This is a genomic window from Nonomuraea montanisoli (assembly GCF_013363975.1).
GTDB lineage: Bacteria > Actinomycetota > Actinomycetes > Streptosporangiales > Streptosporangiaceae > Nonomuraea > Nonomuraea montanisoli.
Genome location: NZ_JABWGN010000028.1, coordinates 1 through 53,658, shown reverse-complemented (window position 1 = coordinate 53,658; position 53,658 = coordinate 1). Strand labels below are relative to the sequence as shown.

Here is a 53,658-nt window from a genome sequence, read left to right as displayed (position 1 = left end):
AAGCTGGTCGAGATGACCAGGCTTGTCCGCTCGGCCATCTCCCGGGCCACGACCGCCCTGCTGGACTCCGACCTGCAGCTCGCGGAGAGCGTCATCTCCCGCGACGCGGAGGTGAACGGCATCTTCGAGGACGTCGAGACGACGATCTTCGAGCTGATGGCCCGCCAGCAGCCGGTCGCGGTGGACCTGCGGATGGTCATCACGGCGCTGCGCATGGGCACCGACCTGGAGCGCATGGGCGACCTGGCGGTCCACGTGGCCAAGGTGGCGCGGCTGCGTCATCCCGAGTCGGCGATCCCGGCCGAGGCCCGCTCCACGATCGTCGAGATGGGGCAGATCGCCGAGAACCTGGTCACCAAGGCCGGGAGCTGCATCGCCTCCCGCGACGTGGACTCGGCATTGGAACTGGACCAGGACGACGACGCCATGGACCGGCTGCACCGCAGGCTGTTCCGGACGATCCTGGCCAAGGACTGGGCGCACGGCGTGGAGCCCGCCATCGACATCACGCTGATCGGCCGCTACTACGAGCGGTACGCCGACCACGCGGTGCGCGTCGCGAGCGCCGTGGTCTACCTGGTGACGGGCTCGCGCCCCGCCTGACCCGCCGTCTTCTCGGGCCGGCCCGGAGTCACCGGGCCGGCCCTCGCGTTGTCAGCGCCCCTGGTTGGCGACCGCCTGGATGGCCGCCGCCGCCGCGTCGGGGTCGAGGTACTCGCCGCCCCGCCGCAGCGGCCGGAACGACTCGTCGAGCTCGTAGCGCAGCGGGATGCCCGTGGGGATGTTGAGGCCCGCGATCTCCTCGTCGCCGATGCCGTCGAGGTGCTTGACCAGCGCGCGCAGCGAGTTGCCGTGGGCGGCCACCAGCACCGTGCGGCCGGCCGCGAGGTCGGGGACGATCGCGTCGTACCAGTACGGCAGCATGCGGTCCACGACGTCCTTCAGGCACTCCGTACGCGGCATGATCTCCGGCGGCAGCAGCGCGTACCGCGCGTCGCCCGCCTGGGAGTACTCGTCGTCGTCGGCGATCGGGGGCGGGGGCACGTCGTAGGAGCGGCGCCACAGCATGAACTGCTCGTCGCCGAACTCCTCGCGCGTCTGCGCCTTGTTCTTGCCCTGCAGGGCACCGTAGTGGCGCTCGTTGAGCCGCCAGGAGCGGCGCACCGGCAGCCACAGCAGGTCGGCCTCGCCGAGCGCGAACTGGGCCGTCTGGATGGCCCTGGTCAGCAGGCTGGTGTGGACCACGTCGGGCCGCACCCCGGCCTCCACCAGGAGCCTTCCGCCCCGGCGGGCCTCGTCCTCGCCCTTGGCCGACAGGCTGACGTCAACCCAGCCGGTGAACAGGCCCTTCGCGTTCCAGTCGCTCTCGCCGTGCCGCAGCAGCACCAAAGTCGCCATGCGGCCAATCCTAGGGGCCCGCTCCAAAACGCCGCCGGGCCAGGTGGTCGCGCGGGTGTCAGTCGCTCGCGCGGCCGGGGTCGGCGAAGCGGGCGAACGCCTGGAGGTTGGCCAGCGACTCGCCGCGCTTGGCCCGCCACTCCCACTCGCGCCGGATCGACGAGGCGAACCCCAGCTCCAGCGCCCGGTCGAACCAGTCGTCGGAGTAGGTCAGCACACAGCCGAGCAGGCGGTCGATCTCGTCCTCGGTGACGGCCGCGAGCGGCACGCGGCCCACGAGGTAGACGTCGCCCACCGGGTCGACGGAGAAGTGCACGCCGTACATGCCGCCGTTGCGGCCGAGCAGCCACTTGTAGAACTCGGCGTGGTTCTCGTCCGGCTGACGGCAGAAGAACGCCTCGACGTGCAGCGCCTGCTCACCGACGATCAGCCAGGTCATGGTGGCCAGCTTGTGCTGGCCCGGCAGCTTCACCAGGAAGGCTCCGGGCCGGGGCTCGTCGTAGGAGACGTCCGCGGCCTTGAGCGCGGCTTCGACGACATCGCGCATGCCGTACACCCTATGAGCCGGCGGCCCCGCCCGCTCCTACGAGTTGATCGCGAGGGGCAGCCGGTTCAGGTGGGCGACGGCCTCGGCGTAGACGTCCTGGAGATGCGCGGCGGTGGCCTGCCAGCCGAAGGCGGCGGCGTGCGTGCGCGCGCCCGCCGACAGGTGCTCGCGCCAGCGCGGCGAGGTGACGAAGCGGCGCAGCGCGCGCGACCACTCGTGCGCGTCGTGGCCGTCCACGAGCACGCCGGACACGCCGTCGCGCACGGCCGTGCGCAGCCCGCCGACGGCGGCCGCGGCGACGGGCGTGCCGCACGCCTGCGACTCCAGCGCGACCAGCCCGAACGACTCGCTGTACGACGGCACGACGGTGACGTCGGCGGCGCGGTACCAGTCGGCCAGTTCCTGCTGCGGGGCGGGCGGCACGAGCCGCACCACGTCGGAGATGCCCAGCTCGGCGGCCAGCTCGACGAGGAGGGCGGGCCGGGCCAGGCCGTTGCCCGAGGGGCCGCCCACGCAGGCGACGATGAGCCGCTCGCGCAGCGACGGGTCCTCGATGAGCATGCGGGAGGCGGCGCGCAGCAGCACGTCGGGGGCCTTGAGCGGCTGGATGCGGCCGACGAAGAGCAGCACGTGGGCGTTCTGCGGCAGGCCGAGCCGATGGCGGGCGGCGCCCTTGGAGGCGGGCTGGAAGACGGTGAGGTTGACGCCGGGGTTCACGACGGCGACCCGCTCCTCGGGCGCCCCGTACAGGTCCATGAGCTCCTGGGCCTCGTCGGCGGTGTTGGCGACGAGGCGGTCGGCGATCTCGACGACCTGCTGCTCGCCGACCACGCGGGCCTGCGGCTCCGGGCGGTCGTCGCGGGCCAGCAGGAGGTTCTTGACCTTGGCCATGGTGTGCATGGTGTGGACGAGGGGGACGCCCCAGCGCTCCTTGGCCAGCCAGCCGACCTGGCCCGACAGCCAGTAGTGGGAGTGGATGACGTCGTAGCGGCCGGGGTCGTACATGGCCTCGGTGCGCAGCACGCCGGACAGGAACGCGCAGAGCTGGCTCGGCATGTCGGCGCGGTCGAGCTCCTCGTACGGCCCGGCGGTGAGGTGGCGGACGAGGACGCCGGGGGCGAGCTCGGTCACGGGCGGCAGGTCGCCGGCGGTGGCGCGGGTGAAGATGTCCACCTCCACGCCGAGCTGGGCGAGCCGCTTGGCCGACTCGACGATGTAGACGTTCATGCCGCCGGCGTCGCCCGTGCCGGGCTGGTCCAGCGGTGACGTGTGCATGCTGATCGTCGCGACCCGGTTCACCGGTCGTCGCCTCACCCGACATCACCTCCAAAACGAAACCAACCAACCAGAATTTTCCGGCATTCCCGACATGCGATCTCGGCCGGGGTTGTGCGTGCGGTCCTGACAGGAGGTGGAGGGCCGAATTTTCCGGCATTCCCGACATGCGATCTCGGCCGGGGTCCTCCGCTCTGCTCGGCCAGGTCCTCCGCCCGTCTCGGCCGGGTCCTCCTCGCGGCTCGGCCGGGTCGTCCGTGCGGTCCCGGGTGGAGGCGGTGGGCTGGGTTCTGCCCGCGTTCCCGACAGGTGGTCGCGGACGAGGGCGTTCGTGCGGTCCTGGCAGGATGTGGCCCATGAGGAGAACGGCTGTGGTGACCGGGGCGAGCAGCGGCATCGGCGAGGCGACGGCGCGGCGCCTCGCCGCCGAGGGCTACGACGTGGTGGCGGGCGCCAGACGGCGCGACCGGCTGGAGCGGCTGTCCGAGGAGATGCCCTCGATCAGGCCCGTCACGCTCGACGTGACCTCGCAGGAGTCGGTGGACGAGCTGGCCGCCGCCCTTGAGCGCTGCGACGTGCTCGTCAACAACGCGGGCGGCGCGTTCGGCCTGGAGTCCGTCGCCGAGGGGCGGATCGACGACTGGCAGGCGATGTTCGACACGAACGTGCTGGGCACGCTGCGCGTGACCAAGGCGCTGCTGCCCAAGCTGGTGGAGTCGGGCGACGGCGTGGTCGTGCTGCTCACCTCGACCGCCGGCATGGTGCCGTACGAGGGCGGCGGCGGCTACGTCGCGGCCAAGCACGCCCAGTCGTCCATGGCCGGCACGCTGCGGCTGGAGCTGTCCGGGCAGCCGGTGCGGGTGGTGGAGATCGCCCCCGGCATGGTGCGCACCGAGGGGTTCGCGGTCAACCGGTTCCGGGGCGACGAGGCGGCCGCCGCCCGGGTCTACGAGGGCGTGCCCGACCCGCTGACCGCCGACGACGTGGCCGACGCGATCGCCTGGACCGTCACCCGCCCGTCCCACGTCAACATCGACCGCATCGTCATGCGCCCCCGCGCGCAGGCCGCCCAGCACAAGGTCCACCGCGTCAGTGGCTAGACCGGCCGGGCCCGCGGGCCGGCCCGTCGGCTCGATCACCCGGGGCACGACCGCGCAGAACCGGCTGCGACGGGCCGACCGGTGGATCGCCGCGGCCCACGGCGGCCTGCTGCGCGCCGCCGAGCGGCCCCTGGTCGTGGACCTCGGCTACGGCGCCTCGCACGTGACGACGCTGGAGCTGTTCACGCGGCTGCGCCGGATCCGGCCCGACGTCGAGGTCACGGGCATCGAGATCGACCCGGCGCGGGTCGCGCTGGCCAAGCCGTACGAGCGGCCCGGGCTGAGCTTCGCGCTCGGCGGGTTCGAGCTGCCCGTGGCGCGCCCGCCGGTGCTGGTGCGCGCGTTCAACGTGCTGCGCCAGTACGGCGAGGCGGAGGCGTGGCACTACTGGGACCTGCTGCGCGGCCGGCTGGCCCCCGGAGGCGTCCTGGTCGAGGGCACCTGCTCCGAGGTCGGCCACCGCGCGGTCTGGGCCGGCCTGACCGCCGAGGGACCGCGGACGCTCACGTTCTCGGCCCGCTTCGACGCCTTCGAACGGCCCTCCGACCTGGCCGAGCGGCTGCCGAAGACGCTCATCCACCGCAACGTCCCGGGTGAGCGCATCCATGCCCTCCTGCGCGACTTCGACCACGCGTGGGCGGTCTGCGCGCCGTACGGGGTGCACGGGCTGCGGCAGCGGTGGCTGGCGGCGGTGACCATGCTGGCCCGCACGTGGCCGATCCCGCGCCAGGCGCCCCTCGGCGGGGTGGCCCGGTGGCGGCTGGGCGAGGTCACGCTGCCGTGGCAGGCCGTCGCCCCTCTGACGCACTGACCCCTTTTGCCGCTTTTGTTGCCGTTCGGTGAGGATGGTGTGCACTGATGTGCCGGAGGTCTCACGACGTCCGGATGCGTGCTCGACAGCTCGTAGTACTACGCTGGAGCGTGTGAAGGGTCTCGGCGAGCTCGAACGCAGCATCATGGACATCCTCTGGGCGCAGAGCACGGCGCTCACCGCCCGCGAGGTCGGCCGGCTCATCGCCGACCGCGACCTCGCCCCGACCACGGTCATGACCGTTCTCGACCGTCTCACCCGCAAGGGGTTCCTCCACCGCACCCGTGACGGCCGCGCATGGCGCTACGCTCCGGCGGCGACCCGCGACGCATACGTCGCGGAGCTTATGCTGGAAGCGCTCGACATGACGGGCGACCGCTCGGCCGCCCTCACCCGCTTCGCCCAGGGCGTGTCCGGCCCGGAGGCGGAGATCCTGCGAAGAGCCCTCACGGAGCTGGAGGACGAGTGACCACGGCAGCGGTGCTGGCAGCGCTCGCCACGGCGTGCGGGCTCGGCTCCTGGTGCTTCACCACGGCCCGCTGGACCTCCCGGGCCCCCAAGACCGCGATCCTCCTCTGGCAGGCCCTGGGCGTGTCCTGGGGCCTGGCCTCCACCGGCGCGATGCTGGCCTTCGCCGTCCAGCCGTACGGCGAGGGCGTGCTGCACGGGCTGGTCTCCTTCGCCACCGGGCGCTCGCCCCTCGTGCCGTGGGACGCGCTGCACGTCGTGGCGATGGTCGCCGGCCTCACCGCGCTGGCCGTGCTGGTCGCGGTCCTGCTGACCGCGGGCGTGCAGACGTTGCGGGCCCGCCACCGGCATCGCACGCTGCTGGCCCTGATCTCCCATGACGACCCGGTGCTGCCGGGCGTGCGCGTGCTCGACCACCCGAGCGCGGCCGCCTACTGCGTGCCCGGGCTCCGCTCGCAGGTCGTGGTCAGCCAGGGCGCGCTGAGCCTGCTGTCGAAGGACGAGATGGCCGCCGTGCTCGCCCACGAGGCGGCCCACGTGCGCGAGCGGCACGACCTGGTGCTGCTGCCGTTCGCGGCGCTGCGCCGGGCGCTGCCCTGGTCGAAGGTGGTCCGCGACGCGCAGGCCCAGGTGGAGCTGCTCATCGAGATGGCCGCCGACGACCGCGCCCGCCGCTACTGCTCGCCGCGCCGGCTCGCGACCGCGCTGCTCAGGTTCGGCACGGCCGGCGCCATGCCGACGCCGCACGGCATGCTCGGCGTCGGCGCCCACAACCTCATGGCCCGGGTCGACCGGCTGCTCAAGCCGGCGCCGGAGCTGCCGATGAGCCTCCGCTACGGCGCCGTCGCGCTGTCCGTGACGTTGGTCACGTCCACGCCGTTCCTCTGGATCTACCAGCTCTGACGCTTGCTGGTGTTAACCATTTCGTTTGCAATTGCAAGCAGAGTGGCGCACAATGGAGGCATGGCACTACCGAAGGTCGGCTCGATCGGCGAGTACATCCGCGAGCAGAGGCAGCAGGCGAAGATCTCGCTGCGCCAGCTCGCGGCGGCGGCGGGGGTCTCCAACCCCTACCTGAGCCAGATCGAGCGCGGCCTGCGCAAGCCGAGCGCGGAGATCCTCAACCAGATCGCCAAGGGCCTGCACATCTCCGCCCAGGCGCTGTACGTGCAGGCCGGCCTCATCGAGGACCGTGAGACCCCGAGCGACGTCGTCACCGCCATCAGGGCCGACACGCATCTCACCGAGCGGCAACGCCAGGTGCTGATTGATATCTATGAGTCGTTCCGCAAGGAGAAGCGCGCCGGAGATGAGCAGACCTCCCAGAATGCTCATCCCCGGAGCGACTCCGTCGCGGACGACGAGCAGTCGCTGCCGGAGGAGCTTCGTGCCGCTCTTGAGCCCTATGCGGCGTCCACCGGCAACGGCACCGTCAACCAGGAAACCAAGGAAGGTTAACCCATGACGCTCGCCACCGAGGTCAAGAAGCTCACCGATTCCAAGCCGTTCTACGCCGTGGCCGGCGTCGGCGACTACGCCGTCGAGAAGCTGCGCGAGCTCCCCGAGCAGCTCCAGAAGCTTCAGGCGCGCCGGGCCGACCTCGGCAAGGACCTGCCCGAGCTGGCCCGCGTCTACGCCGACAAGGCCGAGGGCTTCGCCAAGGAGCTGCCGGAGAAGGCCCGCGGCTACGCCGACCAGCTCTCCCAGCGCGCCTTCGTGGTCTACGAGGACTTCGCCTCCCGTGGCCGCAAGGCCGTCAGCAAGGTGAGCGGCGAGGCCGCGCTGGAGCTGGAGGAGGTGTCGGAGGCCGCCGAGCCGCCCGTCGCCACCCCGGTCACCCCGGCCAAGAAGACCCGCACGACCACCAAGGCCAAGGCCTGACCGTCCGATCGTGAGGCCCGTCCCCGTCGCCGGGGGCGGGCCTTTCGGTCGTCATCCGTCCGTGCGGGAGTGCCCGGCGGCCGGTACGGGCTATTAGGCTGAAGCCGATTCATCGCGAGCGTGAGGCGGAGCGCACACATGGACATCGTCAACGGCGGACTGAACTTCCTCTTCCTGCTGCTCTCCGCCGGCATCTTCGGCATGTCGGCCTACGGGCTGGTGCACGCGCTGCGGGTGCCGCCGGCGGCGTTCGTCGCGGCGGGCAAGCTGAAGAAGAACATCTGGCTGGTCATCCTGGCCCTGGCGACGCTGTTCTCGCTGGCCGGAGCGTGGTCGTTCCTCAACGCGTTCCTCATCGTCGGCGGGATGCAGTTCATCGGGCTCGGCGCGGTCAGCATCTTCTCGATCGCCGCGGTCATCGCCGCCGTGGTCTACATCGTCGACGTGAAGCCGGCCGTCAAGGGCATGGGCCGCGGCGGCGGCCCCTACGGCGGCTGGTAGACCCTCCGGCCCGCTAGCTGCGCAGCGACCGGGCCAGCCAGCGGGCCAGCATCAGGTGCCCGGCGGACGTCGGGTGGACGCCGTCGGGCAGCACCACCGCCGACGGGTCGCCGCCGACCCAGTGGCGCCGCAGCGGGTCGAGGAACTCCACGCCCTCCCGCCGGGCGACCTCCGCCAGGGTGTCGCGGATGCGCAGGGCCTTGGCCGGGACCGCCTCCAGCCAGATGGGGCCGACGAGGACGATCCTCGTGGCGGGCCAGCCCGCCCGCGCCTCGCGCACCAGCCGGGTGGCCGCCCGCCCGACCTGCCCGGCGCTCCAGCGCTGGTCGTTGTGGCCGCCGGAGACGACGAGCACGTCCGGGGCGGGGCGCCAGGCCAGCTCCTCCTCGTACGACTGCTGGAACGTGCGGCCGACGCGCCCGCGGTTGAGGTAGCCGGTGCCGCCCGCGCCGGCGACGACCGGCTGCCAGCCGAGCAGGCGGGCGGCCTGGCACGCGTAGGCCCGCCAGCCGGGCACGGGGCCCGAGCCGACGGTGAAGCTGTCGCCCAGGACCATCATCACGGGCGCCGCCCCGGGCTCGCGGCGACTGGGGGGTGCGGGCAGCGAGCGGCGCGTGGACGACGCGCTGGAGCGCTCGGAGGCGACCCCCTGGGGCAGGCCGGGCGCGCGGGCGTCGCCCCCAGCCTCGTGGGAGGCGGCGGCGGGGCGGCCGGGCACTTCCGAGGGGGGCGCGGTGGCGCTGGCCGTACATGCTGATATGACGGGACATATCGCCAGGATCAGCGCGGCCGATGCGGTCAGGGGAGAACGCACCAGGTCGCGCATCGCCACCTCAGGAGCTCTAGGCTGCCGCCATGACCATCGACCTCCACGGACGCACGCGAAGGCTGGAACTGGCCGACCAGAACCTTCGCGACTTCGAGGCCGTCGTCCTCGACGCCACGCCCGACGGAATCGTCTTGGACCGGTCCGCATTCTATCCGGGCGGCGGCGGCCAGCCCGCCGATCACGGAACTCTGCTCTGGCAGGGGGTGGAGACGCGGATCGAGGGCGTGCGCAAGGGCGACGACCTCCAGCTCATCCCGGCCGAGGGCGACCCGCTCCCGCCCGCGGGCACGACGGTGCGGGCGGCCGTGGCCGACGAGCGCCGCTCCGCCCTCATGCGCACCCACTCGGGGCTGCACGTGCTGTGCGGGGTGGTCTTCCGCGACTACGGCTCGCTGGTGACGGGCGGCAACATGGACGCCCTGATCGTGCCCGAGCGCGGCACGGTCGGCGCGGCCCGCATGGACTTCAACATGCCGGAGGTGCCGCCGGGCTTCCGCGACGCCGTGGAGGCCGCCTGCAACGCCGAGATCGAGGCCGACCGGCGCATCGACGTGCGGGTGCTGCCCCGGCCGGAGGCGTTCGCCATCCCCGACATCATCCGCACCGCGACCAACCTGGTGCCGGAGTCGGTGACGGACGTGCGGATCGTCGACATCGTGGGGCTCGACACGCAGGCCGACGGCGGCACCCACGTGGCCTCGACCCGGCAGATCGGCCGGCTGCGGGTCGCCAAGATCGAGAGCAAGGGCCGCGGCTTCCGGCGGGTGCGCGTCGAGATCTGCGACTGAACGTGATCAGGCCCGTCCGCCCTCGATGATCAGCGCCAGCCCGTCGAGCAGCGGGCTCAGGCCGAACTCGAAGAGCCGGTCGAGGTCGAGCTCGAAGTCGCCGCCCAGGTCCTCGACCACCCTGACGAACGTGGGATAGGCGCCCAGGGTGAGCAGCGCGGGGTACGGGGCGTTCTGGTCCATCCACTCCTCGTCGGTCAGGCCGGTGACGGCCTGGGCCTGCTGCTCCAGCTCCAGGTTGGCCGCGATGCCCTGGACGTAGCTGTAGAGCAGGATGTGGACCTGCATCATCGTGTCCGGGTCGAGGCCGTGGCCGTCGACCGCCGCGAGCGCCCATTCGGCGTGCCGGAGCAGGGCGGGCGAGGGCCGTGGCCGGGTGAGCGAGGTGACCCAGGCCAGCCACGGATGCCTGCGGTAGCCGGCCCACTGCAGGCGCGCGGAGACCTCCAGCCGGGCCCGCCAGCCGGGTGGCGGCTCGTCGGGGAGCGGGAACTCCGCGATCGCCGCGTCGGTCATCAGCCCGACGAGGTCGTCCTTGTCGCGGACATGGCGGTAGAGCGACATCGTGGACACGCCGAGCCGCCCGGCGACGCCCCGCATGGACACGGCGGCCAGCCCTTCGGCGTCGGCCATCTCGACGGCCACGGCGACGACGCGCTCCGGCGTCAGCTCGTGCTCCCCTCCCCCGGCCCGTGGCGCGCCCGCCTGGCCGCGCGAGCCGGTCCCGGGACGCCACGCCGTCACGAGCGTGCCGACGCGCGGCTCGGCCCTGACGACGCCCTCCTGGGCCAGCACGGTGAGAGCCTTGGCGGCGGTGGCGAGCGCGACGCCCCAGTCCTGGGCGAGCCGCCGGGTCGAGGGCACCCGGTCACCCTCCTTCAGCTCCCCGCGGGCCACCCGGGCCTTCACGTCCTCGACGATCCGCAGGTACGGCGGAGCCGACATCGAACCTCCTGGTCATCGCTGTACTAGTACAGGATAGTACACCGAGCTGGTTGTACGCACTCAAAATACGCTGTACATTCAGTCGCGTACACCGTCCAAACAGACAGGAGTCTCCCATGAGCAGCGTTCTCGTCTCCGGCGCCGGCATCGGCGGGCCCGTCCTCGCCCACTGGCTGACCCGGCACGGCTTCGACGTGACGATCGTGGAGCGCGCCGCCGCCCCGCGCCGCGGCGGCCAGGCCGTGGACCTGCGAGGAGCCGCCGTCACCGTGGCCGAGCGGATGGGCATCCTGGAGCAGGTCCTCGCCAAGCGGACCCAGATGCTCGGCATGTCGATGGTCGACCGCGACGGCAACGAGACCATGCGCACCACCGAGCACACGATCAGCGCCGGCCGGCTCGACGGCGACGACGTCGAGATCATGCGCGAGGACCTCGTCGCCATCGTCGCGGCCGCGGCCGGCGGCGCGCAGACGATCTACGGCGACTCCATCTCCGCGCTGGAGCAGGACGCCGACGGCGTGGACGTGACGTTCGAGCGGGGCGGGCGGCGGCGGTTCGACTACGTGGTCGGCGCCGACGGCCTGCACTCCAACGTCCGCGCGCTGGCGTTCGGCGAGGAGTCGCGCTTCGTCCGCCACCTCGGCATGTACGTCTCCATCTACAGCGCGCCGAACTTCCTCGACCTCGACCGCTGGCAGATCTGGCACCGTGAGGGAGACGCCGGCTACGGCGTCTACAGCGCGCCGGGCAACGCCACGATCCGGGTGAACGCCGGGTTCGGCGCCGAGCAGCCGATCGCCTTCGACCACCGCGACGTCGAGGCGCAGAAGCGGCTGGTCGAGGAGCACTGCTCGGCGCTGGGCTGGGAGACGCCGCGGCTGATGAAGGCGATGTGGGAGGCCGACGACTTCTACTTCGACGCCGCCGCCCAGATCCACATGGACCACTGGTCGACGGGCCGGGTGACGCTGCTGGGCGACGCGGGCTACTGCGCCTCCCTGTTCTCGGGCCAGGGCACCAGCCTCGCCATGGTGGGGGCGTACGTGCTGGCGCAGGAGCTGGGGGCGGACCGGCGGGGCGCCTTCGACCGGTACGAGGAGCGGATGCGGACGTTCGTCCGGCTCAACCAGGAGCTGGCCACGGAGAACCCCGGCGGGGCCGCCTCCGAGGAGAGCGTGCGGCGGGCGGCCACGGCCATCTCCCTCGACCGCTAGTCCGCCACTCCTCCGCGTCCGGCTAGTCCTCCGCGTCTGGTTAGTCCTCCGCGTCCGGTGCGACGCGGCCGACCAGCCGCTCGTACCGCTGCCTGGCGGCCTGCGGGGTGCCGAGCCCGAGCCCGAAGGCGATCTCCTGCCAGGTCATGCCGCGACCGCGCGCCATCTGGAGGAGCCCGGCCTCCAGCTCGTCCATCTCCCCGCGCGCCTGCGGGACGAGGCTCAGCGCGGCGGTGATGTCGGCGTGGTCCACCTCCGGCTCGCCGTCCTCCAGCGGCGCGGCCCCGCTGAGCAGGAACGACACCAGCCTCACGGCCTCGTGCGGCCCGATGGCCGACGGGTGGGTCTGCCGGAGTCGTTGCTCCTGGGTGGTCGCGTGCCGCTCGGCGATGCGGAACAGGGACGCGTGGACGCGATGCGCCCGCGCCTGCTCCGGCTGCGGGGGCGTGAAAGGATCCGCGGTCGATGACATGGGACGAGGATGCAGCGCTGAACGATGTGATGTCAACTTACTGTTTTAAACGGGTTGTTCAAGCGCGAGCCGGGCCCGAAGCCGACGGGCCGGTTGCCGCTACGATGTCCGGCCATGACGGGATTCAGGCGTGCGCTGGCCGCCACAAGCGCCGCCGTTCTGGGGCCGGCCGCCCTGGCGGCGACGCTCCTCACGATCACCCCGGCCCCGGCGCAGGCCGCCCGCGCGGGGATGACCGACGAGATCACGATGACCCTCCGCAAGGACGGCACGCTGCACGTCACCGAGAAGATCTCCGGCGCGACGGGGGCGCTGCGCCGGACCTTCCTCACCCGCACCCGCCACGACGACGCCGACGACCGGCTCTACCAGATCGCGAACGTCAAGGGCGGCAAGCTGTCCGGCGACGAGCTGTCCGTCACGGCGCCCGCCACGGTCGAGTACGACGTCAAGGGCACCGTGACGCCGGCCGGCAACGTGCAGGAGATGCGGTGGTTCGCGGTGAACGGGTGGAGCGTCCCCGTCGCCAGGGCCACGGTCAAGGTCGCCGGGCCGGGCCTGGTGCAGAGCCTGTCGTGCTTCGCCGGGGAGCTCACCTCGGCCGTGGGCTGCACCTCCGCCGCCATGGACCACACCGGCACCTCGGCCGAGTTCGAACAGGAGAACCTGGCCCCTGGACAGGCGCTCACCGTCGTCGTGGCCTACCCCAAGGGCGCCAGCGCCGGGGCGCCCATCCTGGACCGGCGCTTCTCGCTGACCTCCGCGTTCGCGGTGAACACCGTCACCGGCGGCGCGCTGGCCGTCCTCCTCGTGCTGCTGCTCGGCGGGCTGGGGCTGCTGTACTGGACGCGCGGGCGCGACGCCCGGGTGGTCGCCCACGAGAAGGATCACGACAAGCACGACAAGAGCGTGCCCGTGCAGAACGGGCACTTCTCCCCGCCCGACGGGGTCCGGCCCGGCCAGATCGGCACGCTCGTGGACGAGCAGGCCGACGTGGTCGACGTGACGGCGACGATCGTGGACCTGGCCGTGCGCGGGTTCCTGCGGATCGACGAGCAGCCCCGCCAGGCGTACGACGCGCCCGACTGGATGCTGGTCAGGCTGCCGGCCGGGCACCCCGCCGCCCTCCTGCCGTACGAGCGGGCGCTCTACGACGCGATCTTCGACGGGCGCGACGCGGTGCTGCTGTCGCAGCTCTCCGGCTCGTTCGCCAGCCACCTGGGCAAGGTGCGCGACGCCCTGTACGCCGACGTGGTCAGGCAGGGCTGGTTCGCCCGCCGGCCCGACACCGAGCGCACCCGGTGGACGATGGCCGGGGTGGCGCTCATCGGCGTGGGCCTGCTGGCCACCGTGGCGCTGGCCTGGTTCACCTCGTACGGGCTGCTCGGGCTGGCCCTGATCATCGCGGGCGGCGCGCTGGCCGTGGGCGGGCAGTACATGCCGGCCAAGACGGCCCGCGGGTCGGCGGCGCTGGCGCACACGCTGACGTTCCGGGAGTACCTGTTCTCCGGCGACCTGGGCGAGGTGCCGGAGCAGCACCGGGTGGAGCTGTTCTCCCGCTACCTCCCGTACGCGGTGATCTTCGACGGCGTGGAGCACTGGTCGCGCATCGTCGCCTCGGTCACCGGCAACGGGCACGAGGCCGACAACCTGTACTGGTACCACGGGCCGGCGGAGTGGGACCTGTCGAAGTTCGCGGGCTCGATGCGCACCTTCACCACCACCACGTCGGGTGCCATCTCGGCCACCCGCCAGTTCCGCACCCTCTGACCCGGCGGGCTGCTTCCGGCCGCCCCGGCGGCGTGGCGTCCGCCGGGATGTGGGACCTTCTATTCGTGAGAAGCCGCTGGTCGGCGCGGGGGTGGGGGCGCACCGGAGGAGTGGGCGACGCGCCGGACGGCCCCGTCACGAGCGGCGGGCTCCGGCGTGAAAGGATCAGGCGTGCGCGACGAGGAACTGCTGACGGCCGTGGCCAGCGGCGACGCCGTCGCCGTGCGCGAGGCCGTGACCGAGGGGGCCTGGCTGGAGGCACGCGACGCCCGGGGCCGCACCCCGCTGCTCCTGGCCGCTGCCGCGGACCACGCGGACGTGGCGCAGCTCCTGGTGTCGGCCGGCGCCGACCCGGACGCGCCCGACCACCAGGGCGACACGCCGTGGCTGGTGACCGGGGCGACGGGCAGCGTGGCCATGCTGCGCGCGCTGCTGCCCGCCGGGCCCGACCTCGACCACGCCAACCGCGACGGCGCCACGGTGGTGATCCTGGCCGCCGAGCGCGGCCACGCCGACTACGTGCGCGCGGTGCTGGAGGCGGGCGCCGCCGTGGATCACATCGACGACCGGGGGCTGACCGCGCTGCTGGAGACGGTCATCGTGGGCGACGGCTCGGAGCGCTTCCAGGAGGTCGTCCGGCTGCTGCTGGCGGCCGGGGCCGACCCGCGGCGCACGGACCGCGACGGGGTGACGGCGTTCGAGCACGCGGTCGCCAAGGGACACCTGGAAGTGGCGGCCCTCCTGCGCGACGCCATCCGCCCGCGTCCCTGACCCCTGTCGGGGGGTCATCTCGGGGCGAGGCCCGTCACGAGGGCGTCGAGGGCGTAGACGAAACGGTCCTCATGGTCCCCCGGGGTGCCGAGCCCGGCCGCCAGCGCCTCGGCGAGGACGGGGTGGCGCGCCGGATCGACAGGGGGCTCGGGGTCGGGCTGGTCGTGCCCCGGCGTGCGACCGGCCTCCGCGAGCACCTGCCCGATGACGAACGTGGCCAGCGTGGTGATCACGTGCAGCGCCTCCGTGGGGCTGAACCCCTCCTCCACCAGCGCTCCGGCGGCGATCTCCACGGTCAGCAGGCCGCCGGGCGTCGAGACGGGCCGGGTCGCGAGCAGCGGCAGCAGCCCGGGATGGGCGAGCAGCGCGGCCCGGAACGACACCGCGAACGCCCGGGCCCACTCCCGCCACGGCCCCTCCGGCCGCACGGTGACCCCGGCCAGGGCGCGGTCCACGAGCCCGTCGAGGACGGCGTCCTTGTTCGGCAGGTAGTAGTACAGCGTCATCGCCTCGACGCCCAGCTCCTTGCCCAGCCGGCGCATGGACAGCGCGGCGACGCCGTCCCGGTCCACCAGCTCCAGCGCGGCGTCCAGAATCCGCTCCCTTGACAGACCCGCTCGTCTCATACACCGTAAGATACGTTCTTACACCGTAAGAGAGCGAGTTCGCCATGAAGACCCTGATCCGCGACTTCTTCACCGCCGTCAACGAGCGCCGCCTGGACGACCTGCCCGCCTTCATGGCCGCCGACGTCGTCGACCACAACAAGATCATTTATGGCGAGCCGGACGAGCCCGGAGCGGCGTTCGAGGGCATCCGGATGCAGCTCGACGCCTTCGACCCCTTCCACCTCGCGGTCGAGGAGCTCGCCGAGGAAGGCGACCGGGTCGTGGCCCGGCTGCTCATGACCGGGACGCACTCCGGCTACCACCCGCGCATGCCGGAGCCCACCGGCAGGAGCTTCACCGTCGAGGCGATCTTCATCTTCACGGTGCGCGACGGGAAGGTCAGCGAGATCCGGGCGGTCAGCGACCGCCTGGGCATGTTCGCCCAGCTCGCCTGGGAGTGGCCGGAGGTCGCCTGAGGGCGCCCTCCGGCCGTCAGGCCAAGGTGGAGGTCAGGCCGTCAGGCCAAGGTGGAGGCCACGCCGTCAGGCCGGGGTGGAGGCCAGGCGCAGCTCGCCGACGACCCGGCCGCCGCCCAGGACGGGCGTCGTGGCGGGCAGCTGGCCCGTGTCGAGGCCCAGCGAGCGCAGCGCCGCGACGGTCACCGGCGTCCGCGCGCGCGGCGCCCCGTCCTCGACCTTGACGGCGCCCGCGCGGCCGTCCTCGAAGGCGAACGCCTCGAAACCCTCCGCCCCCGCCTTCAGCATCAGCCCTGGCACCGCCCGCATGAGCGACGCCTCCACCCGGCTGCTGCCCGACGTCCACTCCGGATAGGCCGTCACGGCCTCGAAGATCCGCCGTTCGGGCGAGCCGGCCTCGCCGAGCGGGAACGCCCGGAAGGCCCGCGCCGTCCCCAGCATCGACACGAAGTACAGGGGCGCCCCGCAGCCGTCCACGCCCGCGGCCGCCATCCGCTCCCCCGTGAGCTCCTCCGCGGTGGCCCGGATCGCCCGCTGGAGCGGATGCGTGATCTCCAGGTAGGTGTCGAGCGGCCACCCGTTCGACACGCAGGTGGCGAGCATGGCGGCGTGCTTGCCGGAGCAGTTCATGTACACGCGGGCCCGCTCGGGCACCGACCGGTCCTCGGGGTAGTCCTCCGGGCAGCGCAGCGCCGACTCGTCCAGGCCGGCCCCGGCGAGGATCTTCCGCACCCCCTCGACGTGGAACGGCTCGCCGGCGTGCGAGGCGCAGGCCAGCGCCAGCAGCTCCCCCTCCAGCCGGAGGCCGGCGCGCAGCATGCCCAGCGCCTGCAGGGGCTTCATCGACGAACGCGGCGACGCCGGCACGTGCACCGCGCCGTGCGTCTCCACTGGACGGCCGTCCGCGTCCACCGTCAACATCCGGACGTGGTGCCTCGACTCCACGAACCCAGAACGGACAACCTCCACCACCAGCGACATTTCACGCCCCTTTCCGGCCAAGAGTCTACGAAGGCTCCGTCCTGCGCCAGAATGGGATCCCATGCGAGCAGTGGTGCAGCGAGTGACGGCCGCGTCGGTGGTGGTCGACGGTCAGACGATCGGGGCCATCGACGAGCCCGGACTCCTGGTGCTGGTCGGGGTGACGCACACCGACACGGCCGCCGAGGCCCGCAAGCTCGCCGCCAAGCTGTGGGGGCTGCGCGTCCTGCACGGCGAGAAGTCCTGCTCCGACGTGTCGGCGCCGCTGCTGGTCATCAGCCAGTTCACGCTGTACGGCGACGCGCGCAAGGGCCGCCGCCCCACCTGGCAGGCCGCCGCGCCGGGGCCGGTGGCCGAGCCGCTGGTGGAGGCGGTGGTGGCGGAACTGCGGGCGCTGGGGGCGCACGTGGAGACGGGCAGCTTCGGCGCCGACATGAAGGTCTCCCTCGTCAACGACGGGCCGATCACGCTGATCGTGGACGTCTAGAAGACCTCTTCTTTGTTACGGCACAGCCGGCCCGGCGCCACCCGCCGCACGGGGCCGAGGGCCTCCAGGGGAACGGCCTCTGACCGGATGACGGCGAGCCGCCGTTACGTGCGCATCCTTGGCCGTCGCCGGGGTGAAACCCGCGACCACGGCCGCCCGACCTTGGGGGAAGGCCCTCAGCGGATGCGGCGCCGCAGGGAAGGGTCGATCTGGACGTTGCGCCCGGCGTCCGGGGGGACGATCACTTCCTGGGAAGCCGCCACACCCCCGGCGAGCAGCGGCGCGTCCACCGGCACCGTGCGCTTGACCACCGCGAGCGCGATCGGCCCGAGCTCGTGGTGGCGGGCGGCCGAGCCGACCGTGCCCACCTCCTGGCTCTCGAAGATCACCGGCGCCCCGTGCGGCGGCAGCGTGTCGACGCTGCCGTCGAGGTGCAGGAACACCAGCCGCCGCGGCGGATGCCCCAGGTTGTGGACCCGGGCGACCGTCTCCTGGCCGCGGTAGCAGCCCTTGGTCAGGTGGACGGCGCTGCCGATCAGGCCGATCTCGTGCGGGATCGTCTTGTGGTCGGTGTCGAGGCCCATCCGCGGCTCGTACCGCTCGATCCGCAGCGCCTCGTACGCCCACAGCCCCGCCAGCGGCCTGCCCAGGTGCTCCGGCAGCTCGGAACGCGGCACCAGGAAGTCCTCGGTGGCCGTGGACAGCACGGCCAGGTCGTCGGCCCGCGACACCTCCACCCGCAGCATGAACCGCATGCGGTCGAGGTAGGCCACCAGGCTGTCGGCGGCGCCCGGCTCGACGTGCCCGAGCACGCTCTCGCCGTCGTCGACCAGCGTCAGGTGGTGCAGGATGCGACCCTGGAGGTCGAGGTCGAGCGTCCGCGTCCACTGGCCCGGGGGCAGCGTGTCGAGCTTCTGCGAGGTGAGGTCGTTGAGCCACTTCAGCCGGTCGGCGCCGGAGATCCGGATCACCTCGCGGTTGCTGCGGTCGACCACCGCCTCGCCCCGCACCAGCGCGCGCTGTTCGGCGAACAGGTCACCGTAGTGGGCGGCGACGTCGGCGTCCGGGGCCTCGGCGGCCACGGCGCCGGGCAGGTCCAGCAGAGGACTACGCATGCCGTCCAGATTATCGGCCGTGCGGACCTTCGATCTCAGCGGCAGTCGCGGCAGCGGCCGAACACCGTGAGGTGGTGGACGTCGGCGGCGAACCCCAGCTCCTCGTCCAGCCCCCGGACCAGGCCCTCCGCCAGCTCGGGCCGCACCTCGATCACCTCGCCGCACCCCCGGCACACCAGGTGGACGTGGTCGGCCTCGGCCGCCAGGTGGTAGGTCGGCGCGCCGTGCCCCAGATGGGTGTGCGTCACCATGCCGAGCTCTTCCAGGAGCTCAAGGGTGCGGTAGACGGTCGAGATGTTGACGCCGCGCGCCGTCTCCCGGACCTTGGCGCAGATCTCCTCCGGGGTGGCGTGCTCCAGCGTCTTGACCGCCTCCAGCACCAGCTGCCGCTGGGGAGTCACCCGGTAGCCCTTGGCGCGGAGCTCCTCGTGCCACTGCGTCTCGGTCATGCTCCGAGTCTACGGCCGGCGCTTTAATCGCTTGCCCTTCTCGCGGGCCACCGCATAACTTCGTGAGTACGCGGAAAGGAGGTGGTCCAAACAATGGTGATTCATAGTTGGGCTAGCGAGGTGGTTGTCCGCTGACGATGCGGACGCCCCGTCTCGCGCCGTTCGGCGAATTCGAGGCAACCACCGGGGCCCCCGGCGGCTGGAGGGCGGGAATCCCATCCCGACCATGGTCCATCCAGCCCGCTCACCATCGAGCGGAGCACGCCCGGGGCCCTTTTTTATGCCCGCGTCCCGCGCCCCCGCCGCGGCGGCCGGTCAGTGCTCGCCGCGTGGTTCGACGCCCAGCTCGGCGCACGCCCGCCGGTAGAGCCGCACGACCGCCGTGCGCACCTGCGCCCGCTCGGTCAGCGTCTCGCCCCACGGCACCCGCACCCGCTCGCCGCCGTCGACCGTGAACTCGATGGCCTCGCCGTCGACGCCGCTCGTCAGCGCGCTGGTCGCCTCCGGACGGCCGCCGAGGCCGCGCACGATGAGCAGCGCGTCGTCGCCGTGGTCGTCGTTCATGTGCCGCTTGATCGCCTCGACCGCCTCGGCGGTGAACGGGCCCGCGCTCATCCCACCTTCTTCAGCTCGGCCGACATGTGCGAGGTGAGCGGGTGCCCCGTCGCGGCCATGTCGTAGGCCCACATCAGGTTGCCCTTGACCAGCCCGTACAGGCGCCGCCCCGCGGTGTACTCCTTGGCCGTCACCGTGCGGGCCACCACGTCGGTCTGCAGCTCGATCTTGTGGAAGACGACCTCGCCGACGTAGATCTCCACGATGCCGGTGGGGTGGGCGAGCACCACTTCGAGCTGCCGGTTCGGCTGCGCGCGCCAGTAGCCGGACTCGGTGGCGAGCGGCCTGACGCGGTTGCCGTCCTGGTCGAGCAGCCAGGTGCGGCTCACGTACGACAGGAACGGCTTGCCGTTGTGGCCGAACTCGATCTCCTGGCCGAAGTTGAAGCTCTCGATCGTCGGATAGCCCCCGACACCGGCGCCCTCCCACCTGCCGAGCAGGAAGGCGATCGGCTCCAGATCGGGATGCACCTCAGGTTCTTCCATGTCCCCCAACCCTAGTGGCCGCGCGGACGGTCGCGGGCGTTAGTGTGACGGGCATGGCACGATCACTGGTGATCAAGGTGACCGCGGGGGCCGACGCTCCGGAGCGCTGCAACCAGGCGTTCACGGTCGCGGCCGCCGCGCTGGCGAGCGGTGTCCCGGTCTCCCTCTGGCTGACCGGCGAGTCCTCCTGGTTCGCCCTCCCGGGACGGGCCAAGGAGTTCAGCCTGCCCCATGCCGCTCCGCTGACGGACCTGCTGGACGCGGTGCTCGCGGGCGGGCGCGTCACGGTCTGCACGCAGTGCGCGGCCCGGCGCGACATCACGGTCGACGACGTCATCGAGGGGGTGCGCATCGCGGGCGCGCCGACGTTCGTCGAGGAGGCGGTCGCCGAGGGCGCCCAGGCGCTGGTGTACTGACCCGGCGCCGGCGCGGTCAGTGGCCGGGGTCGGCCTGCCCGTAGGTGAAGGAGGCGAGGCTCAGGCGCCCCTCCTCCCGCTGGGCGGCCTGGACGAGCAGCCGGAGGCCGAGGCCGATGGCCTCCAGCCGCGGCCCGTTCTTCTGCCAGTACCCGCGTCCGTAGTCGTCGTCGCTGAGTGCCGTACAGGTCGCCGCGCTGGTCGTGTCGTACCGCCCCGCGACGTCCTGGACCCGATCCGCCAGCTCGCCCATCGCCCCGGCCAGCCCGTTGATCTGGCTGACGCTGTAGGTGACGCCTTGCATCTCCATCCGGCGGTTCCCTTCCCTGACTGGCTCCGTTGATCGATAGTATGCGGGCGTCGTGACTGCTTTGTGGGGTTGATGTAACGATGAGTGATTCATGGGAGTTGCTCCGGCAACTCGTTCAGGACGTCAACCAGCAGGCCGAGCAGGCCAAGGAGCTGCACCGCAAGGCACGTGACCTGACGGGTTCGTCGCGATCCGAGGACGGCATGGTCACCGTCACCGTCGGCCCCCAGGGGGAGCTGCGCTCCGTCGACTTCGACCCCCGCGTCTACCGGGAGCTGTCACCCACCGAGCTGGCCGCCTGCGTCGTCGAGCAGGCCGCGCTCGCCACCAGGCAGGTGTCCGACGAGCTGCGGACCCTGGCCGGACCACTGATCGCCGACGACGTCCCGCTGGAGGACCTGTTCGGCGAGGGCGTGAGCTTCGAGTCGTTCCTGCCCGGGACCGACCGGCGGGGGCCGGGCACGTGACGGCCGGGATCGTCGGCTGATGGGGCTGGATCTGGGGCTGGTCCCCGAGGTGGTCAAGCCGCTGGCGCTGCCGCTGACGGCCAACGCGTTCCCCGAGGGCGACCCGGACGCGATCGTCCGGCAGGCCGACGCGCTGGAGGCCCTGGCCGACGAGCTGGCCGGCATCCGCGCCGAGGACGCCGAGCCGTTGCTCAGCCAGCTCGGCAAGCTGGAGTGGGAGGGCGCCGCCAAGGAGGAGTTCGAGAAGGTGCTCGCCGCCCTCGCCGGCGAGGGGCACAAGGCGTCCTCCCGGCAGGACAAGGGCGGCGAGACGCTGCTGAGGCTGCTGGAGAAGGCCCTGCGCGAGGAGGCGCGGCGGCTGCGCGAGCACGGGGTGACGACGGAGCACACCCAGTGGATGCAGTACGCGGCACTGGCGCTGCTGGGGCTCGTCATCGTCCGCCTGCTGGTGTGGATCGTCGTGAACGGGCCGTCGGTGCTCAGGTTGATCCAGTTGCGCACGGTGATGACCCGGATGTCGATCCAGGCGCTCAAGTGGCGCCTGCTCATGAACATCCTCGGCTTCGGCGCGGTGATGGGCGGCCTGGACCTGGCGGTGCAGGGGGCGCAGATCCCCTTCGGCAACCGGGAGGAGATCGACGGCCACTCGGTGCTGATGTCGTTCCTCAACGGGATGCTGACCGGGGCGATGTTCACCGGGGTCGAGTTCGGGCTCTCGCGGCTGGCCACCCGCGAGGTGGTGTACATCATGTCGCGCGCCGAGCTGGGGGTGCGCGACCACATCGCGGCCATCGGGCAGAGCATCTACGGGCGCGCGCTGGTGGGCGGCGTCTCGGGCACCCTGGGCTCGATCCCCGGCCTGGCCGCGAGCGACCAGCTCGACCCGGCGCACCTGTTCTACTCCTTCGTGGCCGGAACGGCAGGCGGCATCGGCATCCCGCAGAGCGCCCGTGTCTCCTTCGTGCCGACGCCCGCCGGGGACCTCCCGCCGCCCCCTCCTCCGTCCGGCGGCCACACGTGGACGCGAACGGCGGGGGACGACGCCCCGTCTCCACCGCCGAGTGGGGGCGGCACCTCGCCCGGCCCCGCGTCCAGGCGGGTGGTCGAGCCGGCCCAGGTGGTGCTGAGCGGCGAGAACGCCCCTTCCGGCGGGCGGCCCGAGCAGCCGATCGACGCGACCACGCCTCCGAGGGGGGACGACGGGTCCGCGCCGTCCCGTACGCGGGAGGCGGAGGTGATCAGGGGCGAGGTCGTCCGCACGCAGAACGGTCCCGCGGAGGGCCCCGTCCTCCCCACGGGCACGAGGCCCTTCCACGGTGCGGCCCCGGAGCTGCCCGGCGGCCCGTCCCGGACGGCCGAGGGCGCGTCCTGGGGTGCCGAGGGCGCGTCCCGAGGGGCCGGGGCCGTGCACGACACGCCCGGGCACCCCGCAGCGGCCGGGCGGACGGCGCATCCGCCGAACGGCGCCCCGGGCGGCGACGCCTCAGGCGTCAATGTCTCTCCCGCGGGTCACGCGCTGAACGGCGCCACGGGCACCCACACCCCGAACGGAGCCGAAGGCGGTCACGCGAGCCCTCCGGCGACGGCCGCCGGACGTGGGGCTCCCGCCCCGGCGCAGGGCGGCTCCCCCGGCACGCCCGGCCACGCCAACGGCACCGGCGACTCCCTTCTCGCGCACGCGCAGTCCGTACGCGACGCCGTCCCGCTCCGCACCCCGTACGTGCAGACCGCCCCGGCGGCGCCGGTCTCACCGCTGCCCCCCACGGACGCGCAGGACGGCTCCACCGCCTCCCAGGACGACCGCAGGGAAGCGGCCAGGCACGGCGACACCCCACGGCACCCGGACGCCCCGCACCCCGCGGACCAGGCCCACCCGGTCACCCCCCGGGACGGTGCGGACGCCCCCGCCGCTCCCCAGGACGCCCCGGAACATCCCAGGAGCACGGACCCGGCGCGAGACCCCGCGCTGGCGACGCACACCCAGGACGTCGACTCCGGACGCGCCACGGAAGCGCAGCCCGTCGTCACCGGCCGCCTCCCGGACAGCCAGGGCCCCGGACGCGCCACCGACGGGTCCGGACGCGCCACCGACGGCCAGGGCAACCCCACAGGCCGCACCGACCAGAACGCCCCCGGCTCACGCACCGGCCAGGACGGGACTCCCGTCCCCATCGGCACCCCGCACGAGCCGCCTGCCACCCCAAGGGACACCACCCCGAGGAACACCGTCCCGAGAGACACCACCCCGAGAGACACCGCTCCTGCGGGCACCCGCGAGACCCCACCCGCCGACGCGGGCGACCCGCGGGCCACGCCCCCGTCCCACGCGGGCGACCCGAACGCCACGCCCCCCGCGACGCGCGACGGCGCACCGCCGGTCGGTCCGCACGCGGGCGCGCCGGTTCACCGCGGTGACGGCACCGGAACGGGCCGCATCGACCAGCTCATCAACCGCGACGAGCCTCCCCCCGCGACGTTGGACCCCGCCCGGGTCGCCTTCGGGCACCGCGTCGCGCGCCTGCTGGAAGAGCCGGTGCCGCACGACGCGTTCGCGCACAGCCTGGGGACGATGGCCCACGCCGTCACCCAGGGGGTGAACCGGCCCACGGGTGAGATCATGGCCGGCGGCATCCGCTCGATCGCGACGCACCTGGGCATGCCCCACACCGTCGACGGGCTGGTGCGGGTCTTCGACGAGGCGCAGCGGCAGGGTCACGATCCCGCCGGGGCGACGGACAGGCAGGACCTGACCGACAGACTCGACCAGTACCGGCAGACGGACCCGCTGGTCTTCCCCGGCCTGTGGCTCGCCCACCGGGACGTGCCGAACGTGTCCTTCCCGGTCGCGCGGGCGCTCGCCCGGATGGACCAGACGCTCGGCTCGCACCCGAGGACCGATCTCGCGGACAGGCTCACGCAGCTACGCAGCCTGGCCTGGGACGCGGATGTCGGGTTCCACTCGATCGACCACGTGGGACGCCTGTTCGTGGACGCGCAGGCGCGGGGCGTGGACGTCCAGAACGCGCCGGGGTGGTACGAGCTGGTGCACAGGCTCCGGCAGGCCCGGCAGCACGACACGGACCTGTGGGACGGGCTCCGGATGGCGGACGAGCACGGCATCGGCGGGCTCGGCGACGCGCAGGCGCGGGCGCTGGGCCGCGCCGGACGGTCGCTCCACTCGGTCTCGCCGGAGGGCCGCCTGCGCGACCTCGCGGCCGAGGCCGGGTTCTCCCACGCGCACCGTTCGTTCGCCGAGATGCTCGCCGAGGCGGACGCGCACGGCGCCCTCCCGGAACGCCCGGCGACCCGCCGGGAGCTCGTGGACAGCCTCGCGTCGTTCCGCGAGGGGGACGGCGACGGCTGGGACCGGCGGGTGATGGAGGAACGCTTCCCCGACGCGCGCCTGGACACGGCGAAGGCGGCGACGCTGGGCCGGCTCGACCGCGTCATCGCCGCCGACGCCGCGCCGCGTCCCGCGATGGACCCTCTCCTCGTGCTCTCGCGCGAGCTGGGCCTCGGCGACTCGCCCCGGCGGCTCGCCCACGTGGCCGAGCGAGCGGGGCGGCTGGGCTTCGACCCGGCGGGCGCCCCGGACCGGGCGACGCTCGTGGCGAGGCTGCGCGGATACATGGACACCGCCCCGGACACCTGGGCCCGGGTGCGGGTGTCGGAACGGTACGCGACCCAGCTCGGCGAGCCCACCACGAGGGCGCTGGCGTGCATGGACCGGATCGTCGGCCCGCCGGGCAAGGCTCCCGCCTGGGTCCTCGACCCCCTCCGGAAGCTGGCGGGCGACCTCGGCCTGGACCACTCGGTCGAGCGGCTGGCGCACGTGTTCAGAGAGGCCGAGCAGCGCGGGCTGGACCCGGGCGGCGCCGCCGACCGGGCCGACCTCGTCCAGCGGCTGAGCTCCTACCGCCGGCCGCCGGCGGAGCAGCCGTACCACTACTCGGTGACGCTGCTTCGCGTGGCCGAGGACGCGCTCACGGACCAGCTCCGCCAGACGGCCGCCCGTGACGCCGCCTTCGCCCGCGCGTCGCTGACCCGGGCCGGCGAATCCGCCTCCCGTCTCGACAGCGAGCACGTCCGGGCGCTGGAGGCCCGCGCGCGGGCGTGGGAGAGCTGGCCGGCCGAGCCGGAGGTCTCCTACCGGGAGAATCCCGAGGTGTTCGAGCGTCACCTGGCGGAGGCGTACGAGCGGGCCGAGAGCGGGGAGCCGGTGGTGCCGCTCATGATCGAGGACGCCACCGACGGGCTGACCGTGCCCGGCGGCCAGTTCAGGTTCGCGCGGGAGATCGAGTACACCCTGCCCGAAGCGCTCGACCGGCACCGGGACGCGATCAACCAGGCCATCGCCCGCGACCTGCACGACGCGGGACTGACTCTGGATCCGTGGGTGCACCCGTACCACACCTCACGCGACACCGGCTATTACGAGGGGGACAACGGCTGGCGGCTGGAGCGGGACACCACGGTCGCCGGCGAGCTCGTCCCGCCACCGCTGCGCTACACCGAGCGCACGTGGCAGACCGTCAAGCTGGTCTGCGAGATCGTCACGTCGCACGGCGGCGAGGCGACGATGGACGCGGGAGGCCACGTCCACGGGGACACTGCCGTGTTCGATCACATCACGGGCTTCTACCAGCGGCTGCTGGCGCTGGAGAACTCCACCTTCGCCGACACGACCCTGCGGCTGCTGACGAACCCGGAGCAGCCGCACCACCGGGGGACCGTTTTCTGCAAGCCCAACGCACTGCTGTCGCGCGGTTACGCCGACCTCGACGCGCTGGTGCGACAGCACAGGACGCACCTTCACGCGGTCAACCTGGCAGCGGTCACGGGTGGGCGGACCGACCACGCGGAGTTCCGCCGCCCCGACGCCTCCCTGGATCCCGGCGTCATCCAGGCGCAGACCAAGCTGGTGCTGGCCGAGATGGCGCTGGCCCTGCGGCTGGCGGATGATCAGTTTCCGCTCAACAACGGCGAGAAGGACTTACCCGGCAACCACGCCCACCACCGCAGAAGCCGTGATTACTCTTCCTACTTCGAGCTGGCCGACCTCCTCTTCCACCGGGAGGCCGACAAGGCGCAGCTCACGGCCCTCTTCGCGGTGACCCGCTGGAACGAGGGAGGAAGCGACCCCCTATGACGAACGAGGGAGTCCACCCGGCGGTCGTCGTCCGCAACGCCTCGGCGGCCGACCGGCCGCCCATCGCGCCGGTCAAGGACGACGGCTCCCCGTACCGGTACGAGATGATCTTCGCGGGCGGGAGCCTGCGGGCGTACGCGGACGAGCCGGGCGAGCTGGTCGCGGCGCTCCGCCCCGGCTACGACGCGCTGGAGACCCCCGAGGAGCGGCGCGAGGCGCGCGTGCGGGCCGCGCTGGACACGCAGGTGCGGGTGCAGGCGGAGCTGGCGGCGGCCGGGCCGCTGGAGGAGTGCACGGCCGAGGAGCGGGCGGTGCTGCTCGGCGGCCGGCACGTGCCGCCGGCGCCCGAGGAGTGGACCGGGCCCGTGCCCCTCGTGCTCGTCACGTCGTTCTACGAGCCCGCCGGGGCGCTGCCCCGGCCGCGTGGCCCCGAGGAGCTCCAGGTGTGGCTGGACCCGGCGGACGACTGGACGTTGCTGCGGAGCCTGCACGCCGCCGGGGCGATCCACGTCGCCGTGAGCCAGGACCGCCCCTGAGCGGTCCCGCCAGGACCGCTCGGGGCGGAGGGCCTCCGGCGGTCAGCCGGCGGCGAGGACCGTGTTGAGGCGCTCCTGGCGGAGCAGTTCGTAGCGGGTGTCGTCGAGCGGGGCGAGCTGCCCGCCCACGCGCCAGGCCAGCAGCAGGTCGGCCAGCGCCGGGTTGCGGGCCAGGGCCGGCCCGTGCAGGTAGGTGCCGACGATGTGGCCCGTGTAGCAGCCCTCGAAGCCGTCGCCGTTGCCCGTGCCCTTGACCGTGCGCGAGAGCGGCTTGACCCCGGGGCCGAGCCGGGTGACGCCCATGTGGTTCTCGAAGCCCGTCAGCGTCGGCAGGCCGAGCGCGGCGTCGACCTCGGCCACCAGCTCGCCCACGGCGCGGGCCGGGCCACGGACGCTGGCGATGTCGAGGATGCCGAGACCGTCGACCGGCTGCCCCTCCTCGCCGCCGAACGTGCTGCCCATGATCTGGTAGCCGGCGCACACGGCCAGCAGCGCCGCGCCCCGGTTGACCGCGCGGTGCAGGCCGCCGTCGCGGCGCAGCCGCGCCGCCGCGAGGATCTGCGGCCGGTCCTCGCCGCCGCCGATGAGGTAGATGTCGCCGGTCTCCGGCACCGGGTCGGCCGAGCGCACGTGGATGGTCTCGGTCTCGATGCCGCGCCGCTGCGCGCGCTGCTCCAGGACGAGGACGTTGCCCTGATCGCCGTACGTGCTCAGCAGGTCGGGGTAGATCCAGACGATGCGCAGGGCGCTGTCAGACGGCACGGCCGAACTCCGATCGGATCTGCTGGAAGGCGGTGTAGTTGGCGATCACGTCGACGCGGCCGGGCGGCTGCATGGCGAGCGCCTCGGAGAACGTCTCGCACACCGCGAACGGCACGTCCGCCACGTCGAGCCGCAGCGCCAGGTCGAGGCGGCGCTCACCGGTGACGAACACCGGCCGGCCACGCAGGATGCGGTAGTCGACGTCCCACAGCCAGGACGTGTCGCGCCCGTCGGGACCCTGCGCGTTGACCGACAGGATGATCGGCAACTGCGGGTCGGCGACGTCGAACGCCTCCAGCCAGCCGGCCGGGTTCTTGGCCAGCAGCAGCCGCGCCTGGCGGCCCTCACGCTCGACCGTGGTGTAGCGGCCGGCGACGGAGGTGACCTCGCGCAGCCGGGGCAGCGCCCGCTCCACGGGCAGGTCGAACGCCTCGGCCACGGCCAGCGCCATGACCGCGTTGGAGCGGTTGGCCAGGCCGGGGAGCTGGATGTCGAGCAGCCACCGCTGGCCGCGCGGGTCGACGACCGCGTCGTCGTCGAGGACCCACTGCGGCTCGGGCCGGTGGAAGGTGCACTCGCGGCAGGCCCAGTCGGCGTCCTTGCGGTCGAGCGGGCCGCCGCACTCGGGGCAGCACCAGGAGTCCTCCTTCCACCGCTGTCCGCCCGAGACCCAGGTGACCTTGGCGGCCGTGGAGGCGCCCCAGGTGACCAGCGGGTCGTCGCAGTTGGCGATGACATGGGTGGGCTTGCCGGACAGCGCCCGCCGCCACTTCTGGGCCAGCAGCCAGATCTCGGCCGCGCGGTCCATCTGGTCGCGGCTGAGGTTCATCAGGCAGACGACGCCCGCGCCGGTGGTGTCGAGGACCTCGGGGAGGTACTTCTCGTCGACCTCCAGCACGCCGTAGGGGGCGTCCTTGTGCTGCGACAGCGCCGAGACGTGGCCGGCCGGCATGTTGGCGCCGAAGACGTTGGTCGCGACCTCGCCCACCTCCAGCAGCGCGGAGGTGATCAACCGGGTGGTGGTCGTCTTGCCGTTGGTGGCGCTGACCAGGGCGAGCTTGCGGTCACGCGCCAGTTGGCGGAGCAGGTCGGGCTCCAGCATGAGGCCCACTCGTCCGCCGATCACCGAGCCGTCACCGCGCCCGGTCATCCGGGACAGCGTGGCGGCGCTGCGGCCCAGGGCGCTCGCAAGCTGGGCGCGCAGTGGAAGCTGGGTCATGGCTAAGGATCCTAGTCGGCGTCGGCGGTTAGTCTGATAACGCACACGAAAACGCGGCCCGGTTGGTAGCCCGGGCGACATATCCGTAACCGCCCTTGAGGGATGTCCGGTGTGCCGGAAGCGGTCTCGTCAGACCGCCGTTCGGCATACCTGGGAGCAAGGGCATGGTCACGTTTTCCGTCTACCTCGACGGGCCGTTCTGGATCGGCGTGCTGGAGATCGCCGAGGACGGCGTCCTGCGCGTCACCCGTCACACGTTCGGCTCCGAGCCGACCGATCCCGAGCTGTACGCCTTCCTCATGCGCCACGGCGTCCCGCTCCTCGAACAGGCGTCGGCCGCGCCGCCGGTGCCCGCCGGGGAGCGCACCGGCCGGCGGGTCAACCCGAAGCGGGCGGCCAAGCTCGCCGCGCGGGCCGCCGCCCGGGTCTCCACGCGCAGCACGGCGGCGCAGGAGGCCATGCGGCTGGAGCTGGAGAGCCGCAAGCGCGAGGCCGCCGAGGGGCGCCGCGAGCGCCGGCGCGAGCTGGCCGAGCACAAGCGCGAGGTGGCGCGCCGCAAGCGCGTCGAGCGCCGCCGCGACCGCTGAGCCCCCTCGACCGCCGCCGCGACCGCTGAGCCCCTTCGACCGTCAGCCGGTGAACGGGATCTCGGGCGCGCCGCCGTGGTCGAACGGCAGGACGAACCGGCGCGGCCAGGACAGGACGCCTTCGAGCCACCCGGCCCCCATGGTCTGGCCCACGTGCCGCAGCCGCGTGGCGGGCTCGATGCCGATCGCGACCGTCATGACGTCGCGCTGCAGGCCCTCGTTCTCGTCGTCGCCCAGGATGACCCGCCAGGCCAGGGCCCGGTTGTGCTCGACGGCCATGGACAGGGGGTGGTGGCGCAGCGCCTTGGCCCGGTGGCCGAGCAGCTCCCCGTGCGGGGCGGCGGCCGTCACCACACCGGTGGCCGCCCCGGTCGCCGCCCCGGTCATCGGGCCGGTCATCGGGCCGGTCATCGGGCCGGTCATCGGGCCGATCACCGCGCCCGCGCCGCCGGGCGTGTCGCGCGCGGCGGCGCCGTTCTCGCGGCCTGCCGCCGTCCCCGGCGTGTCGCCGAACAGGGCGTACTCCAGGGGCGGCGCCGGGCTGCGCAGGTCCGGGGCGGGCCGGCCGTACGGGAACAGGCGGTCCACCTCGTGCAGCCAGCGCACCTGCGGGATCACCCACGCCGCCCCGGGACGCTCGCCGCCTCGCTCCAGCCCGGCCAGCAGCCGCGTGGCGGTCTCCGCCGCCTTCTCCGTGAGCAGGGAGGGGTCGAGCCAGCTCCGCAGCGCCCAGGCGCGCCGCTGCACCGACCGCTCGACCAGCGTGGCGAGCAGGCACTCGCCGCGCCGCACCGGCAGGTCCGGCCAGGCGGCGGCGAGCGCGCGCGGCACGCCGGGCAGCGGGCGGTTGGTCACGAACGCGAGCACGACGGTGTCGCACCAGACGCGCAGCCACGCCCAGTCGGGCGCGTCGGCCAGCACGTCGGCCTCGCGCAGCTCGACGAGCGTGCACGCCTGCCCGGTGCGGCACTGGCTGCCGCAGGCCGCCGAGCGGCGTCCCCGTATCGGCGGAGGAGGGCTGGGCATGAGCCGCTCGCGCGACTCGCCGAGCGGCACCCGCACCCGCAGCGGCCGGTCCATGCCGTCGGCGAACACGGCCGCGGAGCCCGGCTGCAGCGACACGACCTGGCGGGACTGCTCCTCGCTGAGATTCATGGCCGCGCCGACGAGCTGCCGGTCGTCCTCGGCCGGCAGCCGGTGGACGACCTTGAGCGCGGTGTTCTTGACCACGTCCGGCACGAGCTTGGTGGGGATCTGCTCGGCCACGACGATGCCCTCGCCGTACGCCCTGATCTCGGCCAGCATGCCCGCCAGCAGCTCCACGGCGTGGGTGGCGGCCCGGCCCGCGCCCCGGTCGCGCAGCAGCCGGTGGGCCTCCTCGATGACGATGACGTGCCGCAGGCCCGCGGACTTCTCCTGGCGGGCACGCATCCGCAGGTGCTCCACGATGCGGATGATCAGCGTGCCCATGAGGAACGCCTTGTCCTCGTCGTTGGCCACGTCCTCGATGGCGAGCACCACGTTGCGCTGGAGCAGGCCGCCGACGTCGGCGGGGTGACCGCCCTCGAAGAAGCGCCCGGCCGAGCCGACGCGCAGCGAGCGCAGCCGCAGCGAGATGAAGCCCTCGACGTCGGCCTGCACCTCGCGGCCGTAGCCGATCTCCTTGATCACGTCCATGGCGTGCTGCTGGAGCAGCTCCAGGGTCGGCACGCTGGGCGGCACCTTGGAGCCGGGCACCGCGCCGCCGGTGACGACGTCCCAGCCGGTCGCCTCGTAGACGCGCTGCAGGGCCAGCGACATGATCTGCGGGAACGGCTCCTCCGCGTCGAAGGCGGCCATGAACAGCGCCCTGACCATGTCGATGTGCGCCTGGACGGGATAGCCGGGCTCGGGTTCGAGGGGGTTGATGCTGAACGGCACCCCGGCGGGAGCCGACGGGTTGATCACGGTGACGGGCCCGAGGTGCTCGACCCGGCCGGCCATGGCGGCGTACTCCGACTTGGCCGGCTCGATCGCGAGCCACGGGATGCGGGCCGCGCTGAGCTGCTCCAGCAGGTGCCGTACGGTCTGCGACTTGCCGGAGCCGGTGGCGCCGGTGACGAAGGCGTGCCGGTTGAGCGTGGCCAGCGGCACCCGGAACGAGCCGACCCCCCGGTCCTGCCCGTCGAGGATCTCCCCCAGCTCCAGCTCGCCGCCGTCGGCCTCGGAGGTGACGTCGAAGAACCCCGAGTCGAGCACCCGCACGCCGGGCACCTCGCGCCGGGGCAGCCCGGCGAGCGCCGCGAGCGCCCCGGCCGTGGCGGCGAAGGGCGCGGCGGCCCCGTCGGCGGGGTCCTGGAGCGTGATGGCCAGCGCCTCGGCCAGCGGATGGACGGCGCCCTGGGCGCTGCGCAGCCGGTAGGGGTGGTGGCTCATCTCGACCGAGCCGACGAGGACGGGCGCGATCTGGCGCAGCTCCTCGGCCGTCGCGCCGCCGGCCAGCACCCGCACGTTCCACAGCCCGGCCTCGCGGAACGCGTCGAGCTCCTGCATGCGCCGCTCGGCCCGCTCGGCGTCGAAGCGGGAGCGCTCGGAGGCGTCGCCGTACTGGCGCAGCACGTTGAGCTGGGTGCGCAGGTGGGCCACCTCGGCGTCGAGCAGGCCGGTCGGCTCGGCCACGACGAGCCAGGCGAACGGCCGCGACATGAGCGTGATCAGCGTCGACTCGAACAGCGTCGGCCGCTTCAGCTCGTCCGGGTCGAACTCGCGGCGGTTGCCGAGCGGCGGCGCCTGCCGGCCGGGGCACGGCGTCCACACCAGGTCGGCGAGGTCGTCCAGGTACTCCTCGCCGAGCTGCACCCCGCGCGCCCCGCCGGGGAACAGCAGCGGCTGCGGCCCCGTGGGCGTCCCGGGGGCGCCGGTGGCGCGGCGCGGCTGGCGGGGCGGCGACAGCGGGCCGGCGTTCGTGATGAGCTCCAGGGGCGCGCCCGAGCCGCGGGAGAGCCAGCCGATGGCGAACGGCCGGTCACGCTGGGCGGCCGACAGCACGGCGGGCAGCACGGTGACGAAGTCCCACTCGGCCGAGGAGCTTCGCGAGGGTGCGGCGATGGACTGGATCCGGTACCACGGCCCGCTCAGCGAGACACTCGGCTGCATTTCATCCCCCCACAGACGGCTCTAAGTAAAATCCGCCGACCGTCAGCCCGTCACCTTGACATTGACCATCTCATTGCCTTCCCTTGCGCCAGTCGAGGCGTGGCGGGGGCGGCCCGAGGTTGGGCGGCGGCTCGGCGCCGTCGCGTCCCGGCGGGTCGGCGCGCTCTCCCGCCCGCTCGCCCTCCTGGTCGGCGTCGTGCTCGCCGTCGATGGCCAGGACGGCCTCGCGCACGTCGTCCAGCTCGCCGAGCGTGGTCTTGGGAAAGGTGAGGATGGCCGGGTTGGCGTCGGCGAGGCGGACCCGCCGGCCCTGCGAGGTGGCGTCGGTGACGATGACGGACGTGGTGGGGAGCTGCTGGAGCTGGTGCGGCTCGACGAGGAACTCGCGGGAGCGCTGGAGCACCCGCTCCCTCTCGCCGATCTTGCCCGTGGTGCGGCCCCACTCGGTGGACTCGTTGATGTCCTCGGCCAGGTCGGTGGGGTTGTCCTCGTGGTCCTCGTGCCTGCCCTCGACCTCGGCGATCGTGCTGGTGTAGCCGCCGTCGACGCCGGGGAGCGAGTCGCTGATCGTCTCGGTGAGCTGGGCCAGCTCCAGCCGGTGCTCGGTGCCGACGTGCTCGCTGGCCACCCGGGCGTCCTCGGCGTTGCCGAGCCGCATGAACGCGACCGCGGCGTGGCCGCGGCCCAGCCGCTCCCGCACGGTCGGCGTGAGCGACCGGTAGGTCAGGACGAGCCCCGTACGGGAGGTCTCGCAGGCGTCCATGAGCCGGTCGAGCACGTCGCCGCGGAGCTTGTCGGCCCCGGCCACGATGATCGTGTGGTACCAGGGCCGGTCGGAGGCGGGCGACTGGCGCAGGATGTGGGTGAGGGCGGTCGCCACGTACGTGCCGAGCACCCGGTTGCCGAACACCCCGGCCTGGCGGTCCATGCTGACCACCCGCAGCCGGGCGGGCGGCAGGCGCACGGCCTCCGTGCCCAGCGTCTCCAGCTTGCGTAACTGCGACTCCAGCGCCCAGGCCCGCTCGATGACCACGCGGTCGCTCACGCCCCGGCCGAACAGCGTGCCGATGCGCTCAAGCTGGCTGGCGGTGATCAGCCCGTACCTGAGGTCGTCGCGCGGGTCGCCGACCTGGGCCAGGGCGCGCAGCGCGGCGGTGACCTGGCTGATCGTGGCGTTCTCGCCGAGCACGTCGAGGACACGCTCCAGGATCGCGTTGTCGAAGCTGAGGTCGCGGGTGGTGCGGTGCTCCTCGCTGACGCTGACCACGTGGGCGAGCACGTCGGCGAACGCCTCGGGCTTGAGCGTGGCGCCGAGGTCGAGGCGGGGCAGGTCGACGGGCAGCACCCAGACCAGCGGGTCGTCGCCGCCGCGGCGGGCCAGCTCGATGAGGTCCTTGGCGATGGCGCCCTCGGACAGGTCGAGCACGGTCAGGTGGCCGCCGCTGTAGAGGCGGGTGGCGCCGAGCAGAGTGACGAGCGCCGACCAGCCGGGCAGGGTGCCGCCGGCCACGTCGATGCGGTCGATCTCGTCGGGCACGGCCACGGCGTACCAGGTGAGCTGGCGGTCGTGGCGCTCCTTGAGCCGCTGCCAGTCGCGGTAGCGCTGGGCGTGCTCCTCCTGCGCGCGGAACAGCTCTTTGTCACGTTCCTGTCGCCGACGGTCGTCACGGGCCCGCTGCTCGCTGATGCGGTAGCGCACGGCCCGGTCGCCCTGGACGAGCGCGTAGCTGCAGATGATCGCCACGCCGCAGGCCGCGACGAGGCCGAGCAACGCGAACTTCCACTGGAGCAGCCCGGCCACGGCAAGTACCAGGACGAGCAGCGACAGCACGACCGCGAACAGCCGGAAGACGCGTACCGGGCGGTTGAGCATGTCCTGCTGCATGCGCTCGCGGCGGGCGAGGTCGGCGTCGGGGCGCGCGGGCGGCGGCTCCTCGGCCGGCGAGGGCCGTTTCGGTGGCGGGCCGGGGTCCGGGTGCAGCAGGATGTACTGCCAGCCCAGGTAGATGCGGTCCGCCTGGAGCTGCGCATGCTCAGGATGCACGTCCACCACGTGACCCTCCGGCCGCGATATGTCGTTAGTCGTCGAGGCTAGTCCCGCTGCTCCGTGACAGCGTATGAGCTAGAACCCCTTCTACGGCAGGGTTCTCGGCAATTAGACCAGCCCGTTGGGAGGATAGCGGCGGATGGGACAAGCGTGACCTATTACCATCCTTACCCATGACCGAACCCTCCGGCGGCAGCGGCAGGCCCAGACGTCCGGTAGTGGTGCCCGCGGTGGCGCTGGTGCTGGTCACGGCCCTCGGGATCACCGCGCTCACGGGCGGCCTGAACGAGGCCCCGGACGCCCCACCCCAGCTCGGCAAGGGCTCGGTGCTCGACCAGGGCCTGTACTCCACCCGCTTCGTCGAGTCCCGGGTCCGGACCGAGCGGGCTCAGACGCAGTTCGACGAGGACAAGCGGTTCGTGGAGATGGTCTTCGAGGTCACCAACCGCGGCGACGGCACCACCCTGGTCGGGGTCCCGCCGGCCGAGGGGAAGGGCGCCTTCGCCACCACGTTCGCCGGCTCGCTGGTCAAGATCAGCCCCAAGTTCCCGAGCGACGCCGGTCCCTCCGCCTTCGCGCTGGCCAAGGGCGGCGAGAGCGGGCAGCTCCACCCGGGGATCAAGACCACGGTCATCGTCCGTTACGAGCTCAAGGAGGGTCAGAAGCCCCCGGAGAAGATCACGATGGACGTGGGCTCGTTCGAGTACGCGGCCGGCTTCAACGACCCGACCGAGAGGTGGACGATGGTCAGCCAGGACGCGGGCGAGAGCATCGTCCCCGAGGTCAAGGCGCAGGTGACCCTGCCCGTGCAGGAAGAAGCCGCGGCGTGACCGCGGTCCAGCCCCGGCCGGCGGCGATGCCGGGCGGGCGCCGCGGGGGGCGCTCCGGCTCCGGGCGCGGCGGCTCGCGCGCGCTCAACGCGCTGCTGGGCCTGCTCCTCGCGGGCGGCGCCGTCGGCCTGCAGACGCTCGCGCTGTCGGAGAACGAGACCGGCGCCCCGCTGACCTACACCGGCGCCAAGGGCCAGGACGTCGACGCCCGGCGCTTCCACGTGCGGCTCGACTCCTTCAGCGCCGCCAAGGCGATCCGGACGAGCAGCGTCAGAACCATCGAGACGGACAACCTGTTCCTCGTCGTGAACGCCTCCGCCAAGTCCAGCCTCAAGCCGTACCACCTCGGCCAGCCCACGCTGCTGACCGACGACGGCCACCGCTTCGCCGCCACCGACCGGGTGGAGTCCACCGCCACGCTGTCCGCCACGTGGGTGCAGCCGGACATCTGGGTCAGCGGGCGGTTCTTCTTCGAGGTGCCCGCCTCGGCGCTGCCGGGGGCCAGGGTGGTGTTCGGGCTGCCGCCGTCGACCCTGGTGGAGCCGTACCAGCCGGAGGTGGAGATCGACCTCGGTCTGGACGAGAAGGCGGCCCGCGACCTCGCCGCCAAGCCGCAGGACGTCTACTCCATCGTCAAGAAGTGATCGCCTCATGAGCGCTGACGACCGCGACTGGTTCGCGCCCCGCAACCCCCGCCCGGCCAACGGAGCGCCCCGGCCTCCCGTGCCGCCCCACCAGCCCGCCGCGGGCCCTCAGCCGCCCGCCGCGCCTCCTCAGCCGCCCTCGGGACACCCTCAACCGCCCTCCGCGCCCCCTCAGCCGCCCTCGGGACACCCTCAACCGCCCTCCGCGCCCCCTCAGGCGCCTTCGGGACGCCCTCAGCCGCCGCAGGCGCGCCCGCAGCGGCCTGCGCCGCCCCCTCAGCACGGCGGCCCCAGGCCGGGCGGCTCGTGGCCCGGCATGCGGCCGCGGGTGCGGCCCGACCGGCAGGTGTGGCCCCCGCTCCCTCCCGAGCCCGTCGAGGGGGTCACCCAGCCCCTGCCGCCCGTGCCCCCGAACGCGCCCCCTGAGGAGCCTCCGCAGGCTTTGCCGCCCCGGCCACAGGCCCAGCCGGTCCAGCCGGTCCAGCCGGTCCAGCCGCGGGCGTCCGAGCCCACCGCGCGTCCCCGGAAGCGGGGCAGGGCCCTCCTGGTGGCCGCCGGCGCGCTGGTGGCCGCCGCCGTGGCCGTCGGCGCGACCACGTACGACGGCTACCTGTTCTACGAGAAGGTCTCCGCCGAGGAGACGCGTCTCGTGCCCGTGGCAGCCGGCCAGGCCGGCACCGTGTACGGCATCGAGTGGAAGGCCGCGCTCAGCCCCACCGAGGCCCCGCCGAACAGCAAGCACGGCGACACCGTCGCCTGGCTCAAGGTGGACATCACGGAGAAGGTCGTGGACCCCGCCAGCGCGACCATGACCGCCAAGCCGGACGAGATCCGGCTGGAGGACCGTACGGGCCGCACCTGGGTCGTGGAGGTCGCCGACGGCGACCGGCCGACCGAGCGCCTGGAGGTCGGCAAGGAGTACCGGCTGCAGGGTCTGGCCGTGGTGCCGAAGCCGGTGGCCGGCGAGGTGGAGCTGTCGTTCCGGCCCAGCGGCTACCGCTCCGACACCCCGACCGCCGACCTGTTCAAGCGCGGGACGAGCAAGCCGGACGTGGACGTGCTGCGGTTCCGCCGGTAGGGAGGGCCGCCCGGGTCAGTCCGTCGTGAACGCCTCGCCGCGCAGGCGGGCCCGGGTGGCGGCGAGGTCGAACGTGGCCGCCAGCAGCGCCATGGTGACCACGGTCACCAGCAGGTCGCGGCCGAACGCGAGCGGCGGCTCCAGGTACGCCCAGGCCCAGTCCACCTGCGACCCGACCAGCGTGCGGACCGCGCGGTCGGCGTACTGCGCGCCCACCGTGACGGCCACGTAGCACAGGCACATCATGCCGAACAGCGGCGCGCCGCCCTTGATCACCAGCCGCAGGGAGTTGACCAGCGGCACCCAGCGTTCCTGGAACCCGCCGGTCACCCGCTCGAAGGAGCGCTGCGTCAGGTCGTGGCTGCCCTCCAGGCGGTCGATGCCGCGCTCGAACCGGGTGCCCCTGAGCATGGTGCGGGTGTCGTCGGCGTACGCGCCGAACACGAGCATGGCCACGGTCAGCCAGGCCAGTGGGATGGCGACGGACTCGAGGAACAGCGGCCAGACGTCGTTCACCACGTCGGTGAGGCTCTTGAGGACGGGCACGGTGTCCTGCGCCTTGGTCCACAGGCTCTCGGTGCCGACGACCACGGTGCGGTGCTCCACCCACTCCGATCGCGCGTCGGCGATCGCGACCGTGGCGTTGAGGCCGTAGAAGACGAAGGCGAACTCCGAGAACGCCGCGGCGAAGCCGTAGAAGCGGCCGGTGCCCCGCTCCACCAGCTTGGCGAACAGCGTCTTCAGGCCGAACGCGACGAGCATCGTGGCCACCGACACCCGCCAGTCGAGGTCGATGAGGCTCCGGCCGACGTGCGACTTCTCGCCGAAGAACGCGGCGTCGGTCATGTCGAAGAAGTGGTGGAACAGGTCCATCTGCTGCAGGTCGCGGGCGTCCTCGGTCTGGAAGCCCCAGGCCATGTAGAGCACGGCGAAGGCGGGGGCCACCCGGTCGAGGGCCGTGAAGAACGGCTCGTCCTCCGCGCCCTCGGCCTCCCGGGCCCGCATCTCCCACAGCGCGCCGCGCAGGGTGTGCAGCATGCCCGTGACCACGGTCAGCGCAGCGAGCACGACCACGGTGAGCAGGGTGATCGTGGCCACCAGCCGGGCCTGCCGCCAGTCGCCGTAGGCCACCTCGGTGGCGCCGTACAGCAGTCCGAAGCGCACGGCCTCACCCGCGGCGAACCACAGGACGAGCGGCAGCACACAGCGCCCGAGCAGGCGGAGCGTGTGCACGGGGAGCGAGAACGGCGACGGCGGCTTCCGGGCCGGTGAAGGCGCAGGTCGGGGCGGTGCCGCCACACCAGACGAACCTGACATCTGGTGCATCGTAGCGGCACCGTCACCCCACCGCAGCCCCCACCCGCCCCACCGGCGCCTCCGGGGCCGCCCGGTCAGGCGGCCTGGAGGTCGGGCCGGCAGGTACGGCAGGGGCGGTAGCCGGCGGTGCGGGCCGCGCCGAGCGTGCGGAAGCCGTGCCGGTGCGCGGGCGTGATCCGCCGGGCGTTGTGGCAGGTCGGGAAGCACACCACCCCCGTCGTGTCGCTGGCCAGATAGAAGACGCGCTCCCTGGCCAGGCCGTCCAGCCGGCCCAGGTCGACGCCCTCCGCCAGCAGCAGCCGCTGCTTGGCCGCCGGCCCGAACACGTACTCCCCCAGCGCCCCGTCGGAGCGCGTCACCCGGTGGCAGGGGACGAGCAGCGGCACGGGGTTGCGGGCGAGCGCCGTGCCCACCGCGCGCACCGCTCCGGGCCGTCCGGCGCGGGCCGCGATCCACGCGTACGGCCTGACCTCGCCGCGCGGGATGGCCTGGACGGCGCGCAGCACGTCCCGCTGGAAGTCGCCCAGCTCCTCCAGGTCGAGCGCCAGCCCGGAGAGCCTCCCGGTGCGCAGCGCGGGCACCAGGCCCGCCGGCGGCCGCGTGGCCGGCATCAGCGGCCGGCCGAACCGCGACCGGAACGCGCCGGTGAACCCGTCGCCCTCATGGACGTAGGCCACGCCCCGGGCGGTCCAGGCCACGGACAGCTCGCCGATCGGGCTCGGCACCGCGATCCAGCGGGCCGCGATCCGGTCCAGCAGCCCGGCCGGGGCCTCAACGGCCAGCCCGGCGAGCCTGGCGAGCAAGGGGTCGTCGTTCATCGGACACCTCCGAGCGTGCGCAGCCGCTTCAGTCCGCGCGACACGTGTGACTTGACCGTGCCCTGCGGGATCTTCAACACCGTGGCGACCTCGACGACCGGCAGGTCGGCGACGTGCCGGAGCACCACCGCGAGGCGCTGCTCCTCCGGGAGCTGGGCGAGCAGCCCCGCCAGCTCGTCGCCGGTCTCCTTCCGCAGCGCGGCGTCCTCGACGCCCTCGCGCGGATCGACGACCTCCATGGGCTCCTCCCGCAGGTCCGGTGGCGGCTTGCGGGACTTGGCGCGGGCACAGTTGCGCCAGATGTTCATGAGGATGGTCAGCAGCCACGGCCGCGTCTGCAGCGCCGCTATGCGCTCGGCGTCGTAGCCCGCCACCGCCCGGTAGGCGCGCAGGAACGTCTCCGCCGCGAGGTCCTCCGCGTCGGCCCAGCGCCCGGACAGCCGCAGCGCCGTCGAGAAGACGACGTCGCGGTGGACGCCGTACAGCTCGGCGAACCCTTCGTCGAGGTCGTCGAGCAGCGCCTTGCGCACCGGGTCGAGGCAGTCCATCTCACTCACATCTACACCAACACCGCGACGCGGCGATCGGTGGCATCCGGTGCGAAAGAAATTCTGCCGCCGGACGCGGAAGGCCCGCGCCGTTGCGGCGCGGGCCTGTCGCGAAGGAGAGGGTGGGCAGACGTACGGGTCAGACCGCCACGGCGAGCTGGGAGACCTCGCCCAGCTTGGCCTCCACCTGCACGTCACGGGTGACGCCGCCGCCCGCGATGATGCGGACGGTCCAGTCGCCCGGCGCGGCGAAGAACCGGAACACGCCGTCGTCCGACACCACGACCTCGCCGGTGAACTCACCGGAGTGGTCGAGCAGCCGGGCGTAGGCGGTGCCGGCGCCCGTGACGACGCCCTGGATCACGGCCTGGTTGGACAGATCGATCCCGGCGGGCAGAGCGATCGTCTGCTCCGGGGCTCCGCATCCCTGCGCGCTCATCGGGCCTCCCCCAGCTCGATCGGCACGCCCACGAGCGAGCCGTACTCGGTCCACGAACCGTCGTAGTTCTTCACGTTGGACTGGCCGAGCAGCTCGTGCAGCACGAACCAGGTGTGCGCCGAGCGCTCGCCGATGCGGCAGTAGGCGATGGTGTCCTTGCCGAAGTCGACACCGGCCTGCTGGTAGAGCGTGCGCAGGTCGTCGTCGCTCTTGAAGGTGCCGTCGTCGTTGGCCGCCTTGGACCACGGGATGTTGCGGGCGGTGGGCACGTGGCCGGCGCGCTGGGCCTGCTCCTGCGGCAGGTGGGCCGGGGCGAGCAGCTTGCCGGTGAACTCGTCGGGCGAGCGGACGTCGACCAGGTTGAGCTTGCCGATGGCGCTCACGACGTCGTCGCGGAAGGCGCGGATCGCGGCGTCCTGCTCCTGGGCGACGTACTGGGTGCGCTCGCGCCGGGGGACGTCCTTGACCAGCTCGCGCGAGTCGAGCTCCCACTTCTTGCGCCCGCCGTCGAGCAGCTTGACGTTGTCGTGGCCGTACAGCTTGAAGTACCAGTAGGCGTAGGACGCGAACCAGTTGTTGTTGCCGCCATAGAGCACGACGGTGTCGTCGTTGGAGATGCCGCGCTCGGACAGCAGCGTCTCGAAACCGGTCTTGTCGACGAAGTCACGGCGGACGGGGTCCTGGAGGTCCTGCCTCCAGTCGATCTTCACGGCGCCACGGATGTGGCCCTTGTCGTAGGCGCTGGTGTCCTCGTCGACCTCGACGAGTACGACGCCTGGCGTGTCGAGGTTGGCCTCGACCCAGTCGGCATCCACCAGGACGGCGGAGCGGCTCATTGGTGAACCTCCCATGTGGCGGCGGGCAGTAGACGGCGAATCAGCAGGTACGTTTCGCAGCCGAGACAGAGTCCGAAGGCTGCGTTGAGGAAGGCGGCGAGGAGAGCCGCAGCCGTGGCCCCGAGGGCCAGCGGCGTGATCCCGGCGACGAATCCGACCAGTCCTGCGACCGCGAAGGCCAAGCCCACACCCTGCGCGAAGCGCGGCGGGCGGGCGTCCTCCGTCACCTTCGGGGCGCTCGTGACGAGCGTCCGGAAGACCATCCCGTACGGTGAGCGGCCCGCCAGACCCAGAGCGAACACCACGGCCTGGGCGGCGAGCAGCCACGCGCTTCCCGTCACGAGGACGAGAGCGAGGACCAGGGTGGTGACGGCCGCGCCGAAGCGCAGCACTCTAGGGTCGGCACGCATCTGAAGGATGCTCCCTGAAGGGGTCGGGTTGAGGCGGATCGGATGTCCGCGCGAGACCGTCCTCAGGCAGCGCGACAGAGCGCGGTGGCTACGCGGCAGAAATCAACCGCGCGCCGCTTCGTCAGCAGCTCTGTCGAAAGGTTCATGCGGACGACACTACTCGTCGTCTCGCCATCTGTCACATCTCGTCCGGTTCTTGAGACGCGGACGTCTCGGGACGTGATTCCGCGGGCGGCACGGCGGCCGCGAGGGCGGTCAGCACGTCGGCCTTGCGCGGCTGGCCGGAGCCCCTTTTCACGATATTTCCGGAGGAGTCGAGGACGAGGACCGTCGGGGTGCGCAGGATGTCCAGCTCCCGCACCAGGTCCAGCCGCGACTCCGCGTCGATCTCGACGTGCGCGACCCCCGGCACGAGCGCGCTCACGTCGGCCAGGACGCGCCGCGTCGCCCGGCAGGGCTGGCAGAACGCGGTGGAGAACTGCACGAGTGTCGCCCTCGGCCCGAGGGGGACGCCCAGCACGTCGGCGGTGAGGCGGTCGTCGCGCCCGTCACCGGCCTGGTCGCCGGACATGTCACGCATGCGGCCGTCGCGGCGCAGACGTACCACCCCGATTCCCGTACCCAGCGCCAGCGTCGCCAGCACCACCCACACGCCCGTCATCGCCAGATGCAACCACGCGCGCGCCGGCGGCATTCCGGCCCGGTCAGCTCCGCGGTCCGGGAACCTTGACCAGCACCTGCTTCGAGGAGGCGTCCACCACCTCGAACCTGGCGATGTCCTTCACCGGGATCCACGTCCGGCTGGCGAAGACCGGCTTGTCCGCGTAGTTCTCCCGATCGACCGTCCAGCTGTCCGAGACGTCGCGCCGCCCGTCACGGCCGACCACGACCAGCCGGCACGCCGTGCCGGCCGGCACCGCGGACACCTTCACCGAGAGCCCGGTCCCGCGCGCGCCGGGGAACACCGCCACGCTCGCGGCGTAGCCGGACGACCGGTCACGGCCGGCGAACTCCTGCCCGCTCGCCCTGGCCGACGGCATCGGCGTCGCGCTCGCCTCGGGCTGCCTCTCGGCCATGATCCTCGGCTGGTCGTCCTGCGTCTTCTTCGCGCGCGGCTTCTGGGTGGCCTTGGGGCGCGCGGCATCGTCCGACGAGCGGGCGGAGTCCTGGGCGCTCGTCAGACCCTCGCCGGGCCGGGACGCCGCCGGCGCGGAGGCGCTCGTCGCCCCCTGGTGATGGTTCGCGACGGCCGTCCACACGGCGCCGCCCGCGACGATCGCCGCCGCCGAGGCGGCCACGAGCATGAGCATCCGGCCCCTGCGGTGACGCCTGGCGCGCGCGTTCAGCAGCCGGTCGAGCACCTGGCGCGGCGGGCTGGTCACGAGCTGCACGTCACGCTCGGACACCTTGTCCAGGAAGGCGGACACGCCCTCCAGCTCCACCAGCTCAGCGCCGCAGACCTCGCAGGTCGCCAGGTGGGCGTCGATCTCCAGCGCCTCGTCCGGCTCCAGCGCCCCCAGCGCGTGGGCGCCCAGCGAGATCCGTACCTCCTCGCACGTCATGGCGCCAGCCCCCGCTCCTCCAGGGCGAGCTTCAGCGCCCGCAGCGCGTAGTAGGTGCGCGACTTGACCGTGCCGGGCGGTATGCCCAGCGTGGCCGACGCCTCCTTCACCGATCGCCCCCGGTAGTAGACCTCCAACAGCACCTCGCGGTGCTCGGGTCGCAGCGCGGCCAGCGCCTCCGCCACGGCCCACGACTCGACCGCCCGTTCCAGCTCGTCCTCCGCGGGGACGACGGCCAGCGCCTCGTCGCCGGTCTCCTGCGGACGCGACTTGCGCGCGCGGTGCTGATCGACCACGAGGTTGCGGGCGACGGTGAACAGCCAGGCGCGGATGGGGCGGCCGGAGAGGGCCTCGGGGTGTCGCCACGCCCTCAGCAGCGTCTCCTGCACCACATCCTCCGCCCGTCCGGCATCGCCGGTCAGTCGCAGCACGTAACCGTAAAGCGGCCCGGCGTGCTCGTCGAAAAGGGTCCGCACGAGCTCCTCGTCGGCGGTGCCTGCTGGACTCACGCCCTCATCACGTACGGCGGGGCGGGACGGTTCAACGGGAGAGGGTTCATCGGGCTCCGAGCCGCTGTCCGCTGAACGGGACGTTCTCCGCCTCGGCCGTGAACTCCAGCCCGTCGGCCACATTGCGCACCCCCGTCACCTTCACGTCGAACGGCAGGTCGCCCTTGAACGGGATCGGGTAGCTCACCAGCCCGGCGACCGCGTCGGGCACTCCCGCGATCTTCTGCGCCCGCAGCCGGATGCCGCCGTCGACCACCTCGATCTTCATCTCGGCGTCGAACTTCACCTTGTTCACCCCGACCATCACCTCGCCGGACGCGACGAGCCGCGACCCGTTGCCGCTGATCCTGACGCCCTTCGGCGCGTACTTGTCGATCGTCTCGCGTGTCAGCGTGCCGCGGACCGTCAGCCGCCCGGCCCGGACCTCGGCGCGGTTCTGCAGCACGTCGGCGAGCGGCGCCGTCACGTCGTTGGCGATGCCCTGGAGGTTCTTCACCGGGACGCCCCCGTACGTGAGCGTGCCCAGGTCGAAGCGCACCTCGGGGTAGCGGCCCGAGACGGCCTGGGTGAGGAACGGGAAGCCCTCGATCGACACCTCGGGCTGCCGGTCCAGGTCGGCGGAGGCCGCGATCCGGGTGGACAGGTCCCGCTCCACGCCCGCGACCGCGACGCGGTCCACGACGGCGAGAAGAACTCCCAGCACGATCAGGAAAACGAGGAGTTTACGCATCGGGCTCCCTGTCTCAGGCCATGGATCATGAGCTTATCGAGTGGAATGTCCCTTCCCCGCAGGGCCGCCCGCTCACCGATCCGATGACCTTGGAAAGACCGTCAGCCGCCCGCGAACGGGGGCAGGATCTCGACCGTCGCCCCCTCGGCGAGCACCACGGTGTCATGGGCGCGCTTTCCCACTGGTGAGCCGTCGACGAGGAACGAGGAACGGCGCACCACCCGCGCGAGCTCGGCGCGGTCCCGTGTGATTTTCGTCATGAGTTCGCCAAGGGTCGCCGCCTCGAACGACTCCTCGGGGACTCCCGCGGCTTCGCGCGCCGCGGCCCAATACCGCACTTTTCCAGTAGCCATGGCAACCTCATCATCGCAAAAGTGTGGCCGTGCGACTTCCTTAACATTGTCGTCGCAGGTAAAACGCTGTTCATCTGTCGGACGCCCCATGGACGCGAGATTCGCGTGGGTTATCCTCCCCTACAGGACCTGGGCGATGTAGCCCCCGGGTCCTTGCGCGTTTGAGGAGGCCGAAATGAGCAGTCTGCTCCTGCTGACCAACGCCCTGGAGCCGTCCTCCGAGGTGCTGCCGGCGCTGGGGCTGCTGCTCCACTCGGTCCGCGTCTCCCCCGCGGAGGCGTCCGCCCTCATCGACGCGCCGCCGGTCGACGCCGTGCTCGTGGACGCCCGCAAGGAGCTCGCCCACGCCAAGAGCCTCTGCCGGCTGATCCGCACCACCGGCGTCGACTGCCCGCTCATCGTCATCGTCACCGAGGGCGGGCTCGCCGCGATGACCGCCGAGTGGGGCGTGGACGACGTGCTGCTCGACAGCGCCGGCCCGGCCGAGGTCGAGGCGCGGCTGCGCATGGCGACCGGCCGCATCTCGCAGGCCGGCGGCGAGGACGTGCCCGACGAGATCCGCAGCGGCGACCTGGCCATCGACGAGGCCACCTACACGGCCCGGCTGCGCGGGCGGGTGCTCGACCTCACCTTCAAGGAGTTCGAGCTGCTCAAGTACCTCGCCCAGCACCCCGGCCGGGTCTTCACCCGGGCGCAGCTCCTGCAGGAGGTCTGGGGCTACGACTACTTCGGCGGCACGCGGACGGTCGACGTCCACGTGCGGCGGCTGCGGGCCAAGCTCGGCACGGAGTACGAGTCGCTGATCGGCACGGTGCGCAACGTCGGCTACCGCTTCGTCCCCGACCGCGCCGACACGGCCAACGTCTGACGAGAGGCCCGCCCCCTCGGGGAGCGGGCCTCGCCGGTTTCTCAGGGGGTCAGCTCGTCACCGTGATGCGGTTGGTGGCGGGCGGGGCGATCGGGCTGTTCCTGCCCAGGTGGTCGACGAACGCGTCGATGTCCAGCGGGCCGCTCCAGACGTCCGTGCCGTCCTTGAAGGCGAGGAACGCGTCCCCGCCGCCGACCAGGAAGTTGTTGGCCGCGACGCGGATCTGCTGGGTGTCCGTGGCCGGGGCGCCGTCGATGCGGATGTCCGACACCTTCGAGCCCCACGCGGCCGAGGTGCTGTAGGTGTAGGTCAGGTTCGCCGAGGGCTGCAGGATCTTGGTGAACGCCTGGTTGTTGGGCCCGCCGGTGAACTGCTGCTCCAGCACCGTCTTGAGCTGCGCGCCCGTCAGCGTGACCACCTGCATGAGGTTGTTGAACGGCTGGACGGTGAACGCCTCGCCGTAGGTGACGACTCCGTCGCCCTCACCGGCCGGGGAGCCGGCGTAGGTCAGGGGCGCGCGGACGCCGCCCGGGTTCATGAGGGCGATCTGCGCGTTCCCGCCGGTCTTCGTCGCGGCGAGCTGCGCGTCGGCGATGAGGTCGCCCAGCGGCGTCTCCCCGCTCGGCCGGGCCGTGTTGGAGATGTCGGCCGTGATGCGGCCCACGGGCCGGTTGGCGACCGACGCGACCTTCTCCTTCCAGAACGTCACGAAGTCCGAGATGTCCTGGTCCGGCTTGACCGTGCGCGTCACGACGTGGTTGTCCGCCACGACCGAGGAGCGCACGACGTCCCGCGTGCGGACGTCCACCTGGAGGTCCACCTGCGTGATGACGCGGCCGAACGAGCCGCCCTGCGAGTAGAGCCGGTCCTGGCCGGCCGGGTCCTTGACCTTGCAGAGGTACGCCTGGTGGGAGTGGCCGCTGAGCACCACGTCGATCTCGGGGTCCACCTGGGTGGCGATGCGGTTGCCCGCGCCCGGGACGGCGCTGCACGCGTCCGGCGACTGCCCCGGGGTGACCTGGTCGCCCTCGTGGACGAGCACGACCTGGGCCTTCACGCCGAGGAGCTTGAGCACCTTGGAGGCCACGTTCGCGGCCTTGACCTCGTCCACGAACTTGAGGTCCTTGATGCCCTCCGCCGTGACGATGCCCGGGGTGGTCTGCGTGACCAGGCCGATGAAGCCGACCGGCACGCCGTTCATCCACTTGACGCTGACGGGCGGCAGCGCGGGCACGCCCCAGTCGGACAGCAGCTTCTTGACCGCGGGCCGGCTGCCCAGCGCCGCGAGCGCGTCCGACTTCTCGCTCGGGTTCTTGAACAGCACGTTCGCGCCCACGTAGTCGTAGGAGGCGCCCTTCCACTCCCCGGCGGGCGAGCAGCCGTCGACCGGGTGGCAGCCGCCCTTCATGATCCGGCGCAGCTCGGCGTAGCCCTCGTCGAACTCGTGGTTGCCGACCGCGGCGACCTTCAGCCCGAGCTTGCCGAGGAACTCGACGGACGGCTCGTCGTGGTAGGCCGCGGAGATCAGCGGGGTGGCGCCGATGAGGTCGCCCTGGGCCACGGCGATGGTGTTCGCGTCGGTGTGGGCCTTCATGTGGGTGGCGATGTAGGCGGCTCCGCCCGCCTCCACGGTGGCGCCGTTCTCGTCGACCATGCGGCCGGACGAGCCCGTGGGGGGTTCGAGGTTGCCGTGGAAGTCGTTGAGGGCGAGCAGGCGGACGGGAACCGTCCGGGGGGCCTGCTGCGCGTCCGCCGGTGCCACGGCCAGCAGAGCCGTGGTGGTGGCGACGGCTCCGGCCACGGCGAGCCGGAGGAGGGAACGAGACGTCATGGCCCAAGACGTTACGGCGCGAAGCTTTGCAGCCAATGTCGCAAAGGTAACGATTCGCCAGCCGACGCCATGGCGTGTTTTGCCAGTCGTACGCCTAGAGTTCGACCTGTGACGGCACGCGTGGAAGTCAGACAACGGCTCGATGACCAGGAAATCACCGACGTGCTCGCGCTCGTCGAGGCGGCGACGGAGGCCGACGGCGTCCGGCCGCTGAACGAGCACGTCATGCTCCACCTGCGCTACGGCGGCGACCCGCGCGCCCGCTCGCTGCTGCTCCACGACGGCGACGCGCTGGCCGGGTACGCGCACGTGGACCCCACCGACGAGGTCGAGGGCCCGAGCGGGGAGCTCGTCGTCCACCCGGCGTACCGGCGCCAGGGGCACGGCCGGCGGCTGCTGCGGGCCGTGCTCGACCAGGCCGGCGGGCGGCTTCGGCTGTGGGCGCACGGCGACCACGAGGGGGCCGGGGCGCTGGCCGCCTCCCTGGGGCTCCAGCGGGTGCGGTCGCTGTGGCAGATGCGCCGGTCGCTGTTCGCGCCGCTGGCGCCGTACACGCTGCCCGACGGCGTCCGGCTGCGGGCCTTCGAGCCCGGCCGGGACGAGGAGGAATGGCTCAAGGTCAACGCCGCCGCCTTCGCCCACCACCCCGAGCAGGGCGCGTGGAGCCTGGACGACCTGCTCAGGCGGGAGCGGGAGCCGTGGTTCGACCCGGCGGGGTTCTTCCTGGCCGTACGCGGCGAGCGGCTCGTGGGGTTCCACTGGACGAAGATCCACGGATCCTCGGAACACGGGCACGAGCCGCTCGGCGAGGTGTACGTCGTGGGCGTCGATCCCTCCCAGCAGGGCACGGGCCTGGGCAAGGCGCTGACGCTGGCCGGGCTGAGCCACCTGCGCTCGCGCGGGCTCGCGCAGGCGATGCTCTACGTGGACGGGACGAACACGGCGGCGATCCGGCTGTACGAGTCGCTCGGCTTCGCCCGGTGGGACGTGGACGTCATGTACGCCGCCACGTCATGAGGGGTTATTCGACCATCCAGTGCAGGGCGAAGTAGGTCAGGGCGGCCACCAGCGCCGCCGCCGGGATCGTGAGGATCCAGGCGGTCACGATGTTGCCCGCCACGCCCCAGCGCACGGCCGAGAGCCGCTTGGTGGAGCCGACGCCCATGATCGCGCTGGTGATGGTGTGGGTGGTGGAGATGGGGGCGCCGAAGCCGATCGCGGCGGTGTACAGGACCGTCGCCGCCGCGGCCTCGGCGGCGAAGCCCTGCGGCGGGTCGAGGGCGATGATGCGCCGGCCGAGCGTGCGCATGATGCGCCAGCCTCCGGCGTAGGTGCCGAGCGAGATGGCGCCCGCGGCGGAGATGATGACCCACTGCGGGATGGGGTCCTGCGGCGAGGCGTAGCCGCCGACGACGAGGGCGAGGAAGATCACACCCATCGTCTTCTGGGCGTCCTGCAGGCCGTGGCCGAGGGCCATGGCGGCGGCCGAGACCGTCTGGGCGTACCGGAAGCCGCGGTTGGTCTTGCCCGGCTGCGCGCGGCGGAAGATCCAGTAGATGGCGATCATGATCCCGGCGGCGATCGTGAAGCCGAGCACCGGGGAGAGGATCATGGGGACGACGACCTTCTCCACCACGCCGTCCCAGTGCACGAGGCTGGCCGAGGCCAGCGCCGAGCCCACGAGACCGCCGATCAGGGCGTGGCTGGAGGAGGAGGGCAGTCCGAAGTACCACGTGATGAGGTTCCAGGCGATGGCGCCGACCAGGGCGGCGGCCACGACGACCAGGCCGTGCGTGCCCTGTGGGGCGTCGATGATGCCCTTGCCGACGGTCTGCGCCACCTGGGTGCCGAGGTGGGCGCCGATGAAGTTCATCGCCGCGGCCATGAACAGCGCGGCCCTGGGGGTGAGGGCGCGTGTGGAGACCGAGGTCGCGATGGCGTTCGCCGCGTCGTGGAAGCCATTGGTGTAGTCGAAGGCCAGCGCCACGACGACCACGCCGATGACGAGGGCGAGCGTGAGGTTCACGGGGCTTAGCTTTCCTTGACCGCGATCGACTCGACGGTGTTGGCCACGTGCTCGAAGGCGTCGGCGGCCTCCTCGAGGGCGTCGATGACCTCCTTCATCTTCATGACCGTCAACGCGTCGTACTCGCCGCTGAACAGCTTGGCCAGCAACCGGCGGTAGACCTGGTCACCCTGGTTCTCCAGGCGGTTGACCTCGATCCAGTACTCGTTGAGGTTCTTCATCGAGCGCAGCCGCGGCATCGCCTCCGCGGTCAGCTCGGCCGCCCGCTCCAGCACCTCGACCTGGCGCACGACGTCCTTGGGCAGGTGGTCGAGCTGGTAGAGCACGATGAGGTCGGAGGCCGCCTCCATGGCGTCCATCACGTCGTCGAGGTTCGAGGCGAGGCGGTAGATGTCCTCGCGGTCGAACGGCGTGATGAAGCTCTCATTGAGCCGGTTCATGATCGCATGGGTGCGGTCGTCGCCCGCGTGCTCGCACGCGCGCATCTTCTCGGCCAGGGCTTCCCTGTCCGACCCGTCGCTGATGATCTCCACCAGCAGGCGGGAAGCAGTGACCAGGTTGTTCGCCGAGTCGGCGAACAGGTCGTAGTAGCTGTCCTCACGTGGCGTGAGACGCAGGCGCACGTCGTTCTCCAGATGTGCGGGGATGGTCCGTGGAAGAGGGTACGGCTTACCAGGCGAAATGCGAACTTCATGTCCCCTTCTCCTAGTCGCTACCCTCCGTATGTTCTGCGACACCGGGGCACCTGACGGTCCGGGGCACACTCGCTGGGGACTTGTTCTGCCTTACGGTCACCATCTTCGTGAGTTTCCTTCCAGACCGCCAGCCTGGTCAGGTGTCGTAACTGGAGCTTCACCTTCCCCGAACGGGGAGAGGATCACAGGGGACGCCGGAGAGGGGCTGTTGCTGGGACAGGTTTTCCCGGTGCGCGCGCCCTTCCGACGCACGCGGCCTTCCGACGCGCACGCCCTTTCGACGCGCACGCCCTTTCGACGCGCACGCCCTTTCGACGCGCACGCCCGGCTACGGACCCGGACAGCGCCCCCCTCGGACCCACCCGGACAGCGTCACCCGAGCCGACTCGTCCGGGCGACGTCACCTGAGCCGAGGCCCCAACGCCTCACCCGAGCGACACCTCAACCCCCACCAGCGCCTTTCCCGAGCAGCCACCCGAAGCAGGAATCGGGCTCATCAGGAAGCGGCCGGATGTCAGATCACGGTGCGGTGGAAGTTGCGGAATGACCGGGACGGCGTCGGCCCGCGCTGCCCCTGATACCGCGACCCGTACTTCGCGGACCCGTACGGGTGCTCGGCCGGCGAGCTGAGCCGGAACACGCACAGTTGCCCGATCTTCATCCCCGGCCACAGCTTGATGGGCAGGGTTGCCACGTTCGACAGCTCCAGCGTCACGTGCCCGCTGAAACCCGGGTCGATGAAGCCGGCCGTCGAATGCGTCAACAGCCCCAGCCGTCCCAGCGAGCTCTTCCCCTCCAATCTGGACGCCAGATTGTCGGGAAGCGTGATGACCTCGTAGGTCGAAGCCAGCACGAACTCGCCGGGATGGAGGATGAACGGTTCATCCCCATCCGGCTCGACCATACGCGTCAGATCTGGTTGCTCGACGGACGGGTCGATGTGCGGGTACTTGTGGTTCTCGAAGACCCGGAAGTACCGATCGAGCCGCACGTCGATGCTGGAAGGCTGGAGCATCTCCCGATCGAACGGATCGAGCGCCAGCCGTCCCGAGTCGATCTCGCTCAGGATGTCACGGTCAGAGAGCAGCACGTGGAGCAACCTACCGTGTGCGGGCTTGCTGAAGTGGGCTGGGTTTCCGCTACAGTGGGAGCGCGGCTCCGGCCGATGCGGGTGTAGTTCAATGGCAGAACATCAGCTTCCCAAGCTGACAGCGCGGGTTCGATTCCCGTCACCCGCTCCACCTCATGCCTTTTGAGCCCGACAGCATGGCCTTCTCCAATAGCGGCGCTACGCGCCATGGGGAATCAGACTGCGTCCAAGTGGGGGCGCGGCCCCCACACCCCAGCTCCACTGCATCGCCTTCGCCCTGGGGGGCGCTTCGCGCCAAAAGCGCTCAGACAGCGTCTGATTGGGGCTCCGCCCCAAACCCCAATCGAGGGGCTCCCGCCCCTCGAGCTCCCCGGCCCGTTGCTCGCCTCGTGAAACGAAAAGTCATATGGAGATGGGGCGAAAGATCAGCACAACCTGTCCTGTGACGAGGAAGAAATGGAGGGGTGGGAGCTGTCTGCCTGCGCTGCAGCCGCTCTCACCGCTCCGGCAGCACAGCAGCGAGGAGCGCCCCCGGTATCAGTAGCCGCCGTAGGTATCGATGACGGGCTAGCGCCGCATCAGGCAACGTTCCCCTTCCTTGCAGGGCGCTGCCTGAGGCGTGAGCGTATATGTCTTCTCAGTAGGTGCTGCTTTTATGGGGAGGCCTCGGCGGGACAAGCGTCCAGAGCACGCTCCAGGGCTGTCCGCGCGGCCATCTTCCCTGCGGTGTGGAAGGAGTGCTCGTTCGAGTCGACGTCATGGATGACCATGCGCCGGAGGACCACTTTGGCGTCCAAGATGATCTGCCGCTTGGCGGCCAGTTCCTCACACATGCCCTCGGCGAACGCATCGAGATATCCGAAGACGACTCTGTAGTCCTGGTCGCCGCCGTTCTGTCCGAAGACGAGACACACATCGGTTGGTATGGCGAGCTCGATGCCGCTGCCCGTTCCGTTGCCTGGCTCGAAGTCGACGGTGACGACGGCGAACACGCTGCACACGGTCTGCTTGACATACCGCGCTCCACGTCGCGTATGGAGTGCGGAGGGAACAGCAGGGGTTCTTCGGGCGTCACACTCACGGTAGAACCAGTCTCAAGCCACGTTGGCCCCGTCGGCGATCGGGCGGGAGGCGTTCGTCGATGCCGTGATGGTTCCGCCAGATGATGTAGCGGCGGATCACGCTGTCCTTTTCCTGGCCGTAACACTCGGCCCGGCCGTGCAGCCTGGGGCCGGTCCCGGACGGCAACGGCCGGGGCCGTGAGCGCTACCAGCCACCGCATCCGATGTCTAGGCCTGTTCTGTGGATCTCAGCAGAACACCGGTGATGGAGCCGACAACCATGGCGCCGACGAAGCGGAGGTCGGCGCTCCAGGGCGGCGCGGCTGTTGCGAGCGAAGGCGACCAGCGTGGTGCGCCGCAGGTCACGATGACTGAGCTGCGCCCGAGATGGCCCATTTGATCTGACTGGATGGCTTGGCCCGAGCGTGGGTGGCACACTGTGCCAGTGAAGATGATCAAGAAAGCGGTCGCGGTCTCGGCGGTGGCCGCGGTCTTGGCGGTCGCGGTGCAGATCCTCGTACTGATCTTCGTCCCCATCTACGGATCCGCTGCGGTGGATCTGACAACGTGCAAGATCCAAGTGGCGCAGCAGCATCCCGTGCTGGAGAAGGAAGTGACTCCGTTGCTGGCCCGGCTGTTCCCCGCGGGCTCGGTCACAGCGATCGACCGTGAGGACAACTGCCAGTTCGAACCGCTTCCTGACCTCATTCCCTCACCGAGCGCCAGCGTGGTCGCGACAGTGGCGGACGATGCCCAGCACGTTCGGGATGCCTTGGCCGCCATGCATCGGGAAGGCTGGCGGTATGTGGAGCCCATCGAGGAACTCGATCTACCGCAAACGTTGGGGCTGAGGAAGGAGTTCTCGCACGGCACCGTCGAGATGACCCTCGAGTACGACCCTCGCGTATCTGGCGGCTCGGGCGTACGCACGTGGGAGTTCTTTTTCGAATACTCCTAGCAAAGCCCGAGTAGCCTGCTCGGATGGATGCGACCGCCATGCTGGAGTGGCTTCTGGAGCGCAACGTGAGCGCTCTCCTTCGAGTAGATGCCGGCCGAGACGGCATACGCCCGTGGACCTTCCACGCGAGCAGCGAGCCACAGCACGACGACAGTTGGTCGGTGCGCACCGATGCAGATTCCGCAGAGGAATGCCTCCACCGCGCCCGTAAGGCGCTCAAGCAACACGGACTCGACCTTCCCGAGTGACCAACCACCGCAGCCATGGCCACCGGCGGGGGCACTCAGGCTCCGGGATGACCACCATGCCATCTAGCGCCTGTGCGGAGTTCGGATCTTAGGCTGGTCGGAGGCTTCGGATCCATAAGACGGCTCCGCGTAGGTGCAGGCCGGCCAGATAGCTGTCGGGCGTCTTGTCGAACCGGAAGGCTAGCCCACG

Annotated in this window: 60 protein-coding genes and 1 tRNA gene (1 of these 61 only partly in view); 27 read left to right on the top strand and 34 right to left on the bottom strand. The window is 72.1% G+C overall.

The genetic code is table 11. The features are described from left to right. Positions 1-603, top strand: partial view of a phosphate signaling complex protein PhoU gene (phoU, locus tag HTZ77_RS43515; RefSeq protein WP_175595664.1) — the 3' portion only. The gene continues 42 nt to the left of window position 1, outside the view; 603 of the gene's 645 nt are visible here — the last part of the coding sequence; its start codon lies beyond the left edge, outside the window; the stop codon is at positions 601-603. A 51-nt stretch (positions 604-654) separates the two neighbouring features. Here phoU and HTZ77_RS43510 read toward each other — a convergent pair whose 3' ends face one another. From HTZ77_RS43510 to mshA, 3 genes are read right to left on the bottom strand one after another with little or no spacing between them, the layout of a single operon-like run. Further along, positions 655-1,398 (bottom strand): phosphoglyceromutase, encoded by a 744-nt coding sequence (locus HTZ77_RS43510; protein ID WP_175595663.1) that lies wholly within the window; start codon positions 1,396-1,398, stop codon positions 655-657. A 58-nt stretch (positions 1,399-1,456) separates the two neighbouring features. Then, positions 1,457-1,945 carry a type III secretion system chaperone family protein gene (locus HTZ77_RS43505; protein ID WP_175595662.1) on the bottom strand — a complete coding sequence of 163 codons (489 nt, stop codon included), beginning with the start codon at positions 1,943-1,945 and terminating at the stop codon, positions 1,457-1,459. A gap of 36 nt (positions 1,946-1,981) precedes the next feature. Further along, entirely contained in the window at positions 1,982-3,259 is a 1,278-nt protein-coding gene (gene mshA / locus HTZ77_RS43500) for a D-inositol-3-phosphate glycosyltransferase (RefSeq protein ID WP_328809111.1), read from the bottom strand. Between the two features lie 317 nt (positions 3,260-3,576). Between mshA and HTZ77_RS43495 the strand changes: the two genes are divergently transcribed. The 7 genes from HTZ77_RS43495 to HTZ77_RS43465 all read left to right on the top strand — a co-directional run bounded on the left by HTZ77_RS43495 (position 3,577) and on the right by HTZ77_RS43465 (position 7,981). Next, positions 3,577-4,320 (top strand): SDR family NAD(P)-dependent oxidoreductase, encoded by a 744-nt coding sequence (locus tag HTZ77_RS43495; RefSeq protein WP_175595661.1) that lies wholly within the window; start codon positions 3,577-3,579, stop codon positions 4,318-4,320. Then, positions 4,313-5,131 (top strand): class I SAM-dependent methyltransferase, encoded by an 819-nt coding sequence (locus HTZ77_RS43490; RefSeq protein WP_175595660.1) that lies wholly within the window; start codon positions 4,313-4,315, stop codon positions 5,129-5,131. Before HTZ77_RS43495 ends, HTZ77_RS43490 begins: the two co-directional genes overlap by 8 nt. A gap of 112 nt (positions 5,132-5,243) precedes the next feature. Further along, complete coding sequence (locus HTZ77_RS43485; protein ID WP_328809110.1) at positions 5,244-5,600, top strand: BlaI/MecI/CopY family transcriptional regulator; 357 nt, start codon at positions 5,244-5,246, stop codon at positions 5,598-5,600. Continuing rightward, positions 5,597-6,502 carry a M56 family metallopeptidase gene (locus HTZ77_RS43480; RefSeq protein ID WP_175595659.1) on the top strand — a complete coding sequence of 302 codons (906 nt, stop codon included), beginning with the start codon at positions 5,597-5,599 and terminating at the stop codon, positions 6,500-6,502. The genes HTZ77_RS43485 and HTZ77_RS43480 overlap by 4 nt, the downstream gene beginning before the upstream one ends. A gap of 60 nt (positions 6,503-6,562) precedes the next feature. Then, positions 6,563-7,057 (top strand): helix-turn-helix domain-containing protein, encoded by a 495-nt coding sequence (locus HTZ77_RS43475; protein ID WP_175595658.1) that lies wholly within the window; start codon positions 6,563-6,565, stop codon positions 7,055-7,057. Positions 7,058-7,060: 3 nt separating this feature from the next. Then, positions 7,061-7,480: a hypothetical protein gene (locus HTZ77_RS43470; protein ID WP_175595657.1), complete on the top strand. Its 420-nt coding sequence runs from the start codon at positions 7,061-7,063 to the stop codon at positions 7,478-7,480. A 138-nt stretch (positions 7,481-7,618) separates the two neighbouring features. Beyond that, on the top strand, positions 7,619-7,981 hold the full coding sequence (locus HTZ77_RS43465; RefSeq protein WP_175595656.1) for a DUF2516 family protein: 363 nt from the start codon (positions 7,619-7,621) through the stop codon (positions 7,979-7,981). 13 nt (positions 7,982-7,994) lie between these two features. On the opposite strand, the gene HTZ77_RS43460 is transcribed toward HTZ77_RS43465, so the two are convergent. Further along, complete coding sequence (locus tag HTZ77_RS43460; protein WP_175595655.1) at positions 7,995-8,807, bottom strand: SGNH/GDSL hydrolase family protein; 813 nt, start codon at positions 8,805-8,807, stop codon at positions 7,995-7,997. Between the two features lie 29 nt (positions 8,808-8,836). On the opposite strand from HTZ77_RS43460, the gene HTZ77_RS43455 reads away from it, so the two are divergent. Then, a complete protein-coding gene (locus HTZ77_RS43455; protein WP_175595654.1) occupies positions 8,837-9,598 on the top strand; it encodes an alanyl-tRNA editing protein in 762 nt (253 codons plus the stop codon). Positions 9,599-9,604: 6 nt separating this feature from the next. Here the strand turns inward: HTZ77_RS43455 and HTZ77_RS43450 are convergent, their stop codons facing one another. Further along, a complete protein-coding gene (locus HTZ77_RS43450; RefSeq protein ID WP_175595653.1) occupies positions 9,605-10,543 on the bottom strand; it encodes a TetR/AcrR family transcriptional regulator C-terminal domain-containing protein in 939 nt (312 codons plus the stop codon). A 116-nt stretch (positions 10,544-10,659) separates the two neighbouring features. Between HTZ77_RS43450 and HTZ77_RS43445 the strand changes: the two genes are divergently transcribed. Further along, the gene (locus HTZ77_RS43445; protein WP_175595652.1) at positions 10,660-11,760 is read left to right on the top strand and encodes an FAD-dependent monooxygenase; all 1,101 of its coding nucleotides are present in this window, start codon (positions 10,660-10,662) and stop codon (positions 11,758-11,760) included. Positions 11,761-11,800: 40 nt separating this feature from the next. Here the strand turns inward: HTZ77_RS43445 and HTZ77_RS43440 are convergent, their stop codons facing one another. After that, positions 11,801-12,232: a DNA-binding protein gene (locus tag HTZ77_RS43440; RefSeq protein ID WP_175595651.1), complete on the bottom strand. Its 432-nt coding sequence runs from the start codon at positions 12,230-12,232 to the stop codon at positions 11,801-11,803. Positions 12,233-12,346: 114 nt separating this feature from the next. Here HTZ77_RS43440 and HTZ77_RS43435 point away from each other — a divergent pair, with 114 nt between their 5' ends. Then, the gene (locus HTZ77_RS43435; protein ID WP_175595650.1) at positions 12,347-14,002 is read left to right on the top strand and encodes a DUF2207 domain-containing protein; all 1,656 of its coding nucleotides are present in this window, start codon (positions 12,347-12,349) and stop codon (positions 14,000-14,002) included. 171 nt (positions 14,003-14,173) lie between these two features. Beyond that, a complete protein-coding gene (locus HTZ77_RS43430; protein WP_328809109.1) occupies positions 14,174-14,773 on the top strand; it encodes an ankyrin repeat domain-containing protein in 600 nt (199 codons plus the stop codon). Between the two features lie 14 nt (positions 14,774-14,787). Here HTZ77_RS43430 and HTZ77_RS43425 read toward each other — a convergent pair whose 3' ends face one another. Next, entirely contained in the window at positions 14,788-15,399 is a 612-nt protein-coding gene (locus HTZ77_RS43425) for a TetR/AcrR family transcriptional regulator C-terminal domain-containing protein (protein ID WP_175595648.1), read from the bottom strand. A 44-nt stretch (positions 15,400-15,443) separates the two neighbouring features. Between HTZ77_RS43425 and HTZ77_RS43420 the strand changes: the two genes are divergently transcribed. Then, positions 15,444-15,857, top strand: coding sequence for an ester cyclase (locus HTZ77_RS43420; protein WP_175595647.1), 414 nt, complete (start codon positions 15,444-15,446; stop codon positions 15,855-15,857). A 66-nt stretch (positions 15,858-15,923) separates the two neighbouring features. Here HTZ77_RS43420 and HTZ77_RS43415 read toward each other — a convergent pair whose 3' ends face one another. Beyond that, positions 15,924-16,838, bottom strand: coding sequence for an asparaginase (locus tag HTZ77_RS43415; RefSeq protein ID WP_175595646.1), 915 nt, complete (start codon positions 16,836-16,838; stop codon positions 15,924-15,926). 61 nt (positions 16,839-16,899) lie between these two features. Between HTZ77_RS43415 and dtd the strand changes: the two genes are divergently transcribed. Further along, positions 16,900-17,325, top strand: a complete 426-nt coding sequence (gene dtd / locus HTZ77_RS43410; RefSeq protein WP_175595645.1) for a D-aminoacyl-tRNA deacylase — start codon at positions 16,900-16,902, stop codon at positions 17,323-17,325. 176 nt (positions 17,326-17,501) lie between these two features. Here the strand turns inward: dtd and ygfZ are convergent, their stop codons facing one another. From ygfZ to HTZ77_RS43390, 4 genes are all read right to left on the bottom strand, one after another. After that, positions 17,502-18,440 (bottom strand): CAF17-like 4Fe-4S cluster assembly/insertion protein YgfZ, encoded by a 939-nt coding sequence (ygfZ, locus tag HTZ77_RS43405; protein ID WP_175595644.1) that lies wholly within the window; start codon positions 18,438-18,440, stop codon positions 17,502-17,504. A gap of 35 nt (positions 18,441-18,475) precedes the next feature. Further along, a complete protein-coding gene (locus HTZ77_RS43400) occupies positions 18,476-18,889 on the bottom strand; it encodes a Fur family transcriptional regulator (RefSeq protein WP_175595643.1) in 414 nt (137 codons plus the stop codon). Positions 18,890-19,204: 315 nt separating this feature from the next. Next, on the bottom strand, positions 19,205-19,504 hold the full coding sequence (locus HTZ77_RS43395; RefSeq protein WP_175595642.1) for a DUF2470 domain-containing protein: 300 nt from the start codon (positions 19,502-19,504) through the stop codon (positions 19,205-19,207). Continuing rightward, complete coding sequence (locus HTZ77_RS43390) at positions 19,501-19,989, bottom strand: FABP family protein (protein WP_175595641.1); 489 nt, start codon at positions 19,987-19,989, stop codon at positions 19,501-19,503. Before HTZ77_RS43390 ends, HTZ77_RS43395 begins: the two co-directional genes overlap by 4 nt. Positions 19,990-20,042: 53 nt before the next feature. Here HTZ77_RS43390 and HTZ77_RS43385 point away from each other — a divergent pair, with 53 nt between their 5' ends. Continuing rightward, positions 20,043-20,405, top strand: a complete 363-nt coding sequence (locus tag HTZ77_RS43385; protein WP_175595640.1) for a DsrE family protein — start codon at positions 20,043-20,045, stop codon at positions 20,403-20,405. 16 nt (positions 20,406-20,421) lie between these two features. Here the strand turns inward: HTZ77_RS43385 and HTZ77_RS43380 are convergent, their stop codons facing one another. Next, positions 20,422-20,715 (bottom strand): hypothetical protein, encoded by a 294-nt coding sequence (locus HTZ77_RS43380; RefSeq protein WP_175595639.1) that lies wholly within the window; start codon positions 20,713-20,715, stop codon positions 20,422-20,424. An 80-nt stretch (positions 20,716-20,795) separates the two neighbouring features. Here HTZ77_RS43380 and HTZ77_RS43375 point away from each other — a divergent pair, with 80 nt between their 5' ends. Genes HTZ77_RS43375 through HTZ77_RS43365 form a run of 3 tightly spaced genes read left to right on the top strand, consistent with a single transcriptional unit; the run spans position 20,796 to position 26,867 of the window. Beyond that, entirely contained in the window at positions 20,796-21,182 is a 387-nt protein-coding gene (locus HTZ77_RS43375) for a YbaB/EbfC family nucleoid-associated protein (protein WP_175595638.1), read from the top strand. Between the two features lie 19 nt (positions 21,183-21,201). Next, positions 21,202-26,331 (top strand): hypothetical protein, encoded by a 5,130-nt coding sequence (locus HTZ77_RS43370; RefSeq protein ID WP_175595637.1) that lies wholly within the window; start codon positions 21,202-21,204, stop codon positions 26,329-26,331. Next, a complete protein-coding gene (locus HTZ77_RS43365; protein ID WP_175595636.1) occupies positions 26,328-26,867 on the top strand; it encodes a hypothetical protein in 540 nt (179 codons plus the stop codon). Before HTZ77_RS43370 ends, HTZ77_RS43365 begins: the two co-directional genes overlap by 4 nt. Positions 26,868-26,909: 42 nt before the next feature. On the opposite strand, the gene HTZ77_RS43360 is transcribed toward HTZ77_RS43365, so the two are convergent. Together HTZ77_RS43360 and HTZ77_RS43355 are read right to left on the bottom strand one after the other, a co-directional pair. Beyond that, on the bottom strand, positions 26,910-27,629 hold the full coding sequence (locus HTZ77_RS43360) for a type 1 glutamine amidotransferase (RefSeq protein ID WP_175595635.1): 720 nt from the start codon (positions 27,627-27,629) through the stop codon (positions 26,910-26,912). After that, positions 27,619-28,848: a MurT ligase domain-containing protein gene (locus HTZ77_RS43355; RefSeq protein WP_175595634.1), complete on the bottom strand. Its 1,230-nt coding sequence runs from the start codon at positions 28,846-28,848 to the stop codon at positions 27,619-27,621. Before HTZ77_RS43355 ends, HTZ77_RS43360 begins: the two co-directional genes overlap by 11 nt. Before the next feature lie 164 nt (positions 28,849-29,012). Between HTZ77_RS43355 and HTZ77_RS43350 the strand changes: the two genes are divergently transcribed. Then, a complete protein-coding gene (locus HTZ77_RS43350) occupies positions 29,013-29,435 on the top strand; it encodes a YjdF family protein (RefSeq protein ID WP_175595633.1) in 423 nt (140 codons plus the stop codon). A gap of 42 nt (positions 29,436-29,477) precedes the next feature. On the opposite strand, the gene HTZ77_RS43345 is transcribed toward HTZ77_RS43350, so the two are convergent. Then, positions 29,478-32,570 carry an ATP-binding protein gene (locus HTZ77_RS43345; RefSeq protein WP_175595632.1) on the bottom strand — a complete coding sequence of 1,031 codons (3,093 nt, stop codon included), beginning with the start codon at positions 32,568-32,570 and terminating at the stop codon, positions 29,478-29,480. 70 nt (positions 32,571-32,640) lie between these two features. Continuing rightward, the gene (locus HTZ77_RS43340) at positions 32,641-34,614 is read right to left on the bottom strand and encodes a hypothetical protein (protein WP_328809108.1); all 1,974 of its coding nucleotides are present in this window, start codon (positions 34,612-34,614) and stop codon (positions 32,641-32,643) included. A 176-nt stretch (positions 34,615-34,790) separates the two neighbouring features. Here HTZ77_RS43340 and HTZ77_RS43335 point away from each other — a divergent pair, with 176 nt between their 5' ends. From HTZ77_RS43335 to HTZ77_RS43325, 3 genes are all read left to right on the top strand, one after another. Beyond that, complete coding sequence (locus tag HTZ77_RS43335; protein WP_175595630.1) at positions 34,791-35,447, top strand: hypothetical protein; 657 nt, start codon at positions 34,791-34,793, stop codon at positions 35,445-35,447. Continuing rightward, positions 35,444-36,091: a hypothetical protein gene (locus tag HTZ77_RS43330; RefSeq protein WP_175595629.1), complete on the top strand. Its 648-nt coding sequence runs from the start codon at positions 35,444-35,446 to the stop codon at positions 36,089-36,091. Before HTZ77_RS43335 ends, HTZ77_RS43330 begins: the two co-directional genes overlap by 4 nt. 316 nt (positions 36,092-36,407) lie before the next feature. Next, on the top strand, positions 36,408-37,169 hold the full coding sequence (locus HTZ77_RS43325; protein WP_175595628.1) for a hypothetical protein: 762 nt from the start codon (positions 36,408-36,410) through the stop codon (positions 37,167-37,169). A gap of 15 nt (positions 37,170-37,184) precedes the next feature. On the opposite strand, the gene HTZ77_RS43320 is transcribed toward HTZ77_RS43325, so the two are convergent. From HTZ77_RS43320 to HTZ77_RS43270, 12 genes are all read right to left on the bottom strand, one after another. After that, the gene (locus HTZ77_RS43320) at positions 37,185-38,402 is read right to left on the bottom strand and encodes a hypothetical protein (RefSeq protein ID WP_175595627.1); all 1,218 of its coding nucleotides are present in this window, start codon (positions 38,400-38,402) and stop codon (positions 37,185-37,187) included. A 158-nt stretch (positions 38,403-38,560) separates the two neighbouring features. Beyond that, positions 38,561-39,304 (bottom strand): methylated-DNA--[protein]-cysteine S-methyltransferase, encoded by a 744-nt coding sequence (locus HTZ77_RS43315; RefSeq protein WP_175595626.1) that lies wholly within the window; start codon positions 39,302-39,304, stop codon positions 38,561-38,563. Next, complete coding sequence (locus tag HTZ77_RS43310; RefSeq protein ID WP_175595668.1) at positions 39,301-39,852, bottom strand: RNA polymerase sigma factor; 552 nt, start codon at positions 39,850-39,852, stop codon at positions 39,301-39,303. The genes HTZ77_RS43315 and HTZ77_RS43310 overlap by 4 nt, the downstream gene beginning before the upstream one ends. Positions 39,853-39,991: 139 nt before the next feature. Next, on the bottom strand, positions 39,992-40,291 hold the full coding sequence (locus HTZ77_RS43305; protein ID WP_175595625.1) for a DUF1416 domain-containing protein: 300 nt from the start codon (positions 40,289-40,291) through the stop codon (positions 39,992-39,994). Next, positions 40,288-41,127: a sulfurtransferase gene (locus tag HTZ77_RS43300; RefSeq protein WP_175595624.1), complete on the bottom strand. Its 840-nt coding sequence runs from the start codon at positions 41,125-41,127 to the stop codon at positions 40,288-40,290. The genes HTZ77_RS43305 and HTZ77_RS43300 overlap by 4 nt, the downstream gene beginning before the upstream one ends. Continuing rightward, positions 41,124-41,537 carry a DUF4395 domain-containing protein gene (locus tag HTZ77_RS43295; protein ID WP_175595623.1) on the bottom strand — a complete coding sequence of 138 codons (414 nt, stop codon included), beginning with the start codon at positions 41,535-41,537 and terminating at the stop codon, positions 41,124-41,126. The genes HTZ77_RS43300 and HTZ77_RS43295 overlap by 4 nt, the downstream gene beginning before the upstream one ends. A gap of 62 nt (positions 41,538-41,599) precedes the next feature. Then, positions 41,600-41,683 (bottom strand): putative leader peptide, encoded by an 84-nt coding sequence (locus tag HTZ77_RS48905; RefSeq protein ID WP_358371395.1) that lies wholly within the window; start codon positions 41,681-41,683, stop codon positions 41,600-41,602. 32 nt (positions 41,684-41,715) lie between these two features. After that, positions 41,716-42,198: a thioredoxin family protein gene (locus tag HTZ77_RS43290; protein WP_175595622.1), complete on the bottom strand. Its 483-nt coding sequence runs from the start codon at positions 42,196-42,198 to the stop codon at positions 41,716-41,718. A gap of 43 nt (positions 42,199-42,241) precedes the next feature. Further along, the gene (locus HTZ77_RS43285; protein ID WP_175595621.1) at positions 42,242-43,099 is read right to left on the bottom strand and encodes an anti-sigma factor family protein; all 858 of its coding nucleotides are present in this window, start codon (positions 43,097-43,099) and stop codon (positions 42,242-42,244) included. Further along, positions 43,096-43,608, bottom strand: a complete 513-nt coding sequence (locus HTZ77_RS43280) for a sigma-70 family RNA polymerase sigma factor (RefSeq protein WP_175595620.1) — start codon at positions 43,606-43,608, stop codon at positions 43,096-43,098. Before HTZ77_RS43280 ends, HTZ77_RS43285 begins: the two co-directional genes overlap by 4 nt. A gap of 46 nt (positions 43,609-43,654) precedes the next feature. After that, positions 43,655-44,338 carry an LmeA family phospholipid-binding protein gene (locus HTZ77_RS43275; protein WP_175595619.1) on the bottom strand — a complete coding sequence of 228 codons (684 nt, stop codon included), beginning with the start codon at positions 44,336-44,338 and terminating at the stop codon, positions 43,655-43,657. A 101-nt stretch (positions 44,339-44,439) separates the two neighbouring features. After that, on the bottom strand, positions 44,440-44,691 hold the full coding sequence (locus tag HTZ77_RS43270) for a MoaD/ThiS family protein (RefSeq protein ID WP_175595667.1): 252 nt from the start codon (positions 44,689-44,691) through the stop codon (positions 44,440-44,442). Between the two features lie 175 nt (positions 44,692-44,866). On the opposite strand from HTZ77_RS43270, the gene HTZ77_RS43265 reads away from it, so the two are divergent. Continuing rightward, entirely contained in the window at positions 44,867-45,559 is a 693-nt protein-coding gene (locus HTZ77_RS43265; protein ID WP_175595618.1) for a response regulator transcription factor, read from the top strand. Positions 45,560-45,608: 49 nt separating this feature from the next. Here the strand turns inward: HTZ77_RS43265 and HTZ77_RS43260 are convergent, their stop codons facing one another. After that, entirely contained in the window at positions 45,609-47,390 is a 1,782-nt protein-coding gene (locus tag HTZ77_RS43260) for a bifunctional metallophosphatase/5'-nucleotidase (protein ID WP_175595617.1), read from the bottom strand. Positions 47,391-47,498: 108 nt separating this feature from the next. Here HTZ77_RS43260 and mshD point away from each other — a divergent pair, with 108 nt between their 5' ends. Continuing rightward, a complete protein-coding gene (mshD, locus tag HTZ77_RS43255) occupies positions 47,499-48,407 on the top strand; it encodes a mycothiol synthase (protein WP_328809107.1) in 909 nt (302 codons plus the stop codon). Positions 48,408-48,411: 4 nt separating this feature from the next. Here mshD and HTZ77_RS43250 read toward each other — a convergent pair whose 3' ends face one another. From HTZ77_RS43250 to dcd, 3 genes are all read right to left on the bottom strand, one after another. Then, a complete protein-coding gene (locus HTZ77_RS43250) occupies positions 48,412-49,416 on the bottom strand; it encodes an inorganic phosphate transporter (RefSeq protein WP_175595615.1) in 1,005 nt (334 codons plus the stop codon). A 5-nt stretch (positions 49,417-49,421) separates the two neighbouring features. Next, a complete protein-coding gene (locus HTZ77_RS43245; protein WP_175595614.1) occupies positions 49,422-50,039 on the bottom strand; it encodes a DUF47 domain-containing protein in 618 nt (205 codons plus the stop codon). 586 nt (positions 50,040-50,625) lie between these two features. After that, a complete protein-coding gene (gene dcd / locus HTZ77_RS43240) occupies positions 50,626-51,201 on the bottom strand; it encodes a dCTP deaminase (protein ID WP_175595613.1) in 576 nt (191 codons plus the stop codon). Between the two features lie 77 nt (positions 51,202-51,278). On the opposite strand from dcd, the gene HTZ77_RS43235 reads away from it, so the two are divergent. Then, positions 51,279-51,352: transfer RNA gene (locus HTZ77_RS43235), tRNA-Gly, on the top strand. A gap of 502 nt (positions 51,353-51,854) precedes the next feature. Here HTZ77_RS43235 and HTZ77_RS43230 read toward each other — a convergent pair. Continuing rightward, the gene (locus HTZ77_RS43230) at positions 51,855-52,193 is read right to left on the bottom strand and encodes a hypothetical protein (RefSeq protein ID WP_175595612.1); all 339 of its coding nucleotides are present in this window, start codon (positions 52,191-52,193) and stop codon (positions 51,855-51,857) included. A gap of 514 nt (positions 52,194-52,707) precedes the next feature. On the opposite strand from HTZ77_RS43230, the gene HTZ77_RS43225 reads away from it, so the two are divergent. Further along, positions 52,708-53,220: a hypothetical protein gene (locus HTZ77_RS43225; protein WP_175595611.1), complete on the top strand. Its 513-nt coding sequence runs from the start codon at positions 52,708-52,710 to the stop codon at positions 53,218-53,220. A 23-nt stretch (positions 53,221-53,243) separates the two neighbouring features. Next, positions 53,244-53,468: a hypothetical protein gene (locus HTZ77_RS43220; protein WP_175595610.1), complete on the top strand. Its 225-nt coding sequence runs from the start codon at positions 53,244-53,246 to the stop codon at positions 53,466-53,468. Positions 53,469-53,658: the final 190 nt, after the last annotated feature.

Coding starts and splice junctions, on each gene's coding strand:
- HTZ77_RS43510 (WP_175595663.1), bottom strand. CDS start 1,398: ATGGCGACTTTGGTGCTGCTGCGGCACGGCGAGAGCGACTGGAACGCG.
- HTZ77_RS43505 (WP_175595662.1), bottom strand. CDS start 1,945: ATGCGCGATGTCGTCGAAGCCGCGCTCAAGGCCGCGGACGTCTCCTAC.
- HTZ77_RS43495 (WP_175595661.1), top strand. CDS start 3,577: ATGAGGAGAACGGCTGTGGTGACCGGGGCGAGCAGCGGCATCGGCGAG.
- HTZ77_RS43475 (WP_175595658.1), top strand. CDS start 6,563: ATGGCACTACCGAAGGTCGGCTCGATCGGCGAGTACATCCGCGAGCAG.
- HTZ77_RS43470 (WP_175595657.1), top strand. CDS start 7,061: ATGACGCTCGCCACCGAGGTCAAGAAGCTCACCGATTCCAAGCCGTTC.
- HTZ77_RS43465 (WP_175595656.1), top strand. CDS start 7,619: ATGGACATCGTCAACGGCGGACTGAACTTCCTCTTCCTGCTGCTCTCC.
- HTZ77_RS43460 (WP_175595655.1), bottom strand. CDS start 8,807: ATGCGCGACCTGGTGCGTTCTCCCCTGACCGCATCGGCCGCGCTGATC.
- HTZ77_RS43455 (WP_175595654.1), top strand. CDS start 8,837: ATGACCATCGACCTCCACGGACGCACGCGAAGGCTGGAACTGGCCGAC.
- HTZ77_RS43450 (WP_175595653.1), bottom strand. CDS start 10,543: ATGTCGGCTCCGCCGTACCTGCGGATCGTCGAGGACGTGAAGGCCCGG.
- HTZ77_RS43445 (WP_175595652.1), top strand. CDS start 10,660: ATGAGCAGCGTTCTCGTCTCCGGCGCCGGCATCGGCGGGCCCGTCCTC.
- HTZ77_RS43440 (WP_175595651.1), bottom strand. CDS start 12,232: ATGTCATCGACCGCGGATCCTTTCACGCCCCCGCAGCCGGAGCAGGCG.
- HTZ77_RS43435 (WP_175595650.1), top strand. CDS start 12,347: ATGACGGGATTCAGGCGTGCGCTGGCCGCCACAAGCGCCGCCGTTCTG.
- HTZ77_RS43425 (WP_175595648.1), bottom strand. CDS start 15,399: ATGAGACGAGCGGGTCTGTCAAGGGAGCGGATTCTGGACGCCGCGCTG.
- HTZ77_RS43420 (WP_175595647.1), top strand. CDS start 15,444: ATGAAGACCCTGATCCGCGACTTCTTCACCGCCGTCAACGAGCGCCGC.
- HTZ77_RS43415 (WP_175595646.1), bottom strand. CDS start 16,838: ATGTCGCTGGTGGTGGAGGTTGTCCGTTCTGGGTTCGTGGAGTCGAGG.
- dtd (WP_175595645.1), top strand. CDS start 16,900: ATGCGAGCAGTGGTGCAGCGAGTGACGGCCGCGTCGGTGGTGGTCGAC.
- ygfZ (WP_175595644.1), bottom strand. CDS start 18,440: ATGCGTAGTCCTCTGCTGGACCTGCCCGGCGCCGTGGCCGCCGAGGCC.
- HTZ77_RS43400 (WP_175595643.1), bottom strand. CDS start 18,889: ATGACCGAGACGCAGTGGCACGAGGAGCTCCGCGCCAAGGGCTACCGG.
- HTZ77_RS43395 (WP_175595642.1), bottom strand. CDS start 19,504: ATGAGCGCGGGCCCGTTCACCGCCGAGGCGGTCGAGGCGATCAAGCGG.
- HTZ77_RS43390 (WP_175595641.1), bottom strand. CDS start 19,989: ATGGAAGAACCTGAGGTGCATCCCGATCTGGAGCCGATCGCCTTCCTG.
- HTZ77_RS43385 (WP_175595640.1), top strand. CDS start 20,043: ATGGCACGATCACTGGTGATCAAGGTGACCGCGGGGGCCGACGCTCCG.
- HTZ77_RS43380 (WP_175595639.1), bottom strand. CDS start 20,715: ATGGAGATGCAAGGCGTCACCTACAGCGTCAGCCAGATCAACGGGCTG.
- HTZ77_RS43375 (WP_175595638.1), top strand. CDS start 20,796: ATGAGTGATTCATGGGAGTTGCTCCGGCAACTCGTTCAGGACGTCAAC.
- HTZ77_RS43370 (WP_175595637.1), top strand. CDS start 21,202: ATGGGGCTGGATCTGGGGCTGGTCCCCGAGGTGGTCAAGCCGCTGGCG.
- HTZ77_RS43365 (WP_175595636.1), top strand. CDS start 26,328: ATGACGAACGAGGGAGTCCACCCGGCGGTCGTCGTCCGCAACGCCTCG.
- HTZ77_RS43355 (WP_175595634.1), bottom strand. CDS start 28,848: ATGACCCAGCTTCCACTGCGCGCCCAGCTTGCGAGCGCCCTGGGCCGC.
- HTZ77_RS43350 (WP_175595633.1), top strand. CDS start 29,013: ATGGTCACGTTTTCCGTCTACCTCGACGGGCCGTTCTGGATCGGCGTG.
- HTZ77_RS43345 (WP_175595632.1), bottom strand. CDS start 32,570: ATGCAGCCGAGTGTCTCGCTGAGCGGGCCGTGGTACCGGATCCAGTCC.
- HTZ77_RS43335 (WP_175595630.1), top strand. CDS start 34,791: ATGACCGAACCCTCCGGCGGCAGCGGCAGGCCCAGACGTCCGGTAGTG.
- HTZ77_RS43325 (WP_175595628.1), top strand. CDS start 36,408: ATGCGGCCGCGGGTGCGGCCCGACCGGCAGGTGTGGCCCCCGCTCCCT.
- HTZ77_RS43315 (WP_175595626.1), bottom strand. CDS start 39,304: ATGAACGACGACCCCTTGCTCGCCAGGCTCGCCGGGCTGGCCGTTGAG.
- HTZ77_RS43310 (WP_175595668.1), bottom strand. CDS start 39,852: ATGGACTGCCTCGACCCGGTGCGCAAGGCGCTGCTCGACGACCTCGAC.
- HTZ77_RS43305 (WP_175595625.1), bottom strand. CDS start 40,291: ATGAGCGCGCAGGGATGCGGAGCCCCGGAGCAGACGATCGCTCTGCCC.
- HTZ77_RS43300 (WP_175595624.1), bottom strand. CDS start 41,127: ATGAGCCGCTCCGCCGTCCTGGTGGATGCCGACTGGGTCGAGGCCAAC.
- HTZ77_RS43295 (WP_175595623.1), bottom strand. CDS start 41,537: ATGCGTGCCGACCCTAGAGTGCTGCGCTTCGGCGCGGCCGTCACCACC.
- HTZ77_RS48905 (WP_358371395.1), bottom strand. CDS start 41,683: ATGAACCTTTCGACAGAGCTGCTGACGAAGCGGCGCGCGGTTGATTTC.
- HTZ77_RS43290 (WP_175595622.1), bottom strand. CDS start 42,198: ATGACGGGCGTGTGGGTGGTGCTGGCGACGCTGGCGCTGGGTACGGGA.
- HTZ77_RS43285 (WP_175595621.1), bottom strand. CDS start 43,099: ATGACGTGCGAGGAGGTACGGATCTCGCTGGGCGCCCACGCGCTGGGG.
- HTZ77_RS43275 (WP_175595619.1), bottom strand. CDS start 44,338: ATGCGTAAACTCCTCGTTTTCCTGATCGTGCTGGGAGTTCTTCTCGCC.
- HTZ77_RS43270 (WP_175595667.1), bottom strand. CDS start 44,691: ATGGCTACTGGAAAAGTGCGGTATTGGGCCGCGGCGCGCGAAGCCGCG.
- HTZ77_RS43265 (WP_175595618.1), top strand. CDS start 44,867: ATGAGCAGTCTGCTCCTGCTGACCAACGCCCTGGAGCCGTCCTCCGAG.
- HTZ77_RS43260 (WP_175595617.1), bottom strand. CDS start 47,390: ATGACGTCTCGTTCCCTCCTCCGGCTCGCCGTGGCCGGAGCCGTCGCC.
- HTZ77_RS43220 (WP_175595610.1), top strand. CDS start 53,244: ATGGATGCGACCGCCATGCTGGAGTGGCTTCTGGAGCGCAACGTGAGC.